This is a genomic window from Streptomyces sp. P13-3-3 (genome assembly GCF_050571355.1).
Taxonomy (GTDB): domain Bacteria; phylum Actinomycetota; class Actinomycetes; order Streptomycetales; family Streptomycetaceae; genus Streptomyces; species Streptomyces althioticus.
The window spans coordinates 4,487,403-4,542,627 of record NZ_CP192228.1; the positions used below are offsets into that span (position 1 = coordinate 4,487,403).

Consider the following 55,225-nt stretch of genomic DNA (forward strand, 5'->3'; position numbering starts at 1 on the left):
GGCTCGATGACCGGTCTGCCGATCGTCGAGACGAAGGCCAACGACGTCTCGGCGTTCATCCCGACCAACGTCATCTCCATCACCGACGGCCAGTGCTTCCTGGAGTCGGACCTCTTCAACGCCGGTCAGCGCCCCGCGCTGAACGTCGGTATCTCCGTCTCCCGAGTCGGTGGTTCCGCCCAGCACAAGGCGATGAAGCAGGTCTCCGGCCGTCTGCGCGTGGACCTCGCCCAGTTCCGTGAGCTGGAGGCGTTCGCCGCCTTCGGTTCCGACCTGGACGCGGCCTCCAAGGCGCAGCTGGAGCGCGGTCAGCGCATGGTCGAGCTGCTGAAGCAGGACCAGTACCAGCCGATGTCGACCGAGGACCAGGTCGTCTCCGTCTGGGCCGGCACCACCGGCAAGATGGACGACGTTCCGGTCGCGGACATCCGTCGCTTCGAGAAGGAGCTCCTGGAGTACCTGCACCGCAAGGAGCAGGGCCTCATGACCTCCATCCGCGAGGGCGGCAAGATGTCGGACGACACCCTGCAGGCCGTGGCCGACGCGATCGCCGACTTCAAGAAGCAGTTCGAGACGAGCGACGGCAAGCTGCTCGGCGAGGACGCCCCGTCCGCCGCCAAGTGACGTAAGGAAGGGACCTGACTCATGGGAGCTCAGCTCCGGGTCTACAAGCGTCGCATCCGATCCGTCACCGCGACCAAGAAGATCACCAAGGCGATGGAGATGATCGCCGCCTCGCGCGTCGTCAAGGCGCAGCGCAAGGTGGCGGCCTCCACGCCGTACGCGCAGGAACTCACCCGCGCGGTCACGGCGGTCGGAACCGGGTCGAACACCAAGCACCCGCTCACCACGGAGGCGGACAACCCGACCCGTGCCGCGGTCCTGCTCCTCACGAGCGACCGCGGCCTGGCCGGCGCCTTCAACGCCAACGCCATCAAGGCGGCGGAGCAGCTGACCGAGCGCCTCGAGCGCGAGGGCAAGCAGGTCGACACGTACATCGTCGGCCGGCGCGGTGTGGCCCACTACAACTTCCGTGAGCGCACGATCGCGGAGACGTTCACCGGCTTCACCGACGAGCCCTCGTACGCGGACGCCAAGAAGGTCGCGGCGCCGCTGATCGAGGCCATCCAGTCGGAGACGGCGGACGGCGGCGTGGACGAACTCCACATCGTCTACACCGAGTTCGTGTCGATGATGACGCAGACGGCGGTCGGCTCCCAGCTGCTGCCGCTGCGCCTCGAGGACACGGCCACGGAGACCGCCGGCAAGGGCGAGATCCTTCCGCTGTACGACTTCGAGCCCTCGGCGGAGGACGTCCTCGACGCGCTGCTGCCGCGGTACGTGGAGAGCCGGATCTACAACGCGCTGCTCCAGTCGGCCGCTTCGAAGCACGCCGCCACGCGGCGCGCGATGAAGTCGGCCACCGACAACGCGGGCGAGCTGATCAACACGCTCTCCCGTCTTGCCAACGCGGCCCGCCAGGCCGAAATCACCCAGGAAATCAGCGAGATCGTCGGTGGCGCCAGTGCCCTGGCCGACGCGACCGCGGGGAGTGACAACTAATGACCACCACTGTTGAGACCGCGACGGCTACGGGCCGCGTCGCCCGGGTCATCGGCCCGGTCGTCGACGTGGAGTTCCCCGTCGACGCCATGCCGGACATCTACAACGCCCTGCACGTCCAGGTCGCCGACCCGGCCAAGGAGGGCGAGCTCAAGACGCTGACCCTCGAGGTCGCGCAGCACCTCGGTGACGGCCTGGTGCGCACCATCTCCATGCAGCCCACCGACGGTCTGGTCCGCCAGGCCCCGGTGACCGACACGGGCTCCTCCATCTCCGTGCCGGTCGGCGACTTCACCACCGGCAAGGTGTTCAACACCCTCGGTGAGGTGCTGAACGTCGACGAGGAGTACACGGGCGAGCGCTGGCCGATCCACCGCAAGGCGCCGAACTTCGACGAGCTCGAGTCGAAGACCGAGATGTTCGAGACCGGCGTCAAGGTCATCGACCTGCTGACCCCGTACGTCAAGGGCGGCAAGATCGGTCTGTTCGGCGGCGCCGGCGTCGGCAAGACGGTGCTCATCCAGGAGATGATCTACCGCGTCGCCAACAACCACGACGGTGTGTCGGTGTTCGCCGGTGTCGGTGAGCGCACCCGTGAGGGCAACGACCTCATCGACGAGATGAGCGAGTCGGGCGTCATCGACAAGACCGCGCTCGTCTTCGGCCAGATGGACGAGCCCCCGGGCACCCGTCTGCGCGTGGCCCTGGCCGGTCTGACCATGGCGGAGTACTTCCGCGATGTGCAGAAGCAGGACGTGCTGTTCTTCATCGACAACATCTTCCGCTTCACCCAGGCCGGTTCCGAGGTGTCGACCCTGCTCGGCCGTATGCCCTCCGCGGTGGGCTACCAGCCGAACCTGGCCGACGAGATGGGTCTCCTCCAGGAGCGCATCACCTCGACCCGTGGTCACTCGATCACCTCGATGCAGGCGATCTACGTCCCCGCGGACGACCTGACCGACCCGGCCCCGGCCACCACCTTCGCCCACCTCGACGCGACGACGGTGCTCTCCCGTCCGATCTCGGAGAAGGGCATCTACCCGGCCGTGGACCCGCTGGACTCGACGTCCCGGATCCTGGACCCGCGCTACATCGCGCAGGACCACTACAACGCGGCCATGCGCGTGAAGAACATCCTGCAGAAGTACAAGGACCTGCAGGACATCATCGCGATCCTCGGTATCGACGAGCTCGGCGAGGAGGACAAGCTCGTCGTCCACCGTGCCCGTCGCGTGGAGCGCTTCCTGTCCCAGAACACCCACGTCGCCAAGCAGTTCACCGGCGTCGACGGGTCGGACGTCCCGCTGGACGAGTCGATCGCGGCCTTCAACGCGATCTGCGACGGCGAGTACGACCACTTCCCGGAGCAGGCGTTCTTCATGTGCGGTGGCATCGAGGACCTGAAGAAGAACGCGAAGGAGCTGGGCGTCTCCTGACCCCCGCGCTCTGAAGTGAGCCGAACGGCTCACCCTTGAGGGGGCGGGCACGTCCCGCCCCCTCTGCCACGCCCACTAGACTTGTAACCAACACCCGGCACTACCGCCGGGTGGTGACCCGAGGAGCCACCTTGGCTGCTGAGCTGCACGTCGCGCTGGTCGCGGCCGACCGAGAGGTCTGGTCCGGCGAGGCCACCCTGGTCGTCGCGCGCACCACGTCCGGCGACATCGGCGTCATGCCCGGTCACCAGCCGCTGCTCGGTGTGCTGGAGTCGGGCCCGGTGACCATCCGCACGCCCGAGGGCGGGACGGTCGTCGCCGCGGTGCACGGCGGATTCATCTCGTTCGCGGACGACAAGCTGTCGCTGCTGGCCGAGATCGCCGAGCTGTCGGACGAGATCGACGTCCAGCGCGTGGAGCAGGAGCTCGCCCGCGCGAAGGCGGAGGACGACGCCGAGGCCCAGCGTGCCGCGGACGTCCGTCTGCGGGCGGCGACGGCGGGGCGCTGATCCCGGCGCGGTGAGATGACGTCACTCAGCCGCGGCCGGCACCGGAGCGATCCGGAGCCGGTCGCGGCTGAGGCAGATCTGGATGATTTTTCCGTTCCGTTACCTAGGAGACGAGGAGGTCGGTGCCGATGGTCCTCGCTCTGACTGTGTGCGGAATTGTCGTGGCCCTCGTGGTGGTGGGCCTCTTCGTCTTCGGCCTGCGGCGCCGGCTCATCCAGCGTTCGGGTGGCACCTTCGACTGCAGCCTGCGCTGGGACGCGCCCGAGAAGGGCGACTCCGGCGGCAAGGGCTGGGCGTACGGGGTGGCACGCTACAACGGCGACCGGGTCGAGTGGTTCCGGGTCTTCTCCTACGCCCCCCGTCCCCGCCGCGTTCTGGAGCGCTCCGCCATCGAGGTGGCCGGCCGCCGCGTCCCGGAGGGCGAGGAGGAGCTGGCGCTGCTGTCCGACGCGGTGATCCTCGCCTGTCTCCACCGGGGCACGCGTCTGGAGCTCGCGATGAGCGAGGACGCGCTGACCGGCTTCCTCGCCTGGCTGGAGGCGGCCCCTCCGGGGCAGAGGGTGAACGTCGCCTGATCTGCCACTGACACACATCGCCCCTCCACCCGGCCGGGAGGAGGGGCGAAGTGCTTGTGCGGGGTGCGCGTTACTTCAGGCCGGCGTCGACGGCGGAGGCCAGCTCACCGTTGGCGGTGTCGCCGCTGAACTCCCAGTAGAAGGCGCCGCCCAGGCCCTGGGACTTGGCCCACGCCATCTTGGAGTTGATGGTGGCGGGGGTGTCGTAGGACCACCAGTTGCTGCCGCAGTGGGCGTACGCGGTGCCGGCGACCGTGCCGGTGGCCGGGCAGCTGTTCTTGAGGACCTTGTAGTCCTCGATGCCCGCCTCGTAGGTGCCGGGCGCGGCCCCCGTCGCCGTGCCGCCGGGGGCGGACTGGGTGACGCCGGTCCAGCCGCGGCCGTAGAAGCCGATGCCGAGCAGCAGCTTCTTGGAGGGCACGCCCTTGGCCTTCAGCTTGGCGATGGCGTCGGCCGAGTTGAAGCCGGCCTGAGGGATGCCCGGGTACGACGTCAGCGGCGAGTGCGGGGCCGTCGGACCCTGCGCGTTGAAGGCGCCGAAGTAGTCGTACGTCATCACGTTGTACCAGTCGAGGTACTGGGCGGCGCCGCCGTAGTCGGCCGCGTCGATCTTGCCGCCGTTGGAGCCGTCCGCCGTGATGGCCGCGGTGACCAGGTAGTTCGGGCCGAACTCGGCGCGCAGTGCCTGCATCAGGGTGCGGAAGGCCGCCGGACCGCTGGTGTCACAGGTGAGACCGCAGGCGTTCGGGTACTCCCAGTCGATGTCGATGCCGTCGAAGACGTCGGCCCAGCGCGGGTCCTCCACGACCTGCTTGCAGGAGCGGGCGAACGCGGCGGCGTTCTGCGCGGCCTGGCCGAAGCCGCCGGAGTAGGTCCAGCCGCCGAACGAGTACAGCACCTTGATGTGCGGGTACTTGGCCTTCAGCTGGCGGAGCTGGTTGAAGTTGCCGCGCAGCGGCTGGTCCCAGGTGTCGGCCTGTCCGCTGACGGACTGGTCGGCGGTGTACGCCTTGTCGTAGGCGGCGAAGGTGTCGTCGACCGTGCACTGGCCGTTCTTCACGTTGCCGAAGGCGTAGTTGATGTGGGTGATCTTCGAGGCGGTGCCCGAGGTCACCAGGTTCTTGACGTGGTAGTTGCGGCCGTAGACGCCCCACTCGGTGAAGTAGCCGAGCTTGACCTTGTCGCCCGTGGGCGGCTCGGTGGAGCCTCCGCCGGTGGTGCGCACCGCGCGGGCGCCGCTGACCGGGCCGAGCTGGTCGGCGGTGTCGCGGGCCTGGACGGAGTACGAGTAGTCGGTGCCGGCGGTGAGACCGGTGTCGGTGTACGAGGTGGTGGTCACGGTGGCGACCTTGGCGCCGTCGCGCAGCACGTCGTAGTTCTTGACGCCCTTGTCGTCGGTGGCCGCGCTCCAGGACAGCTTCACCGAGGTGTTGGTGACGTCCGAGGCGGACGGGGTGCCGGGGGCGCTCGGCGGGTTGTCACCGGGGTTGGTGGAGCCGCCGTCGCAGCTGCCGCCGTTGAGCTTGCAGTTGGCGGGGGAGCCGGAGCCGGAGCCGTTGAAGCCGAAGCTGACGGAGGCGCCGGGGGCGAGGGTGCCGTTCCAGGACTTGTTCTTCGCGGTCCAGTGGGTGCCGGAGGAGGTGACGTCGGCGTCCCAGGCGGAGGTGACCGAGGTGCCGGCGGGGAAGTCCCACTCGACGGTCCAGGAGCTGAGGCTGGTGGTGCCGGTGTTCTTGACGGTCCACTTGCCCTCGAAGCCGGAGCCCCAGTCCTGGGTCTTGACGTAGGTCGCGGTCGCCGACGTCGCCGCCTGGGCGGGGTTCGCGAGGCCGACGAGGCCGGCGAAGGGGAGCACGAGGGTCGCGATTCCGGCCGCGACTCTGTGTCTGAAGCGCATGCCGCGCCTCCTTCTGGGGGATGGGGGCACGACTGAGCCTTCGTGCCCACGGTGCGGCGAGAATAGAAAGGTCTGGACCACGGGTCAATAGGTCTGGACCACTGTGCGCGACTCTTTCGTCTTTAAACCTTCACGGCGTCTTCAGATCCCCAACTCCTGCGCCAGAACCGCCGCTTGAACCCGGCTGCGCAGCTCCAGCTTCCCCAGCAGCCGGCTGACGTGCGTCTTCACCGTCGCCTCCGCCATGTGCAGGCGCTCCGCGATGGCGGCGTTGGACAGCCCCTCCCCGAGGCACGACAGCACCTCCCGCTCCCGCCGGGTGAGCGCGTCCAGCACCGACGGGTCCGCCGTCACCGGCCGGGCGGGTTTCGCGGCGAACTCGGCGATCAGCCGCCGCGTCACCGCCGGGGCGACGATCCCCTCGCCGCCCGCCACCGTGCGCACCGCCGCGATCAGGTCCTTCGCCTCGGTGTTCTTCAGCAGGAACCCCGCTGCCCCGGCCCGCAGCGCCCCGAACACGTACTCGTCCAGGTCGAACGTGGTCAGCACCAGCACGTCCGCGAGGTTCTCCCCGACCACCTTCCGGGTCGCCGACACCCCGTCCAGGCGCGGCATCTGCACGTCCATCAGCACCACGTCCGGGCGCAGCTCCCGGGCCAGCGCCACCGCCTGCTCGCCGTCCGCCGCCTCGCCCACCACCTCGACGTCCGGCGCGCTGCGCAGGATCAGCACCAGTCCCGCGCGCACGGCGGACTGGTCCTCGGCGACCAGGACCCGGATCATCACGCTTCTCCTTGCTCGACGTCGGTGACCGGAAGGGTGGCACGCACCACCCACAGCTTGCCCTCGGGGCCGTCTTCCGGGCCCGCCTCGAAGGAACCGTCCAGCAGGGCCGTCCGCTCGCGCATCCCGACCAGGCCGGCGCCCGAGCCGGGCGCGCGCGGGCCGTCGCGGTGGCCGTGGGGACTGGTCACCCGGATCTCCAGGGCGTCGGCCGAGCGGCGCAGGGACACGCCGACCCGCCCGGGCGACGCGTGCTTGAGCGCGTTGGTCAGCGACTCCTGCACGATCCGGTACGCGGCCAGCTCCACCGGCGCGGGGACGGCGCCGGGCTCGGCGTCCAGGGCGACGTCGAGGCCGTTGGCGCGGGCGTTGTCGACCAGCCCGCCGAGCCCGTCGAGGGTCGGAACGGCGGCCGGCTCCCGGTCGTCGGCGCCGTCGCGCAGGATGCCGATGAGCCGTCGCATTTCGGACAGACCTTGGACGCTGTTCTCCCGGATCACGGCGAGCGCGTCCTTCGAGGTCGCCGGGTCGTCCAGGGAGAGCGCGGCGGTGGAGTGGATGGCGATCGCGGAGAGGTGGTTGGCGACCAGGTCGTGCAACTCCCGGGCCATGCGCGAGCGTTCCGCGGTGACCGCCTGGACCCGGTCCATCTCCGCCAGCAGCGCCGTCTGTTCGGCCTGGAGACGGGCGGCGTCGGCGGCGTCCCGGTGGTTGCGCACGATCAGACCGGTCGACGCGGGCGCGAAGGTCACCGCGCCGACCACCAGACCGATCAGCAGCGCCTCGGGCTCCCGCCACGCCGCGTACGGCACCAGCGTCCCGGCCAGCGTCAGCACCCCGGTGATCCACGGCAGCCGGCGGGCGGTCGCGGGGGAGCCGTAGACCACGGCGGCGTACATCAGGTCGGTGTACATCACGATCGTCGCGATGCTGCCCTGTGTCATGACGTCCGCGGTCAGCGCCAGCGTGCCGACGGCCAGCGCGGTGCGCGGGGCGGTGCGCCGCAGCAGTTCGCAGCATGCCGTCACGCCGAGCGGCACCAGCAGCGCCCACCGGCTGCCGAACAGCACGATCGGGTCGCTGTCCGGCCGCACGCCCAGCCCGAACGCCCACAGCAGCAGCCCGCCCACGAGGCCGGCGAGCGCGACGGCCACGTCGAAGCGGGGTGGGCGGAGGGGTCGTACGGCCATGGATCCCATCCAACACGGTGCGCGCGGCCTGTGCCTGATCCCCGAGGCCGGTCCTGCGCTGCATCTTTCGATGTACCGCGGATTCGTCGGCGGCGACGACGCGCGCGCCCGGTGCGCGCGGAAGCCTGGAGGGGTGACCGAGAGGAGCGAACCGTGATCGTCGCCTTGATCATCGCCTGCGAGATCGGGTTCTGGGTGCTGCTGGCGGCCGGGCTGGGCTTCCGCTACCTGCTGCGGATGCCGCGCACCGGCCTGGCGCTGCTGCTGTGCGAGCCGGTGCTGGAGGTCGTGCTGCTCGTCGCCACCGCGTGGGACCTGAGGAACGGCGCCGAGCCGGACTGGGCCCACGGGCTCGCCGCGCTCTACATCGGCTACACCGTCGGCCACGGACACCGCACCGTGCAGTGGCTCGACGGACACGCGGCGCACCGCCTCGACGGCCGCCCCCTGGTGCGGCCGCCCCGCTACGGCCTGGCCCGCGCCCGGCACGAGACCAAGGTCTGGCTGGGCACGCTGACCGGCGCCGTCGTCGCGACCGCGCTGCTCCAGCTCGCCATCTGGTACGTGGGCGACCCGAGCCGGGTCACCTCCCTGGAGTCCTGGCGCACCACCGCCTGGAAGGCGGCCGGCATCCACGGCCTGATCGCCCTCACCTACTGGCTGTGGCCCAAGAAGGCGCCGGCGGACGACGCCGGGCGGGGCGCCGGCCGCGAGCGGGTGGGCCGGTGAGGCGGGCGGCCGAGCACTGCGCCACGGGCGCCGGCACGGTGCTCGGCGGCCTCGCCCTGTGGCGCTGGACCCAGGAGGTGGAGCTGCCGGTGATCTCGCTGCCCACGGCGGGCGTCGTGCTCATGTTCCTGGGCGGCGCCGAGATCCTCCTGGGGCTGTACCGGGCGGTGCGCCGCTAGGTGTCAGCGTTCGCCGCCCGGTACCCACAGGACGTCGCCCGTCTCCTTGTTGGCGATGCGGGCCAGGATGAAGAGCAGGTCCGACAGGCGGTTGAGGTAGGTCGCCGTGAGCGGGTTCATCGTCTCGCCGTGCGCGTCCAGCGCGGCCCAGGTCGAGCGCTCCGCCCGGCGCACCACCGTGCACGCCTGGTGCAGCAGGGCCGCGCCCGGCGTGCCGCCCGGCAGGATGAACGAGCGCAGCTTCTCCAGCTGCTCGTTGAAGCGGTCGCAGTCCGCCTCGAGCCGGTCGACGTAGAACTGCTCGACCCGCAGCGGCGGGTACTTCGGGTCCTCCACCACCGGGGTCGACAGGTCGGCGCCCACGTCGAACAGGTCGTTCTGCACACGGGTGAGGACCGCGACCACCTCGTCCGGGAGATCGCCCAGCGCGATCGCCGTGCCGATCACCGCGTTGGCCTCGTTGGAGTCGGCGTAGGCGGAGATCCGCAGATCGGTCTTGGCGACCCGGCTCATGTCCCCGAGGTGCGTGGTGCCCTTGTCGCCGGTCCGCGTGTAGATGCGTGTCAGGTTGACCATGAGGTCAGCCTAGTGACGCACCGGCGGCCCGGGGCGCCCGTGTGCGCACTGTCACGGTGCGGGCGGCGGCGTCAGCAGCAGCACCATCAGGCCCTGCACCCGGGTACCGTCCGGCGCGTCCCACGCCCCGGTGACATGGCCCGCCGTGCCCGGCTCGGCCTGCGGGGCGCCGTCCGGGGCGGGATGCGGGGTGCGCAGCACGCGCAGCACCGTGCCGTCCGGCGCGGTCAGCCCGGTGTGCTCCTCGGTGTCCTCGACCGCCGGGTACTCCGCCGGCACCGGGCCCTCGCCCGCCAGGGCGCGGCTCACCTCACGGTCGGGGGTGTCGCTCACGCTCTGCGCCTGCGGCTCCGCCCGGCCCTCGACCAGCGCCGCCAACTCGGCGACGGCCACCGGGTCGTGGCAGGCGTCGTAGATCCAGCGGCGGCCCAGGACCCCGTGCTCGGCGGTGCCGACGAGAGCCGCGTCCGCCCCGTCGAGCGGTGCGGCGCGATAGGTGAGCGGCACCAGGTAGTCGACCGGGGCGTCGCCCGACTCGTCCCGGACCACCATGAACTCGATGCCGACCTCGCCCTCGGGGTCGTCGAGCCGGAAGCCGCCCGCCTTGCTCAGCTTCGGCCCTTGGGGACCGCCGCGGTACCAGGGCCGGGTGGGCAGCCAGCCGGCCAGCAGCTCCAGCTTGGTCGGTTCGAGGGTGGTGCGGTGGATGACGGACATGCCGGGGGCTCTCCTTCGACGGGCGGACACACCGGCCCCCACCCTCGCACCGGCGGCGCTCCCGCGCGACGGCTTTCCTCCGGGGCCGCCGACCGTCCGTCCGTACCGGCCCTCGGGACGGCGGGCGCACGCGACCTGACGCACCGTCGGCTCCCGCCGCCTCTGCCGCCGGTGTGATGTCCGTCATGTGAGACGTGACGCGCGTTACTTACCGGTCACAGGGCTCCCCGCGAACGCTAATGTCCGCTCCTGGAGAACATGGACAGCGCGTATCAGGGGAGTCGCACAGTGGCACGCAAGCTCGCCGTCATCGGGGCCGGACTCATGGGGTCCGGCATCGCCCAGGTCTCCGCACAGGCGGGCTGGGACGTCGTCCTGCGCGACGTCACCGACGAGGCGCTGACGCGGGGCACGGACGGGATCAAGGCGTCGTACGACAAGTTCGTCGCCAAGGGGAAGCTCGAGGCGAAGGACGCCGAGGCCGCCCTCGGCCGGATCACCACGACCACCGATCTCGACGCCTGCGCGGACGTGGACGTCGTCGTCGAGGCCGTCTTCGAGAAGCTCGAGGTCAAGCACGAGATCTTCCGCACGCTCGACAAGCTCGTACGCGAGGACACCGTCCTCGCCTCCAACACCTCGGCCATCCCGATCACCAAGATCGCGGCCGTGACGGAGCGCCCCGAGCGGGTCGTCGGCACGCACTTCTTCTCGCCGGTGCCGATGATGCAGCTCTGCGAGCTGGTCCGCGGCTACAAGACCAGCGACGAAACCCTCGCCAGGGCGCGGGAGTTCGCCGAGTCCGTCGGCAAGACCTGCATCGTCGTCAACCGCGACGTCGCCGGTTTCGTCACCACCCGTCTCATCTGCGCCCTCGTCGTCGAGGCCGCCAAGCTGTACGAGTCGGGCGTGGCCAGCGCCGAGGACATCGACCTCGCCTGCAAGCTGGGCTTCGGACACGCCATGGGCCCGCTCGCCACCGCCGACCTCACCGGCGTGGACATCCTGCTGCACGCCACGAGCAACATCTACACGGAGTCGCAGGACGAGAAGTTCGCGGCACCCGAGCTGATGCGCCGGATGGTTGACGCCGGTGACATCGGGCGCAAGAGCGGGCAGGGCTTCTACGAGCACTGAGACCGCGCACACCCCGGCGTGCATCACACGCCGGGGTGAATTCGGTATCGGTTCGCTCACAGCCAGCAACCTCCGCGGCCGTCACGCAGTCAGAGGTTGCGACACCGGCCGTCAGGACACCGCGGAGCACACCACGCATCACGGGGAGCGCATATGCACATCAGGGGCGACCACGCCGAGCTGGTCGTCGGGGGCCGCCTCGACGTCCGCAGCGCGGCGGACGCCCGTACGGTCCTGCACTCGGCCGTCGACGACGGAGTCGGCGACCTCGTGCTGGACCTGTCCGAACTGGACTCCTGGGACGCCACCGGACTCGGGGTGATCATGGGGGCCCACCGACGGGCCGGCCGCTGCGGCCGGCGCCTGGTGCTGCGCGACGTGCCGCCGCAGATGCAGCGCCTGTTGGTGGCCACCCGGCTGCACCGCATCCTGGCGATCGAGGGGGGCATCGGGGTGGACACGCTGCCCCGCGTGTAAGGGCGTACGGGTGCACGACGGACGAGCCGGAGAAGCCGGGCCCACGCCCGCGAACCCCGCGCCGCGCGCACAATCCTCACGAGACCGTGACCAGTCGGACGCCCTGGCACCCCGGACTGTCGTGGATACTGACCGAAGGTTTAGGGTTCGGCTGCCCGCTGCCTTGCAACCCTCGAGCGGGCCCGGACCAGAAGCGACAGCGCGGTGTGCAGCGAGGCCGGGGAGGGCTTCAGCCACGACGCTTTTGGGGGGCTAGGACCTATGGACCCGAACCACACGGGACCCGAGGAGTACGGCCACGGCGGCGACACGCCGCGCCAGCGCCCTCCCAGGGAATCCCTCACCTCCGACTTCGGACAGCACACGTCCGTGCCCGCCCGCACGGTGCAGCTCGTCTCCGGGGACTTCCTGCTGACCGTCAACCCCGTCGACGGCAGCGAGATCGAGCCCTGCCCGCCCGCCGAGCGGCCCGCCCGCCCCGGCAAGCTCACCGAGCCCGAACGCGCCGAGGTGGAGCGCGCCGCCGCCCCGCCCGTCCCCCCGGGCCCCGAGCAGCCCGCGCTGCCCCTCCTGGCCCGCCAGGACGAGCGGGAGACGCTGGTGCGGCTGCTCGCCCGCGGCCGCTCCGTGCGTCTCGTCGGCCCCGGCGGCTCCGGCCGGACCCGGCTGCTCGACGTCGTCGCCGAGGACTGCGCCGACCTCGCGCCCGACGAAGTGGTCCGCCTCGACGGCCACCGCCGCACCGCCGACGACCTCCTGAACGACCTCTTCCACGCGGTCTTCGACGCCCCCCTGCACCGCCCCGACCGGGACGAACTGCTCGAGAGCGTCCGCGAGATCGGCGCCGTCGTCGTCCTGGACGACCTGGAGTTCGGCGGAGCCGCCCTCGACGAACTGCTGGACGCCACCCCCGAGTGCGCCTTCCTGTTCGCCGCCACCCCGGACGTGGCCGCCCCCTCCGCCGACGCCGGCGTCGAGGACGTCGAGCTGTCCGGCCTCGACCGCGCGGCCGGCCTCGACCTGCTCGGCCACGCCGTCGGCCGCGGCCTCACCGACGAGGAGGCCACCTGGGCGGGCGACCTGTGGTTCGAGTCCGAGGGACTGCCGCTGCGCTTCGTCCAGGCGGGCGCCCTGCTGCGGCAGCGCGACCGGCTGCGGGCCGGCACCAGCGCCGTCGACGAGTTCGGCGTCTTCGAGGACGTACGGCCCGACGAGGCGCCCTACGACCCCGCCGACGGCGACGACGTCCCGCTGCCCTCCCTCGGCGAGGCCGCCGCGCCCGCCCCGCTGCTCGCCTCCCGGCTCAGCGCCTCCGCCCGCGCCACCCTGCGGTTCGCCGTCGCGCTCGGCGGCGAGGTGCCGCACCAGGCGCACCTGCCCGCCCTGGTGGGCGACACCCACGCCGACGCCGCCCTCGGCGAACTGGTCTCCTGCGGACTGGTCTCCCCGGTCGGCGCCCGCTACCGGCTCGCCGCGGGCGTCCCCGCCCAGCTGGAGGCCGCCGGGTACACCGACGACTCCGACGCCCGCATCCGCGAGGCCGCGCAGCACTACGCCTGGTGGACCGGACACCCCTCGGTCACCCCGGAGCGCGTCTGCGCCGAGTCCGACGCGATCCTCGCCGCGCTCACCGCCCTGTCGCCGCTCGCCGCCGACACCGCCGACGAGCCCAGCACGGCCGTCCAGCTCGCCCGCACCGCCGCTCCCGCCTTCGCCTCCGGGCTGCACTGGAGCGCCTGGGAGCGGGCGCTGCGGGCCGGCGCGGAGGCCGCCCGCATCGCCGGGGACGTGGGTGAACAGGCCTACTTCCACCACGAGCTGGGCATCCACGCGCTGTGCGCGGGACAGCTCGACCGGGCGCGCGCCGAACTGGAGGCGTCCATCGGCCTGCGCGGCGCCCTCGCCGACAAGCGCGGCACGGTCGCGGGCCGCAGGGCGCTCGCCCTCGTCGCCGACCGCTCCGGCGTCCCGCTCACCCTCGCGCCGACCGCGGCGGAGGAGGTGCCCGAGGCGCACGTCGAGGAGTCGGCGTCCCCGCCCCGCGGGGTGCCGATGGCCTTCCCCGACCTCCAGCCGCCCGCCGACACCGGTCTGGTCGTCTCCGGCGCCGTGCCCGCCGTGACGCTCCCGCAACAGACCAAGGACGGCGTCCCGGGCGGCCTCAAGGGGCTCGCCAAGCGCAACCTGGTCGCGGCGGGGGCGGGCGCGCTGCTGGTCGCCGTCCTCGGCACCGTCGTCACCCTCGGCGCCACGTCGGGCAACGACCCCGCGTCGCCGTCCGAGAACGTCGGCGTCAACCCGTCCGCCAGCCAGGGCCTGGAGGACGACAGCCTCGACGCGGACCCGGCGGCCGGCAACAAGGGCGACACCGGGAAGGCCACCAGCCGCCCCACCGACCCCGGCCCCGACGGCACGCTCGGCACCGCGGACGACCCGACGCCGACGGCCACGGAGTCCGGCGATCCGTCGGACGACGAGACGCGCACGAAGGAGCCGGACGAGCCGACGAAGCCGACGTCGCCGGGCACCACGCCGACCAAGCCGACCAAGTCGCCGAAGCCGCCGACGGAGCCCGACCCTGACCCGTCGGAGCCGACGGAGGACCCGACGGGGCCCACGGGCGAACCCACGGAGACCGAGGACCCGACGGACCCGACCACCACGCCGGGCGAGCCGAGCACCAGTGTCACCGCCAGCGGTCCCGCCTCCTCCGCCCCCGTGGAGACCTCCGCGACCGCCACGCAGGACACGGATCAGGCCTCGCCCGAGGAGTCGGAGACGATCATCTGACCCGCCGGACGCGCCAGGGGCCGGGTTCCGCACGGAACCCGGCCCCTGGCGCGTGCCGTCGTGTCGCGTCGCTCAGAACAGGCGCAGCTTGTCGTCCTCGATGCCGCGCAGGGCGTCGTAGTCGAGGATCTGGCAGCCGATGCCGCGGTCGGAGGCGAGCACCCGGGCCTGCGGCTTGATCTCCTGGGCGGCGAAGATGCCGCGCACCGGCGCGAGATGCGGGTCGCGGTTGAGCAGTTCCAGATAGCGGGTGAGCTGCTCCACGCCGTCGATCTCGCCGCGCCGTTTGATCTCCACGGCGACGGTCTGCCCGTCGGCGTCCCGGCACAGGATGTCGACCGGTCCGATCGCCGTCATGTACTCACGGCGGATCAGGGTGTACCCCTCGCCGAGGGTCTCGATGCGGTCGGCGAGCAGCTCCTGAAGGTGTGCTTCCACGCCGTCCTTGATCAGGCCGGGATCGACGCCGAGTTCGTGCGACGAGTCGTGGAGGATCTCCTCCATCGTGATGATGAGCTTCTCGCCCGCCTTGTTGACGACGGTCCAGACGCCCTCCTCTTCGCCGGCGCCCTCCTTCAGGGTGCACGGCGGCGACATCCAGTTGAGGGGCTTGTAGGCCCGGTCGTCGGCATGGATCGAGACGCTGCCGTCCGCCTTGACCAGGATCAGACGAGGTGCGGACGGCAGGTGCGCGGTGAGCCGCCCGGCGTAGTCCACGGAGCAGCGGGCAATGACGAGACGCATGGTCGGCAACGCTACTCGACCGGCCGGGGTGGACGCGATTCGCCCTCACATGCGCCCCTCGGGGCCCAGGAGGCGCGTCCTGTATCTCCTGGAAAACGCGTGTTCCGGGATGGCCGATTCCCGGCCTACAGGAAGTTCCGCATCCGCCCGTTCTCCTGGTGCGGTCACCGTCCGTTGCTTACGGTATTGAACGGGAGGTCGCGAACTGTGTACGCAGCGTGCCCGTTTTCGCGCACTCCCTTATCTGTCAGGCAACCCCCGAGTACTGGGGGTGCGAGAGGAGAACCCATGTCGCTCGACGTCTCACCGGCCCTACTCGAACAGGCCGAGCGAGGCGAGGTCGACGAAGCTGCCTTCGTCGACTGCGTCCGGACCTCCCTGCCCTACGCGTGGGAGATGATCAGCTCCCTGGTGGCCCAGCTGAAGGTGGACGGCGGTACCTTCGCCGACAACCAGACGCCCCCGCCGGACGAGCAGGCACGCGGTCAGCTGCTGCGTGCGCTCGCGAGTGACGCGATACGCGGCGCGCTGCAACGGCACTTCGGTGTTCGGCTGGCCTTCCAGAACTGCCACCGGGTGGCCGTGTTCCCGCTTGACTCCTCGGTCGACGAGACGCTGGCCCGCTTCACCTCGGTGCGCAGCCAACTGCTCAACCAGTCGCCGGAACTGCGCGACTGCTGACGCTCCATCGATAGCTTGCCGCTCCGTACGCGGGAGGTGCAGTCTGTACCGGGGCGGCAAGCATCCCTGGACGTCTCGAAGTGTCAGGTGAGTTGGGGGAGCACCTCGGCGCCGAGCCGCCGTACGTTCTCCTCCGTCGCCGCCAGGTCGCCGGAGCCTTCGACGAGCAGCGCGAAACGTGAGATGCCGGTCCGCTCGCTGGTCGCGGCGAGCCGGTCGGCGCACAGCCGCGGGGTGCCCACCGGGTGCAGCCCGCACAGCAGTTCCGTGTAGGCCAGCGGGTCGCGCATCCTGCGCTCGCGGCCGTCCACCGTCACATGGGCGTCCAGTCCCTGCTTGAGCCAGCCCGGCATGGCCTTCAGCAGGGTCTCGGCCGCGTCCGGGCGCCGGTCCGCGATCTGGCAGACCCCGGCCGAGACATGGGCCGCGCCCTCGATCTCGGCGGAGGTCCGGCCACTGGCCCGCGCGTGGCGCCGCCACGAGGCGACCATCTCGGCCTTCTCCTCGTCGCCGACGTGCATGCCCAGCAGCATCGGCAGCCCGCGCTCGGCGGCCAGCCGTACGCTCGCGGGGGAGGTGCAGGCGACCACGACCTCCGGGCCCCCGGCGTCGGTCAGCGCCTCCGAGGGGCGGGGGACGACGGGCACCTCGCGGAACCGGTACCGCTCGCCGTCGGCGCCCACGGACGGCTCGCGCAGCCAGCGCAGCAGCAGGTCGAGCGCCTCCGGGAACCCCTTCTCGTACGCCTCCAGGCCGGCCCCGAAGACCTCCAGGTCCACCCACGGGCCGCCGCGGCCGAGGCCCAGCGAGAACCGTCCGCCGCTGGCGACGTGCAGCAGCGCCGCCTGCTCCCCGAGCGCGACCGGGTGGGCGGTGGGCAGCACACTGACCGCCGTGCCCACGCGCAGCCGCCGGGTGCGGCCCAGCAGCATGGCCGCCAGGGTGACGGCGGACGGGCAGGTGCCGTAGGGCACGAAGTGGTGCTCGGCCAGCCAGACCGTGTCGAGCCCCGACTCCTCGGCCACTTCGGCGGAGCGGACCGCGCGGTGCAGCGCCTCCCCTTCGCCCTGCCCGGGGAACCGGGCGGCCAACACGAAACTTCCAACGCGCATTGCTCTTCCTGCTTCCTTGGCTCCGACGCGGAGCTCCCCCGCAGGGCATAACCCCCCGACACGTGCCGAGGACACGGCCGGGCGAGCGATCTTGCGGATTGTCTGCAGAATGGGCCGCTCTCACGGGGCCGCCGCGCGTCACGGACTGACTTGTGACGATTGGCGGCGTACGCGTACCCCGGTCCGCGGCGGCTAGGCTGGACGCGGTCCGTGCATCCTGTATAGCCCCGTGAGGTGTCCTGTGTCCCCGCGTCGCAACCGACCCAAGGGAGCCGGTTCGTCCGGCCGGAGCGCCGAGGACGACAGCTCCGGGAGGTACGGCGGATGGCAGTCCACGGAGTCCTGGCGGGGCGAGGACTGGAGCGTGCGGCACGTGGCGGGCAGCAGCGCCCGGGGCAAGTCCTACCGGTGTCCGGGCTGCGACCAGTTGATCCCGGACGGGGTGGCGCACGTGGTGGCCTGGCCCGAGCACTCAGGCGTCGACGAGCGCCGGCACTGGCACAAGGCCTGCTGGAACGCGAAGGACCGCCGCACCACGCGGGTGCAGCGGTCCCGTAACGCGCCCAGGTTCTGAGGGTTCTCCCCGCCTCGCTAGACGTCCCGCTTCTTCAGCAGGGCGAACGCCCCCGCGAGCGCGGCCGCGGTGACGGCCAGCATGATCCACAGCGGGTCCCAGTCCGACGGGCCGGACTCCGACAGGGAGTTGGCGTAGAAGATGCTCATCTGGTTCGGGATGGAGTACTCGAACAGCGCCTGCTGCACGTCCCGCAGCGAGGACGAGAACATGAACAGCGCGATCACCAGCGGGGCCAGCACGGCGGCGATCATGATGGTGATGGCGCCCGCCGAGTGCCGCACGATCGACCCGACCGCCAGCGACAGGGTGCCCAGCAGCGCCAGGTAGAGCGAGACGCCGACCGTGCCCTTCAGCCATTCCTCGCCGGTCGGCTCCGCGGCGTTGTACTCCTCCAGCAGCGACACGTGCAGCAGACCCACGACCGACGCGCACACCAGCGTCACCACGAAGGCGACCAGGAAGAACACCAGGGCCTTCGCCGCGAGCACCCGGCCGCGGCTGGGACAGGCGACCATCGTCGTACGGATCATGCCGGTGCCGTACTCGGAGGCGGTGGTCAGCACGCCGAGCGTGATCAGGCACATCGAGCCGAGCAGCAGCCCGAAGAAGCCCAGCGACAGCGGGCTCTCGCCGCCCAGGTCGGGGTCGGCGTTGACGATCACCAGACCGGTGAGCAGGCCGATGCCCACCACGAGCGCGACGAGGACGCCCAGCGTCCACATGGTCGAGCGCACCGACCTGATCTTCGTCCACTCGGAGGCGAGCGCGTGCCCGAGGTGGGTGCGCACCACCGGGATGGGCGACGTGTAGGTGGGGTACGCCGGGGCGGAGGGCGCGGCACCGGGGGCGGCCGGCCACTCGGCTGCGGCGCTCTGCGGCATCGGGGGCTGGGGCGTGCTCATCGGGCGTCCTCGGACTTGGTCGGCTCGGCGGAGGGGACGTGGGGAGCGCTCTGCGGCGCCTGCGGCGGCTGCGCGTAAGGGTTCGCCGCCGGGGCGGCGGCCGGGGCCGCCGCGGGGGCCGGGGGAGCGCCGTAGGGGCCCGCGGGGGCGGCCTGCGGCGGGGCGAAGGGCTGCCCGCCCTGCTGGGGCGGCGGCGGGGCGTACCAGCCGGGCTGGCCCTGGCCCGGTACCGGCATCGGCGGCTGCGCGCCCGGCGGCAGCTGCTGCTGCAGCCCCTCCTTCTGGTCCACGGTCGAGCGGTAGTCGACGGCGCCCTGCGTCATCCGCATGTACGCCTCCTCCAGGGACGCCTGGTGCGGCGACAGCTCCCACAGCCGTACGTCCTGGTCGTGGGCGAGGTCGCTGATCCGGGGCAGCGGCAGTCCCGTCACCCGCAGCGCGCCGTCCTGCTCCGGCAGCACATGGCCGCCGGCCTCGGTGATCGCGGCCGACAGCTTCTCGCGCTGCTGCGGCTCGCTGTCGGGCGTGCGCACCCGCGCGAAGTCGGCGGAGTTGTGGGAGATGAAGTCCTTGACGCTCATGTCCGCCATGAGCTGACCGCGGCCGATCACGATGAGGTGGTCGGCGGTCAGCGCCATCTCGCTCATCAGGTGGGAGGAGACGAAGACCGTACGGCCCTCGGCGGCCAGCGACTTCATCAGGTTGCGCACCCAGAGGATGCCCTCGGGGTCGAGGCCGTTGACCGGCTCGTCGAAGAGCAGCACCTGGGGGTCGCCCAGCAGCGCGGCGGCGATGCCCAGACGCTGGCCCATGCCGAGGGAGAAGCCCTTGGACCGCCGGCCCGCCACCTCGTGCAGGCCCACCACGCCCAGCACCTCGTCCACCCGGCGGGCCGGGATGCCCGACAGCTGGGCCAGGCTGAGCAGGTGGTTGCGGGCGGACCGGCCGCCGTGCACGGCCTTGGCGTCCAGCAGCGCCCCCACCTGGCGGGGAGCGTTGGGCAGCTTGTCGTACGGGTGGCCGCAGATCGTGACGTGGCCCGCGGTGGGGTTGTCCAGACCGAGGATCATCCGCATCGTCGTCGACTTGCCCGAGCCGTTGGGGCCCAGGAATCCGGTGACGGCTCCGGGACGCACCTGGAAGGAAAGGTTGTACACAGCGGTCTTGTCGCCGTACCGCTTGGTCAGGCCGACTGCCTCGATCATGCTCCGCACCCATCGAAAGGTTCAGGGACAGCGGGGCATACGCCCCCCGTAAGGGTTAGGAGCTTATCGGGGCGCTGACGGTTCCGCTCAAGGGCGCATCACGGACGGACCGGAACCGTTCCGGACGGTCGTTCACTGCGCGTCGCGCCGCCTCAGCAGCACGTAACCGCCGGCGACCGCCGCGATCACCCACAGCGCCATGATGCCGAGCCCGCCCCAGGGGCCGTACGGGGTGTCGTCGTCCACCGGGGTCACCACCTGCATGATCCTGCTGCCCGCCTGGTCGGGCAGGAACCGGCCGACCTTCTCGGTGGCGCTGACGTTGCCGAGGATGTTGGAGATCAGGAAGAAGAACGGCATCAGGATGCCCAGCGACAGCATGGGGGAGCGCAGCATCGCGGCCACGCCCATCGAGAACAGCGCGATCAGCGTCATGTAGAGCCCGCCGCCGAACACCGCGCGCAGCACCCCGTCGTCACCGATGGACGCCCTGAGGTCGCCGAGCATCAGCTGGCCCAGGAAGAACGTGGCGAAACTGGTCACCATCCCGACCACCAACGCCAGCGCGGTCGCCACCGCGAGCTTGCTGAACAGGAAGACGCCCCGCTTGGGCACGGCCGCCAGCGAGGCCCGGATCATCCCGGTGCTGTACTCGTTCGACACCACCAGCACCCCGAACACGATCATCGCGAGCTGGCCCAGGCTGGTCCCCGCGAAGCTGATGAACGTCGGGTCGAAGGAGAGCTTCTCCCGCTCGCTGAGATTGCCGAACTCGTTCTTCGAGAGCGCCGAGATCAGCATGCCGAGCGCGATGGTGGTGACCACCGCCGTCGACAGCGTCCACACGGTCGACGCCACCGACCGGATCTTGGTCCACTCCGACCGTACGACCTGTCCCGTCGCCATGCTCAGCCCTTCCTCCAGCTCTCGCCCCACTGCTGTTGCTGCTGCGGGGGCAGGGGCGCGCCGGTGTGCGCGTGGTACTCCACCGACTCCGCCGTCAGCTGCATGAAGGCCTCCTCCAGGGACGCCTGCTGGGGGCTCAGCTCGTGCAGCACCACCCCGTTGCGCGCGGCCAGTTCGCCGATCGCCTCGGCGGGCGTCCCGTCCACCTCCAGCGTCCCGTCCGCGCCGTCCACGGCGGTGACGCCCGCCCGGTGCAGCGCGTCCAGCAGCGCCTCCCGCTGCGGGGTGCGCACCCGGACCCAGGAGCGGGAGTTGCGCTCGATGAACTCCGCCATCGAGGTGTCGGCGAGCAGCCGGCCCTGCCCGATCACGACGAGGTGGTCCGCCGTCAGGGCCATCTCGCTCATCAGATGGGAGGAGACGAACACCGTGCGGCCCTGCTCGGCCAGCGACTTCATCAGCGTGCGGATCCAGTGGATGCCCTCGGGGTCGAGGCCGTTGACCGGCTCGTCGAACATCAGGATCCGCGGGTCTCCGAGCAGCGCGGCGGCGATGCCGAGCCGCTGCCCCATGCCGAGCGAGAACCCCTTGGCCTTCTTCCGCGCCACCGCCGTCAGGCCGACCTCGTCCAGCACCTCCCGCACCCGCCGTTCGGGGATGCCGTTGCTCTGCGCCAGCCACAGCAGATGGTTCTGGGCGCTGCGCCCCGGGTGCACGCCCTTGGCCTCCAGCAGGGCGCCGATGTTCGTCAGCGGGTCCTTCAGCCGGTCGTAGTGCGTGCCGTCGACGCGTACGTCCCCGGCCGTGGGGTGGTCGAGCCCCAGGATCATCCGCATGGTGGTCGACTTGCCGGCGCCGTTCGGGCCGAGGAAGCCCGTGACGATGCCGGGCCGGACGGTGAAGGTCAGGTTGTCCACCGCGACCTTCTCGCCGTACCGCTTGGTCAGCCCCTCCAGCTCGATCATGCGGCCACGCTAGAACGGGGTGAGGCCCTCTGCCACCGCAGTGGCAGAGGGCCTCACCCCGGTCCGTACGCCGGTGGTCCGGTGGAGTTACCGGGACTGCTGGGCCGGGACGCCGCGGGAGACGGGCTCGTCCTCGGTGGCGGGCGCGCCGGTGGCGGCGACCGCGGCACCCGTGAGGGTCGCCAGCATCTCGCGGACGTTGGTCAGCTGGGCGTTGATGGAGTCGCGGCGGTTGGTCAGCGCCGCCAGCTCGCGCTCGGACTCCGAACGGATCCGGTCGGCCTTGGCGTTGGCGTCGGCCACGATGTCCTCGGCCTGGCGCTGGGCGGTCTCCACCGTCTGGCGGGCCCGGCGCTCGGCGTCGGTGCGCAGCTTCTCGGCCTCCAGACGGAGCTGCTCCGCGCGGTGCTCGATCTCCGCGAGGCGCTTCTCGGCCTTGGCCTGACGCGAGGCCAGGTCGCGCTCGGACTGCTCGCGACGCTTCGCCAGGTTCGTCTCGAAGTCCGCGGCGGCCTGCGCGGCCTTGGCGCGGGTCTCCTCGAAGAGGGCGTCCGCCTCCTCGCGCTTGGACTGGGCGTCCTTCTGCGCCTCGGAGCGCAGCTGGGCGGCCTCGCCCTGGGCCTTCTCGACGATCCGGACGCCCTCGTCCTCCGCCTTGGCCTTGCGCTCGGCGGCGTACGACTCGGCGTCGTTGCGCACCTGCTGGGCGGCCGACTCGGCGAGCTCGCGGTGCTGCTCCGCGGCGCGCCGGGCCTCCTCGCGCAGGTCCTTGGCCTCCTCCTCGGCGAGACGGAGGATCTTCTCCACCCGCGCGCCGAGACCCGCGTACGACGGCTCGGCGTCGTTGATCTGGGCCTGGGCGTTCTGCGTCTCGAGGTGGAGCTCTTCGATGCGCTTTTCCAGAGCGGTGATGCGGGCGAGAGCGCTGTCACGGTCGGAGACGAGCTTGGAGATACGTTCGTCCACCTGAGCGCGGTCGTACCCACGCCGCACAAGCTCGAAGCCGTAGGGGGAAGTGTCGCTCATGGGGTTCCTGTCGAATGAGACCGGTGAGGTGATAGGTGGAATCCTAGGGGCCGAAGCGCTGTGTCATCGAGCGGATGCACGTTTGATACGGAAGATGACACCCCTTTTGAGTGGCTCGCCGCCGGAAGCCTTGCCAAAGCCATGGTCAAAGCCCTCACCGTACAAGGGATTTCGCCTGGTTTGCTAACTCTCGGCTGACTTGCCACCCGTACGGGTAGCACCCGCCGCGGCCCCCGCCTTGACGCCGTTGTCCTTGCCGCCCGCCGGGGCCTCGAAGGACTCCAGGGCCTCCAGGACGTCCTGGACGCGCGAGATCTCCGCGTTGATGTCCTCGCGGCGCCGGACGAGGACCTCGAGCTCGCGCTTGCCCTCCTCGACGGTGCGCCGTGCCTCGCGCACCGCTTCGGCCTTGAGCTCCTCGGCCTCCTTCACGAGCGTGGCCTTCTTCTGCTCCGCCTCCTTCAGAAGACCCTCGGCCTTCTTCACGGCGGCGATGCGCACCTTGCCCGCCTCGGAGTTGGCCTCGGAGACGATCTCCTTCGCCTTGGCCTCCGCCTTGGCCAGCTGCTCCTCCGCGGCCTTGATCAGCGCGTCGCAGCGGTCGCCGGCGGACTTCATGGTCTCCGCGGCCTCGCGCCGGGCGCGCTCGTGCAGCTCCTCGATCTCGCTGGTGACGCGGTCGCGCAGCTCCTCGGCGCGCTCCCGGATCTGCGTCGCGTCCCGGCGCGCGCCGACCAGCAGCTCGTCGGCGTCCGCACGGGCCTTCTCCACCAGGGAGTTGCCCTCGACCCGCGCCTCGGACACCAGCCGCTCGGCCTCGCTGCGGGCCGCGCCCACCATGGTGTCCGCCTGCGACTCGGCGTCCGCCGTGGTCTTCAGCGCCTGCTGCTGCGCCTCGGTCAGCAGCTTGTCCGCCTCGGCGGTGGTCTCCGTGATGAGGGTGTCGACCTGCTCGGCCGCCTCCGAACGCCGCTTGTTGGCCTCCCTGCGGGCCTCGTCCAGCGTCCGCTCGGCCTCGTCGCGCGCGGAGGACACCAGCCGCTCCGCCTCCGACTCCGCGTCGGCCTTGACCCGCTCCGCCTCGTGCCGCAGCCGCTCCGCCCGCTGCTGCGCCGACCCCACGGTCTCCGCGGCCTCGGCGCGCAGCCGCTCCGCGTCGCCGGTGGCGTCCGCGATGAGCTTCTCCGCCTTGGCGACCGACTCCGAGCGCACCCGCTCGGCCTCGGTGATCGTCTCGTCGGTGAGCCGCTCCGCCTCGCCGCGCGCCTCGGTGATGAGCGTGTCCGCCTGCGTCGCCGCGTCCGAACGGATTCGGTTGGCGTCCTCACGGGCCTCCGCCCGGGTGCGCGCCGCGGCCTGCTCGGCCTCGGCGACCGCGTCGGACGCCTCGGTGCGCAGCCGCTGCGCGTGCTCGGAGACCTCGGCGCGGATCCGGTCCGCCTCCGTGATCGCCTCCGAAACCGTGCGCTCCGCGAGGGACTTGGCCTCCTCGGCCTCCTCCTGAGCCTCGCGCCGCATCCGGCCCGCGTCCTCGCTGGCCCGCTCCCGCTCCGCGTAGGCGTCGGAGCGGACCCGGTCCGCCTCCTCCTCCGCCTCGCGCCGGGTGCGCTCCGCCGCGTGCTCGGCGGCGCTGCGCAGCCCGGTGATCTCCTCCTGCGCCTGCTCGTGCAGCCCGGCGACGGAGTCCCGCACCTGCTGCGCGTGCTGCTCGGCCGCCGACACCATCTCCGTGGCGCGCCGGTCCGCCTCCTCGACCAGCCGTACGGCCTCGGCCTGCGCCTCCTCCACCCGGGTGCGCGCCGCCGCCAGCAGTTCCTCGCTCTGCTCGCGGGCGCGCCGACGCTCCTCCTCGGCCTCCTCGCGGGCCGCGCCGAGCAGTTCCTCCGCCTCCCGGCGCCGCCGGGCGGCCTCCTCCTGCGCCGCCGCCAGCGTCTCGGACGCCTCGGTGCCGATCCGCTCGGCGGCCGCCTGGGCCTCCGCGCGCATCCGGTCGGCGCTGTCCTGCGCCTCGGACTTGAGCCGCTCCGCCTCGGCCGCGGCCTCCGACCGCAGCCGCACGGCGACGGCCTCGCCCTCCGCCCGGGACGCCGACGCGTCCGCGGCGGCCTCGTCACGCAGCCGCTCGGCCTCCTGCTCGGCCTGCTGCTGGAGCGTACGGATCCGCTCGGCGGCCTCCGTGCGCAGCCGCTCGGCCTCCTCGGTCGCCTCGCGGCGGATCCGGGCGGCCTCCTCGCGCGCCTCGCTCAGCGCCTGCTCGGCCGAGGCGAGGCGCTCCTCGGCCTCGGTGTGCAGCCGGGTCAGCTCGTCGGCCGCCTCCGCGCGCCGCGCCTCGACGGCCCGCTCGGTCTCCTCGCGCAGCTCGCGCGCGGACCGCTCGGCGTCCTCCTTGAGCGCGTCGGCCTGCTCCACGGCCTCCGCGCGGTGCCGCTCGGCCTCCTTGCGGGTGCGCTCCAGGGTCTCCTCGGCCTGCCGGCGCAGCGTCGTGGCGCGCTCGATGGCCTCGGTGCGGACCTTCTCGCTGTCCGTCTGCGCGGTGGACCGCAGCTCGTCCGCGTCCGCCTTGGCCTTGGCGAGCAGCTCCTCGGCGGACTTGGCCGCCTCCTCGATCTGCGCCACGGCCTCCTTGCGGGCCTCCGCGCGGATCTTCTCGCCCTCGGCGACCGCGTCGGCGCGCAGCTGCTCGGCCTCGCCGCGCAGCCGGCGCGCCTCCTCCTGCAGCTCGACCGTCTTGGCGCGGTACTCCTTGGTGTCGTCCTTCGCCGCGCCCTTGAGCTCCTCGGCGATGTCGTGCGCCTCGGCGCGCAGCCGGTCCGCCTCGGCCTCCGCCTCGCGGCGGATCCGCTCGGCCTCCTCGGCGGCCGCCTTGGTGGTCCGCTTGGCCTCCTCGGACGCCTTGTTGAGCACGTCCTCGGCGGTCTTGGCCGCCTTGGACAGCTGGGTGGCCGACTCCTCCGCGGTGAGCGTACGGGCCTTCTCCGCGGCCTCCGCGACGATCTTCTCCGCCTCGGCGCGGGCGTCGGCGACCAGCTGCTCGGCGTCCGCCTTGGTGGCCTCCGCCTCCTTGGTCGCCTCGCTGACCAGCCGCGCCACCTGCTCCTTGGCGGTGCGCGTGCGGGTCTCGTTGGCGGCCTCGGCGGACGCCAGCGCCTTGGCGGCGGCCTCCTTCGCCTCGGCGAGCACCTTCTCGGCCTCGGAGCGCGCCTCGCGCAGCGCGGTCTCCGCCTGGGCCATCCGCTCCTCGGCGGCCCGGCTCATCTCCTGCGCCTCGCGGCGCGCCGACTCCGACTCGGTGACCGTGGAGGTGCGCAGCTGCTCGGCGTGCTCGGTGGCCTCCTGGGCCTGCGTGGACGCGGCGTTCAGCAGCCGCTCGGCGTCCGTGCGGGCGCGGCGCAGCAGCTGCTCGGCCTCGCTGCGGGCCGCCTCCGCGTCGCTCTGCAGCCGGCGGCGGGCCTCGGCGGTGAGCCGCTCGGCCTCCTCGCGCGCGGCGGCCAGGGCCTGTTCCCGCTCGGCGCGGGTCTCCTCCATCAGGCGGCGGGCCTGCTCCTCGGTGCGGGCCCGGAGCTGCTCCGCCCACGCCACGTTCTCGTTGACGTGGGACTCGACGGTCTGGCGGCGCTCGGCCAGCTCCTGGTCGAGCTGCTGGCGCCGGGTCACCGCCTCCTGGTGCAGCTCCGCCTGGAGGCGGGCGGCCTGCTCGGCGTGCTCCTGGAGGATGCGCTGGGTCTGGGCGCGGGCCTGGCTCAGCTCCCGCTCGGCGTCGGCGCGGAGCTGGTCGGCCTGCAACTGCGCGTTGCGGAGCAACTGCTCGGCCTGGTAGCCGATGTCGCCGCCGTCGTAGGCGGGCCGGGACATGATGGTGCGCCGCGCCTCGTGCAGCTTGGCGCGCAGCACCTCGACCTGGTAGCCGAGGTCCTCGGCGTGCTGGATCGCCTTTTCCCGCTCGGTCTTCAGCCGCTTCATCTCGGCTTCGAACCGAGAGAGGTGGTCGACGTCAGCCGCCGGCTCTCGCTCCTGGCTCTCGTAGCCCCGCACTGCGCGGTCCCATCCGTCCCCTGGTCGCAAGTCTGGCCGAGCTCCGCCCATCCCGAACGGAGCCCCCGGGGAATGGTGTCAGATCATCGGCGGAGCATGGGCTGCTGCCCCGCGCTCGCCCCCCGCCACCCGGCCCCGGCGATCCCGTCGCCGAACACGACGGGACTCGGTCACCACGCTTCGAGCGGCGACCAGACCCAACCCTACCGGCCCTTATGTACGTGGGTCAGTGCTCGGACGACTCAACGGGCGCGGAAGTGACCAGTTCTGTCAGTACGCCGTGGCAGTCCTTCGGGTGCAGGAAGGTGATCCGTGACCCCATGGAACCGCGCCGGGGCTCTTCGTACAGAACGCGTACGCCCTTCTCCTTGATGCCGGCCGCCTCCGCGTCGACGTCCGCCGTACCGAAAGCGATGTGGTGGACGCCCTCGCCGTTCTTCGCGAGCCACTTGGCGACGGTGGAGTCCTCGCGGGTCGGCTCGAGGAGCTGCAGGTAGGAGGCACCGCCGTCCGAGGTCTCGTTGATCTTGAGCATGGCCTCGCGCACGCCCTGCTCCTCGTTGACCTCCGAGTGGAACACCTCGAAGCCGTAGGTGGAGCGGTAGAACTCCACGGTCTTGTCGAGGTCGAAGCAGGCGATCCCGATGTGGTCGATTCGCGTCAGCATGGAATCAGTGCAGCGCCCCCGGGGCGGTTACGCAACGTGCGCGCGATCACACCGAAAGGCCGATGACGGGGTCGCCCGCGCGTCAGTACATTCGAAGTAAACCCTCGTTCACTCCTCGGCTGTGCAGCCGGAAGGGGACCGCAGCTCATGACTTCTGCATCATCTGCAACATCCGCAACGAACGGCACGACGTCCGTCATCGTCGCGGGCGCCCGCACCCCGATGGGTCGGCTGCTCGGTTCGCTGAAGTCGTTCTCCGGAGCCGACCTCGGCGGCTTCGCGATCAAGGCCGCCCTCGACCGTGCGGGGATCGGCGGCGACCAGGTCCAGTACGTGATCATGGGGCAGGTGCTCCAGGCCGGGGCGGGGCAGATCCCGGCGCGCCAGGCCGCCGTGAAGGCCGGCATCCCGATGAACGTCCCGGCGCTCACCATCAACAAGGTGTGCCTCTCCGGCCTCGACGCCATCGCGCTGGCCGACCAGCTCATCCGCGCGGGCGAGTTCGACGTGGTCGTGGCCGGCGGCCAGGAGTCCATGACCAACGCCCCCCACCTGCTGCCGAAGTCCCGCGAGGGCTACAAGTACGGCGCGGTGCAGGTGCTCGACGCGATGGCGCACGACGGCCTGACCGACTCCTTCGAGAACATCGCCATGGGCGAGTCCACGGAGAAGCACAACACCCGCCTCGGCATCGCCCGTCCCGAGCAGGACGAGATCGCCGCCCTGTCTCACCAGCGGGCCGCCGCCGCGCAGAAGAACGGCCTCTTCGAGGCCGAGATCACCCCGGTCGAGATCCCGCAGCGCAAGGGCGACCCGGTGCTCTTCAGCAAGGACGAGGGCATCCGCGGTGACACCACCGCCGAGTCACTCGGCAAGCTGCGCCCGGCCTTCGCCAAGGAAGGCACCATCACCGCCGGTTCCTCCTCGCAGATCTCCGACGGCGCCGCCGCCGTGGTCGTGATGAGCAAGGCCAAGGCGCAGGAGCTGGGCCTGGAGTGGATCGCCGAGATCGGCGCCCACGGCAACGTGGCCGGCCCCGACAACTCGCTCCAGTCGCAGCCGTCGAACGCCATCCGGCACGCCCTCGAGAAGGAGGGCCTGGAGGTCTCCGACCTCGACCTGATCGAGATCAACGAGGCCTTCGCCGCGGTTGCCGTCCAGTCAATGAAGGACCTCGGCGTTTCCACCGAAAAGGTGAACGTCAACGGTGGCGCCATCGCCCTCGGTCACCCGATCGGGATGTCCGGCGCGCGGCTGGTGCTGCACCTGGCGCTGGAGCTGAAGCGGCGCGGCGGCGGTGTCGGCGCCGCGGCGCTGTGCGGTGGCGGCGGCCAGGGTGACGCGCTGATCGTGCGGGTACCCAAGGCCTGACCAGGTTGTTGCCGACTTCCCTTACGTGAACGGAGCTGTGATGCAGGACGTCTCCACCCTGGTGGCCCAGGCCAGAGAGGGCAGGCCACGGGCCGTGGCCCGGCTGATCTCCCTGGTGGAGGGGGCGTCACCGCAGCTCAGGGAGGTCATGGCGGCCCTCGCGCCGCTCGCGGGCAACGCCTACGTGGTCGGCCTCACCGGCTCCCCGGGCGTCGGCAAGTCGACGTCCACCTCGGCGCTGGTGACCGCGTACCGCAAACAGGGCAAGCGGGTCGGCGTCCTGGCCGTCGACCCGTCCTCCCCCTTCTCCGGGGGCGCCCTTCTGGGTGACCGCGTCCGGATGTCGGAGCACGCCTCCGACCCGGGCGTCTACATCCGCTCCATGGCCACCCGCGGCCACCTGGGCGGCCTCGCCTGGGCCGCGCCGCAGGCCATCCGCGTCCTGGACGCGGCCGGCTGCGACGTGATCCTGGTCGAGACGGTAGGCGTCGGCCAGTCGGAGGTGGAGATCGCCTCCCAGGCCGACACCTCCGTGGTACTCCTCGCCCCCGGCATGGGCGACGGCATCCAGGCCGCCAAGGCCGGAATCCTCGAGATCGGCGACGTCTACGTCGTCAACAAGGCCGACCGCGACGGCGCGGACGCCACCGCCCGCGAGCTGAACCACATGCTGGGCCTCGGCGAGTCCCGCGGCCCCGGCGACTGGCGCCCCCCGATCGTCAAGACGGTCGCCGCCCGCCAGGAGGGCGTCGACGAGGTCGTCGAGGCGCTGGAGAAACACCGGGCGTGGATGGAGGAGCGAGGCGTCCTCACGGAACGCCGCCGCGCCCGCGCGGCCCACGAGGTCGAGACGATCGCCGTCACGGCCCTGCGCCGCCGCATCGGCGACCTCCACGGCGACCGCCGCCTGGACGCACTCGCGGAGCGCATCGTCGCGGGCCGGCTGGATCCCTACCGGGCGGCGGACGAACTGATCGAGGGCCTGACGGGCAACTGACCAGGGGCTCCGCCCCGGACCCCGCTCCTCAAACGCCGGAGGGGCTGACTCCAGCCCGTCCGGCGTTCGAGGACCCCCAGGGGGTCAGGGCAACGGCACGTCGTTCCCGTCGGCCACCGGCACCTCGTGCGCGCTGCCGTCGACCGCGTCGACGACCCCTGTGTGCGCAAACCCGCCCAGGTGAACGGTCATCAGCCAGTGGACGCGCCACGGCCCGTCACGCCGCTGTGCGAGCAGTACGGCCCGCTCCCGTTTCCCCTCCCCGGGGCGGAGCCCTTGCGCGCGTTCGAAGATCTGCCACGCCCGAGCCTCGTCGACGCGCGGCTCGGGCAGTTCCGGGTCGGCGGCACCCCGTGCCGTGAGGCCGGTGACGCGGCCCGACGCGGCGACCGTGACGTCGAGGCGCATCGGCATCACGACGCCGTCGCGCAGGCGCCGCCAGGAGACCGTCCAGCCTTCGTCCTCCGCCCGGTGCACCGTGACGCGGGCGCCCGCGGCCCAGGGCGCGTACTCCTTCGCGTAGGCGACCGCCACCTTCCTCGCGTCCTCCGGGCCGGTCACGGGGCCCTCGGCGGAGGGGACCTCGTACCCGGGGAGGACGAGAGCCGTGAACCGCTCTCCGTCGGGCCAGGACAGATCCGCGCCCCCGCCGGGGACCTCGGCGCTCACCGTGCCCGTGCCGTCTCCGTGGTCGAGGAACATGCTGTCGCCGACGGCGTACGCGGATCCGAAGGCTTCGGTCAGCGCCCGCTCCAAGGCCCGCGCCTGGACCGGCGTCGCCGCCGGTACCTCGGTGGGCTGCGGGTGACGCACCAGATCGATGCCGGCCAGCCAGACGACGGCGGTCAGGGCGAGGACGGGCGCGCACACGACCGCCGTACGGCAGACGGCCCCCCGCCCGACCCGGGCGCCCGTGGGCAGCAACCGGAGCAGTACGGCTCCGGCAAGAGCACCGCCGCACGTGCCGAGTGTGTTGGTGACCAGGTCGTCCGTGTCGCACAGGCGGCTCACGAACGGGACAGTGGTCTGCGCCGTCTCGATGACGAGGGTGAACAGGGCGCCGGTGGCGGCGGCGAAGAGCGGACGGCGGGTGGCGAGCGTGGCGAACAGGCCGTACGGCACGAACAGGAGGAGGTTGAGCTGTCCCTGGGTGCCGGTCAGCGCCGTCATCACATCCGGGTTGACGGCGCATTCGAAGGTCGCGCCCCCGCCGCCCGACCAACTCGTCAGCAGCGCGGGCCCGGTGGCGGAGGCCGCCCACAGGCCGTGCAGCGTCGCCTTTCGGGCCCCGGTACGGCGGCGGGACACGAGGAAGGCGAGCAGGCCCGCCGCCAGGGTGAGCGTGACGGCGACGACGAGGAACGGCACCTCGTCCTGGAAGACGGCTTCGATCAACGGGCGTCCTGGTGCGAGGGAGCCGGCGGCTCGGGTGACGCACACGCCCGGCCCGGGCGCACGCCGCCTCCGGCTCCACGCACTGACATGCTCATGCGGCCGCGTCGGTGATCATGAGATCACGGGACGCGGCGCGCTCCAAGCTCAGTCGTCGTCGGAGTCGTCGTCCCGGTCCGCCGTGACCGTGGCGGACTTCAGGTCGACCTTCCATTCCCGTTCGTCCCCGCCGGAGGCGCGCGTCTCCGTTTCCCAGCCTCGGTCGTCGCCGTCGTCGTCCAGGTCGACGGAGACCACCGTGCCCTTGGACTCCGCGGTCCTCGCGGCCTGTTCGGCCGTCACCTTCGCGTTCTTCAGCGCGGCGTGCACCTCGGCGGCGTCGTCCTCGTCGTCCTGCTGGGCGCCCAGCACCTTTCCGCTGTCCGGGGCGATCCTGACGGTGTGCCAGGCGTCGCCCTCGGCGAGGACGTCGATCTCCCAGGAGCCGTCGTCCAGTTCGGCGGAGACGGCCGTGCCCGGGGTGTGGTCCAGTGCGGCGGCGATGGCCTCCGCGGCGGTCACCTTGCCGGCGGCGGGGGCGGGGGCACCGTCCCTGTCGTCGTCCCGGTCGTCCTCGCGGGCGTCGTTCCTGTCGTCGTCCGTGCGCGTCACCGACGTCGTGTCGTCGTCGTCCCCCGCGACCGCCAGTGCCGTCGCCGTGCCCCCGCCCACCAGTGCCGCGGCCGTGACGACGGCGATCACGATGTTGCGCTTCATGTGGGTTCCTCCCGAGTCGGTGTGCTTCGCGCTGTACGGCATTCAATGTCGCCCATCGACGCTGAGCGGAAGCTGAAGCAGCCTGAAGTGATCTTCAGCTTCCCTTTGCGACCCTGGGTCCCATGCGACTCCTGATCGTCGAGGACGAAAAGCGCCTCGCCCTCTCCCTCGCCAAGGGCCTCACCGCCGAGGGGTACGCCGTCGACGTCGTGCACGACGGCCGGGAGGGGCTGGACCGGGCCACGACCGAGCCGTACGACCTGGTGATCCTCGACATCATGCTGCCCGGCCTCAACGGCTACCGGGTGTGCGCCGCCCTGCGCGCCGCCGGGTACGACGTGCCGATCCTGATGCTCACCGCCAAGGACGGCGAGTACGACGAGGCCGAGGGCCTGGACACCGGCGCCGACGACTATCTGACCAAGCCCTTCTCCTACGTGGTGCTGGTCGCCCGGGTGAAGGCGCTGCTGCGCCGCCGGCGGGCCGTGGGCGCGTCACCGGTCCATGTGCACGGCGACCTGAAGGTGGACACCGCCGCCCGCCGGGTCTGGCTCGGCGAGGAGGAGGCCGAGCTGACGGCGAAGGAGTTCTCCGTGCTGGAGCACCTGGTGCTGCGGGCCGGCGAGGTGGTGTCCAAGGCCGACATCCTCGAGCACGTCTGGGACTTCGCCTACGAGGGCGACCCCAACATCGTCGAGGTCTACGTCAGCGCCCTGCGCCGCAAGCTCCGCGCGGACCTCATCCGCACGGTGCGCGGCGCCGGTTACCGGCTGGAGACGGCACCGTGAGCCGGCTGTTCGGCTCGGTCCGCTCCCGGGCGACGCTCGGCGCCACGCTCGTCGTCGCCGTGGCCCTCGTCGCGGCCGGCACCGCGCTCCTGCTGTCCCTGCGCGCCAACCTGACCGGCGAGGCCGGCACCCGGGCCGAGCGTTCCGCGCAGGCCGTCGCCTCCGAACTGGCCGCTCGTACGCCCCTCGACAAGCTCTCCGGGCTGGACGCCGAGGACACCCCCGTGCAGATCACCGACGAGGACGGCGTCCTGCTCGCGGCCTCGGAGGACCTGGAGCGGATCACCGGGACCGGCACTGCCGAGGTGACGCCCGCGCCGGGCCGGTCCGACGCGGACGACGACCGGGACGGGGAGGACGACGACCGCGACGACGACTCGCTCGATCCCGGCGAGATCACCCCCGGCGCGAGCTACACCAACGGCACCGCCACCATCGACGGCGACACCGAGGACTACCGCTTCGCCGCCGTCGAGGTGGAGACACCCGACCGGGGCCGTCTCACCGTCCACGCGGGAGCCCCGCTGGCCGCCGAACACAGCGCCGTGGGCACCGCGCTGACCGCCATGCTCATCGGCTTCCCCCTGCTGCTCGGCGTCGTCGCCGCGGTGACCTGGCTGGTCACCGGAAGGGCCCTGCGCCCGGTCGAGGGCATCCGCCGGGAAATGGCCGCGATCACCGCCTCCGAGGACCTCCGCCGCCGCGTCCCCGAACCGGCGACGCACGACGAGATCGCCCGGCTCGCCCGCACCACCAACGCCACGCTCGCCGCGCTGGAGGCCTCCGTGGAGCGGCAGCGTGCCTTCGTCGCCGACGCGTCCCACGAACTGCGCAGCCCCATCGCCTCGCTGCGCACCCAGCTGGAGGTCGCGGCCGCCCACCCCGAACTGCTCGACCTGGACGGCGCGGTGGAGGACACCGTACGGCTGCAGAACCTCGCCGCCGACCTGCTGCTGCTCGCCCGCTTGGACGCGGGGGAGCGGCCCGCGGGCACCCGGGTGGACCTGGCCGCGCTGGCCCGGGAGACGGCCGCGGGACGCGAGCGCGTCACGGTGGAGGCGGAGCCCGTCGAGGTCTCCGGGTCACGCGGCCAGCTCGCGCGGGTGCTCGCCAACCTGCTGGACAACGCGGAGCGGCACGCCCGCGAGCGGATCACGGTGACCGTGCGCCGGGAGGGCGGCGAGGCCGTGGTGGGCGTCGCCGACGACGGCGAGGGGGTGGCCGGGGCCGACCGCGAGCGGATCTTCGAGCGGTTCGTCCGGCTGGACGCGGCACGCAGCCGCGACGACGGCGGGGCCGGTCTCGGCCTGGCCATCGCGCGGGACGTCGCCGTACGGCACGGCGGCACGCTCACCGCCGGCGCGGCGCCGGCGGGCGGAGCCCTCTTCGCACTCCGCCTGCCGCTCGCCGGACGCGGACCGGGGCAGCCCCCGGGCCTGGACAGGTAGTAGGAAGGGGGACGACGTCAGAGCCGTCCCCGCTGCCCCCGCAGGTGCTCCGCGATGGGCTTGAGGGCCTTGTCGAGCTCGATCAGGGCCTCGGGGGAGAGCAGGTCGATGAAGTGCCGGCGCACCGACGCCACGTGGTGCGGGGCGACCTTCTGCATCGTCTCCATGCCGTGGTCGGTGAGGACCGCGTAGAGGCCGCGGCGGTCCGACTCGCAGTTCTCCCGGCGGACCAGGTGGGCGTTCTCCATCCGGGTGATCTGGTGGGAGAGCCGGCTCTTGGACTGCATCGTGGCGGAGGCGAGGTCGCTCATCCGCATCCGCCGGTCCTCCGACTCGGACAGGTTCACCAGGATCTCGTAGTCGTTCATTGTCAGGCCGAACGGCTGCAGATCCTTCTCGAGCTGGTAGGTCAGCAGCTTGTTGACCTCCAGGTGGGTGCGCCAGGCGCACTGCTCCGCATTGGTCAGCCAGCGGGTGGCCGTCTCGGTCTCCATGAATGAAGTCTACCTAAGGAAGTTGAAAGGCGTACTAATAGGGCTTCCGGGTGACATCACGCGCAGGCGTTCGATGTCACACCCCGCACATTACCGCTCACATTCCGAAGCGACGCTGGAGGTCCCCCAGCTGTCCGGGAAGGCGCGGTCCGCCTGCGCCAGGTCCGGCCCCGCCCGGACCGCCCCCCGGCACCCCGGGCTGCTGCGGGGGAGCCCCCGTGGCCTGCTCCGTCATCAGGGCCTCGGACGACTGCAGCAGCACCGTGCCGGCGCCGACGAACTCGAACTGGTGCTCCTCGCCGGACGCCCCGCCCAGGCCCGTCATCGCACGTAGACCGCCCAGGAGGCCGGTCATGTAGCCGTGGTCGTAGTGGTGGCACGGGGACGGGCAGTCCGCCCAGCCGACCAGCGCCTGCGGGTCGACCCTGATCGGCGGTTCCATGAACACCACCGGTCCGTTGGACGCCGCCACGAACTTTCCGGTTCCGATCAGTGTCAGAAAACCCGGCACGATCGACTGCTTCAGTGACAGACTTGGCTGAAAAGCAAGCAAGTTGCCCGAGCGAATGGTCAGATTGCCGTCGTCCAAGTCATAGGAATTGACGTCGAAGGCCCGGTCGGCGAGCAGCATCTTGCCCGAGCCCTCCGCCACGACCCAGTCGCTCGCGTGCAGTGGCGAATGAAACGCCTTCCGGACAAGTCGGTCGAGTCGCCCGTGCCCGATGCCGTTGAACTCGATGGCGCCGTAGTAGGCGATCATCTTCCCCTTCTGCATGAACCACTGGGTGCCCTTGAGCTCCACGCAGAAGGTGTAGTCGTTGACGTTGTCGTCGGACGGCAGCGTCATGGGGTCGAGGGCCGCGGCCCCGGCGCCCGGCGTTCCGTACGTGCTCACAGCTTCTCCTCCGAGGCCTGTACGTAGACCGCGCCGCTGCCGCTCAGCTCCAACTGGAAGGCCTCGCCGGACCCGCGGCCCACCATGTCCCGCCAGCCGAGCGCCGTCGACAGCTTGTTGCGCACGTCGCCGTGGTGGGCGACGTACGCCTGCGGGTCGACGTGCACCGGGCGCTGCGGGGTGATGGGCACCTCGATGACCCCGCCGTGCGCCATCACGGCGACCGCGCCGTGTCCCTTGAGCGTGGTGGTGAACAGGCCCTGCCCGGAGACCTGGCCGCGGACCATGCCCATCACCCCGCCCTGCGCGCCGAGGAACACCGTGCCCTGCTCCAGCGTCCCCTCGAACGCCAGCAGCCGGTCCGCCTCGACGTACAGGGTGTCGCCGGAGAGGTGGATCACCTGGATGTGGTGGCCGCCGTGCCCGAACAGCACCGTGCCGCTGCCCTCCACGGTCATCAGGGGCGTGTCCTCGTTCGCCACGCGCCGGCCGATCATCGACATCGCCCCGCCCTGGCCGCCGCGCAGGTTCGGGGTGAAGCTGACCTCGCCCTGGTAGGCGAGCATCGCGCCGCGCTGGCTGAACAGCCGCTGACCTGGTGCGACGGTCGCCTCGATCATCTTGGAGTTGATCTCCCGGAAGCCCATGTCAGACGTCCCCCGCGATCGTGTTGCGCTCGCTGGGCTGGACATAGACCACCCCGTCGCCCTCGAAACGGATCTGGAAGGCCTCGCCGCCGCCCTCGCCCATGAACGTGCGGAACGTCACGCCGGACTGGAACGACTGCCGCAGGTCGCCCTGGTGCGCGACGTACGCGCCCGGGTCGACCGTCAGCGGGTACTGCGGACCGACCCGCAGCAGCACGGCGGGGCCGTCCGACATGATCGCGGCCTGGCCGTGGCCCTCGATCGTGGTCGTGAACAGCCCGTTGCCCTGGGAGGCGCCGCGCAGGCCGGTGAACGTGGTGCCCGTCCGCAGGCCGCCGTCGGTCGCCAGCAGGTTGCTGGACTCGACGTAGAGCTTCTCCCCGTTCAGGGTCACGAGGTTGATCTCGGAGGCCCGGTCGGCGAAGAAACAGGTGCCGTGCCCCTTCACCTCCATGAGCGTCATCTGCTCGCCCGTGAGCCGCCGGGTCACCATCCCCCGGAGGCCCTCACCGCCGCCTGTGAGCTTCTTGAAGGCCATCTGCCCGTCGTACGCGACCATGGAGCCGTTCTTCGCCTTGACGGCGTCCCCGGTCATGTCGACGGCGAGCACCTTGCTGCTCTGAAGTCGGAACATCGCCACGTGTGCGACGGTAGCGGCCCTTTTGCGCCGCGCCCAGATCCTGAAGGAGGAGTCGCACCCTGACGCGGCCCCGACCCCCTGCGGTGATCGCCTACGGGGTTTGCCACAATGGCTACGCTTGTGCGCGCGTTCACAAGCCGACAGCACCGTCGACGCCGACGTCTCTCCCTCCCGAAGGTGACCCGTGGACATCAAGACCGCCTCCGCACTCCGCCGCCTCCGCCTGGTCTCGGGCCCCGAAGCGATCTCGTTCCTGCTGCTGCTCGTGTGCTCGGTCCTGAAGCGCACGACGGAATTCAACGCCGTGCCGGTCATGGGCGCGGTCCACGGCTTCCTCTTCGTCCTCTACGTGATCCTCTGGGCGGACGCCTGGAACCGCGCGAAGTGGTCGCTGGGGACCGCCGCCTTCTACTTCCTCATGTCGGTCCTGCCCACCGGCGGCTTCTTCGCCGAGCGGCGGCTGAAGCGTGAGGCCGAGGACGCGGTGATCGCGTCCCGCGCCCGCAAGGAAGGGGTCGTGAACGCGTGATCGTCGCCTTTTCCGTGACGCCGCTGGGCGTCGGCGAGGACGTGGGGGAGTACGTCGCCGACGCCGTGCGGGTGGTCCGCGAGTCCGGGCTGCCGAACCGTACCGACGCGATGTTCACGTCGGTCGAGGGCGAGTGGGACGAGGTCATGGACGTGGTGAAACGCGCCGTGGCCGCGGTGGAGGCGCGTGCGCCGCGGGTCTCGCTCGTGCTCAAGGCGGACATCCGTCCGGGCGTGGAGGACGGGCTGACGTCCAAGGTGGAGACCGTCGAACGGCACCTGGCCGGCTGACGGGCGGACCGAAGGGCGAGACAGGGCTGACCGGCATCTGACCCGCCGGTAGGGTCGGGACCGTGCCCAAACCGCTCAGTCTCTCGTTCGATCCCATCGCCCGTGCCGACGAGCTCTGGAAGCAACGCTGGGGAAACGTCCCGGCGATGGCCGCCATCACCTCGGTCATGCGGGCCCACCAGATCCTGCTGGCCGAGGTCGACGCGGTGGTCAAGCCCTACGGGCTCACGTTCGCGCGGTACGAGGCGCTGGTCCTGCTGACCTTCTCCAAGTCCGGCGAGCTGCCGATGTCCAAGATCGGCGAGCGGCTGATGGTGCACCCGACGTCGGTGACCAACACCGTGGACCGGCTGGTGAGGTCGGGGCTGGTCTCCAAGCGCCCCAACCCCAACGACGGCCGCGGCACACTGGCGTCCATCACGGACAAGGGCCGCGAGGTGGTCGAGTCGGCGACCCGGGACCTGATGGCGATGGACTTCGGCCTGAGCGCCTACGACGCGGAGGAGTGCGGGGAACTCTTCGCCATCCTCCGCCCCCTGCGCCTCTCGGCGGGCGACTTCGAGGAGGGGTGACCCTCGTCAGCGCCTGACCGCCGCTTCCCTCGTCACGGTGCATTTCTCACGTCGTGACCTGCAGAAACGCGGGCGGCAAGCGCCGTGCGCTCTCACTGACGCGGGAGGGTGGAAGGGGAGGGGCTGCCTCCTGCGGCGCGCCGCGCACGATCCGTGCTGCTGCGCCGCCGAGGACGCCGTCCGTACCGCATGCCGTGGGCTGCCCGCATGCTGAGTCCCGGTCGGGCGTGCCCCGGCGCGGAGGGCGCTCACGCGCCGGCATGCCTTGGCGGCGTGCGCGATGCCCCCCGGCTTATGGCGCTTCACGGCTGTGTCAGCGCCTTCGGACCGCTGCTGGCCCTGCGAGGCGTTAGAAACCCGACGGTGCCGTCGATGTGCGGCGGACCACTCGGGCGAGGAGGGTCGCCTCCGCGAGGGAAGAACCTACGCGGCGGCCGGTGTCGTGTCGGCGTTCTGGGCGATCAGGGGCTCCGCCTCGCGGGTCACGCGGCGCTCGACGAAGAACGCCGCGGTCGGGATGGTGCCGGCGAGCAGTACCCACAGCTGCCGGCCCACCGGCATCTTCATCTTGCTGCCCAGGTCGAACGCGAAGATCAGGTACAGCACGTACAGCCAGCCGTGGGCGATGCCCACCACGGTGACGAAGCCGTCGAACCCGTCCAGGTCCAGCAGGCGCTTGCCGATCACACCCACGGTCAGCAGCACCAGGAGGACTGCCGTGATGTAGGCCATCACCCGGTAGCGGGTCAGGACGCTCTTCTTCATGCCGTCGAGGGTAGCCGGTGCTCCGAACGGTTCCGTGTCCGCCTCCTGGCCTGCCCCACTGTCATTTACTTGGACGTCCTAGTAAATTCGAAGGTATGGACGCTGACGCCATCGAGGAGGGCCGCCGTCGCTGGCAGGCCCGGTACGACGCCGCGCGCAAGCGCGACGCAGACTTCACCACGCTCTCCGGGGACCCCGTGGAGCCGGTGTACGGGCCGCGGCCCGGGGACCGCTACGACGGGTTCGAGCGGATCGGCTGGCCGGGGGAGTACCCGTTCACCCGCGGGTTGTATCCGACCGGCTACCGGGGGCGGACGTGGACCATCCGGCAGTTCGCCGGGTTCGGGAACGCCGAGCAGACCAACGAGCGGTACAAGATGATCCTCGGCAACGGCGGAGGCGGCCTGTCCGTCGCCTTCGACATGCCGACGCTCATGGGCCGCGACTCCGACGACCCCCGCTCCCTGGGCGAGGTCGGGCACTGCGGGGTGGCCATCGACTCGGCGGCCGACATGGAGGTCCTGTTCAAGGACATCCCGCTCGGTGACGTCACCACCTCGATGACCATCAGCGGGCCCGCCGTGCCCGTCTTCTGCATGTACCTCGTCGCCGCCGAGCGCCAGGGCGTCGACCCGGGCGTGCTCAACGGCACGCTGCAGACGGACATCTTCAAGGAGTACATCGCCCAGAAGGAGTGGCTCTTCCAGCCCGAGCCGCACCTGCGCCTCATCGGCGACCTGATGGAGTACACCAGCGCGCGCATCCCCGCGTACAAGCCGCTGTCCGTCTCCGGCTACCACATCCGCGAGGCGGGTTCGACGGCCGCGCAGGAGCTGGCGTACACCCTCGCGGACGGCTTCGGGTACGTCGAGCTGGGCCTCAGCCGCGGCCTCGACGTGGACGTCTTCGCGCCCGGCCTGTCCTTCTTCTTCGACGCGCACGTCGACTTCTTCGAGGAGATCGCCAAGTTCCGTGCCGCGCGCCGCATCTGGGCGCGCTGGATGCGGGACGTCTACGGCGCCAGGAGCGAGAAGGCGCAGTGGCTGCGGTTCCACACCCAGACCGCCGGCGTCTCGCTGACCGCGCAGCAGCCGTACAACAACGTCGTCCGCACCGCCGTCGAGGCGCTCGCCGCGGTGCTCGGCGGGACCAACTCGCTGCACACCAACGCCCTCGACGAGACCCTCGCGCTGCCCAGCGAGCAGGCCGCCGAGATCGCCCTGCGCACCCAGCAGGTGCTGATGGAGGAGACCGGCGTCGCCAACGTCGCCGACCCGCTGGGCGGTTCCTGGTACGTCGAGCAGCTCACCGACCGCATCGAGGCGGACGCCGAGAAGATCTTCGAGCAGATCAAGGAGCGGGGGCTCCGCGCCCACCCCGACGGGCAGCACCCCATCGGGCCCATCACCTCCGGCATCCTGCGCGGCATCGAGGACGGCTGGTTCACCGGCGAGATCGCCGAGTCGGCGTTCCGCTACCAGCAGGCGCTGGAGAAGGGCGACAAGAAGGTCGTCGGCGTCAACGTCAACACCGGCTCCGTGACCGGCGACCTGGAGATCCTCCGGGTCAGCCACGAGGTGGAGCGCGAGCAGGTCCGGCTGCTCGGCGAGCGCAAGGGCTCCCGCGACGACGCGAAGGTGCGGGGCGCGCTCGACGCGATGGTCGAGGCGGCCCGTTCCGGCGCGAACATGATCGAGCCGATGCTCGACGCCGTCCGCGCGGAAGCCACGCTGGGCGAGATCTGCGACGCCCTGCGCGACGAGTGGGGCGTCTACACGGAGCCCGCCGGCTTCTGACGCACCCGGACAGCGACCCGTCGTACGACCGCCCCGCCCCGGCAGGCCCCGTGCCCGCCGGGGCGCGGCGCGTTCACGGCTTGCGGGCGACCGCCCCGTACAGCGAGACGACCGCGCGCTCGTCGACGGTCTCCCCGACCGCGAGTTCCGGGTGCCAGTCGGTCAGCCGGACCACCCCGGGCTCGACGGGCTCGAGGCCCTCGAAGAACCGGGCGATCTCCGCGCGGGAGCGGGGCGCCAGGGTGACGCCGCCCGCCCGGTACATCTCGACCCCGCGGGCCACGGCCTCCGGGTCGAAGTCCGCCGTGAGCTGCGACAGCACCAGGTAGCTGCCGGACGGCAGGGCGTCGACGAGACCGGCCACCAGGGTGTGCGGGTCGTCCTCCTCGCCGAGGAAGTGGGTCAGCGCCACCAGGGACAGCGCCACCGGGCGGGTGAGGTCCAGGGTCTGCCGGGCCTCCTTCAGGATCCGGCCCGGCTCGCGCACGTCCGCCTGCACGTAGGCGGTGGCGCCCTCGGGCGTGCTGTGCAGGAGCGCCTCGGCGTGCTTCAGGACGATGGGGTCGTTGTCCGTGTAGACCACCCGCGACTCGGGCGCGATGCCCTGCGCGATCTGGTGCAGGTTCGGCTCGGTCGGTATGCCGGTGCCGATGTCCAGGAACTGCCGTACGCCTCCGGGTCCGGCCAGCCAGCGGGTGACGCGCTGCATGAACCAGCGGTTGGTGCGGGCCACGTGCCGGGCGGTGCCGTCCACGCCCATGATCTGCCGGCCCAGCTCCTCGTCGACGGGGTAGTTGTCCTTGCCGCCGAGGAACCAGTCGTACACCCGGGCCGGGTGCGGCGTGGACGTGTCGATGCGAACGGCGCCGGTCATACCTGTCCCCCTGATACGTGCGTCCCGAAGCGGTCACGATCATCGCAGCGGGTGACCGCGGGGTGACAGGCGAGTATCGGCCGACCGTGGCCGGTTCGACCCGGGCGGTCACAGCGCTCCCCGTGTCCCCGGGCGGCGGGTTCAGCGCGCGCTCGCCGCCAGCCCCGACAGCAGCACCCGGGTCAGCCCGTGCACCCACTCCTCGTCGGCCGGCTGGTTGCTGACCAGGGTCCGGTGCACCACCGAACCGGCCACCATGTCGAAGATCAGGTCGACCGCGCGGGCCGAGCGCTCCGCGTCGGTCTCCGGGGGGAGTTCGCCCCGCTCCTGGGCGCGGGTACGGCCCGCGATCACCAGGCGTTTCTGCCGGTCGACGATCGAGGCGCGGATCCGCTCGCGCAGCGCCTCGTCGCGCGTGGCCTCGGCGACCACCGCCATCAGCCCGCTGCGGGCCTCGGGGCGGGCCAGGATCGCGGCGAACTGCAGCACCACGCCCTCGATGTCGGCGGCCAGCGAACCGCGGTCCGGCAGCGTCAGCTCGTCGAAGAGCTCGGCGACGGCGTCCACGACGAGTTCGTTCTTGCCCGCCCAGCGCCGGTACAGCGTCGTCTTGGCCACCCCGGCGCGCACCGCGACGTCCGAGAGCGTGAGCTTGGACCACCCCAGGTCCACCAGCGCCTGCCGGGTCGCGGCGAGGATCGCGGTGTCGGCCGCTGCGCTGCGGGGACGCCCGGTGCGGCTGGCTGGATGGCGGCGCTGCATGGCACGACCATAACCGGCGGATTCCGTGCGGTCGTGAGGGAGATCACCGGAAAGCAGCACCGCGCACCGGGCTCCTGCCATTACGCTACGACTCGTAGCGAAAGCACGTGAGCACCTGACGTGCCCGAGCGACGACCACCGCGCCGGGTGGGGACCCGGCGCACCGGCACCACACGTAAGCCTGTGTTTCCCGGGCGCTTTTCACACTCACGCGGAGTACGGGGGAGGATAGACGCATGCAGCCACGGAACATGTCCATGAGCGGAGTCGTCGACCTCGCCGCGGTGAAGGCGGCCCAGGAGGCCAAGGCGAAGGCGGAGCAGGCGCGCGCCGAGGCGGCCCGTACGGGCGGCACCGGCGCCGTCTCGCCCGCCGATCTCGTCATCGACGTCGACGAGGCCGGTTTTGAACGCGACGTCCTGCAGCGGTCCACCGAGGTCCCGGTCGTCATCGACTTCTGGGCCGAGTGGTGCGAGCCCTGCAAGCAGCTGAGCCCCGTCCTCGAGCGGCTCGCCGTCGAATACAACGGCCGTTTCCTCCTCGCCAAGATCGACGTCGACGCCAACCAGATGCTGATGCAGCAGTTCGGCATCCAGGGCATCCCCGCCGTCTTCGCGGTGGTGGCCGGACAGGCCCTCCCGCTCTTCCAGGGCGCCGCCGGCGAGGCGCAGATCCGTCAGACCCTGGACCAGCTGGTGCAGGTCGCCGAACAGCGCTTCGGCCTGACCGGCCTGGCCGTCGACCCGGAGGCAGAGCCGGGCGCCGCCCCGGCGGCCGACGAGGTCCCCGCCGGCCCGTACGACTCCCTCCTGGAGGCGGCCGCCCGCGCGCTGGACGGCAACGACCTCGACGGCGCCGTGCAGGCCTACAAGAACGTGCTCGCCGAGGACCCGGCCCACCCCGAGGCCAAGCTGGGCCTCGCCCAGGCCGAACTGCTGCGCCGCGTGCGGGACATGGACCCCCAGCAGGTGCGCAAGGACGCCGCCGAGAAGCCGGGCGACGTACCGGCGCAGATCGCCGCCGCCGATCTGGACCTGGCGGGCGGTCATGTCGAGGACGCCTTCGGGCGGCTGGTGGACACCGTGGCCCGCACGGCGGGCGACGACCGGGAGGCCGCGCGCGTGCGGCTGCTGGAGCTGTTCGACGTGGTCGGCGCCGACCACCCCGCCGTGGTGGCCGCGCGCCGCGCCCTGGCCCGCGCGCTGTTCTGACCTCACGGATCCAGGCGCCCGTTACGTCACTTTCGCCCGTTACGGCGTCAGGCGGGACGTGAGGTGCAGGCTGGCCGACAGAGGCCCCAGCGGCCGCGCTTTGCCAAATCTTGGTAATCGCGGCCGCTGTTACTGCCAGTAAGTCAACCGAGTTGATCTGTCGGATTCTGTCCACTGATCAATAGTTTTGTACACCCCCTCCGGTGCACCCAGCGTCGCCGCTCGGGTCCACCGGGTCGCCCCGCGGTTATCGGGCCGTTACTAGCGAGTAACGAACCCCCTTGTGCGGGCGGCGAGAATGCACCACGATCGGCCACGCTCGGTCCATTACCCGTACCCCGACAGCCGGTCGGGCCGCGGGAACTCCTGGGTCCCCACCGAGCAGGAGCGCCGGCAATGACGGCGTTCCTTGGACAGGGGGGTCTTCGCCCGTCCGGCGAAGCCTGTCCAGCAGGGTTGTGCGTGATGCGTGTCAGGCGCGACCAGTGGTTGTCGCTCGGGGGTGATCGCCGGTGATTCGGGCGCGTACCTCGCGTCGCCGAATGCGGGCGCTCTCCTTCCCGAGGACGTAGCACTTCTCCCATCCCTGCCCGACTCGGCCGCCGGTCAAGGCGGCGAGCCAGGACAGGAGATGTACGTCCGAGAAGGAGGAAATATGGAGTCCCAGGTGCGTGGCGGGACCAGATGGAAGCGGTTCGCTGTGGTCATGGTGCCCAGCGTGGCCGCCACGGCTTGCATAGGTGTCGCTCTCGCGCAGGGCGCGCTCGCGGCGTCGTTCAGCGTTTCCGGCCAGTCGTTCAAGGTGACCACGAAGGAGCTCGTCGGCGAGGGCTTCTCGCAGTACGGCGCCATCGACGAGGGTTACACCGCTGACGGCAAGAAGACGGCTCACCCCGTCGCGGTCTCGGCGTTCAAGTCCGCGACCATCAAGAGCCTGTGCCAGTCGGTCGTGACCCCGAACATTCCGGTGCTCGGGAACGTCAGCCTGATCCTGCGCGCCGGCGACGGCGCTCAGCCGGTCGAGGCCAAGAACCTGTACATCGACGTCGCCGACCTGAACGCCGATGCGACGTTCACGAACATCGACATCGGTGTTGCCGCCAAGGACGCCACCAAGGGTCCGGGCATGAAGGGCGGCGGCGAGCAGTCCAATCCCTTCGGGTTCGCGCAGCAGGCCGACAAGGCCGTGCTGAAGGACGTGAAGCAGACGGCGTGGGCGACCACCGCCGGAACCTTCAAGCTCAGCGGCCTGAAGATGTCGCTCTCGACGGGCGTCAAGGAGTGCTACTAAGCACTCGCTGACGGGCGGGGGAGCCGGTGGCGCCCCCGCCCGTCCACCTTCCCGCCGCGCTTTCACGCGCGGCGCACATCACCACCACAGCAACGCCATCCAGGGAGCTGTTTCTCATGAGCGCCGAGACTCCTGCCGCCTCCGGCCAGTTCACTCGCCGACGGCTGCAGTTCCGCGCCTGGCGTGGCCAGCGGCCCTTCTGGGCCGGTCTGTTCATCATCATCGGCGGACTCCCCATCGCCTACTTCCCGTACGCGAACCTGCAGATCGGTCACCTGACCCTGGCGATGGCGACCACCGCGGGCGCCGGGTCCCTGATCATCGGCGTGCTGCTCGTCGTCCTCGGCGTCAGCCTCTGGTTCCAGAAGCACATCCGCGTGTTCGCGGGTGTCGCGGCGATTCTGCTGGCGTTGGTGTCCATCCCCGTGTCCAACCTCGGCGGCTTCCTGATCGGCTTCCTCTTCGCCCTCGTGGGCGGCGCGATGGCCGTGTCGTGGGTGTCCGGCGAGCCGCCCGAGCAGGAGCCGCGGGCGGACGAGGGCGCGCACGGCGGCGCACCTGAGGGCGCCTTCCCCGAATCCACGGACTACGGCCCCGCGGAGGGCGCCGCGGCGACGGGCGAGCCGAACGATCTGTCAGGAACGAGCCCGGCGAACGGGGCGAACGGGAGGCACAGTGCCGGCTGACGAGGTGACCCACGGGGCTGATGTGGAGGCGTCCCGTGTGAGAACCGGGCCGCGACACGCGGCACCCAAGAAGCCGCTGTTCACCAGGTTCCACATGCCCGCGGGGAAGGCGATAGCCATAGCGGCGATGCCGACCGCGGTCCTCATGGGGATGGGCTTCACCCCGACGCTCGCGCAGGCCGACGACCAGCCGTCGTCGAGGAATCTCACGGCCGACGAGTTCAAGGAGTGCCTGGAGGCCATCGAGAAGGCGGACAAGGGGGACGCGAGCGCGTCGCCGACGCCGTCCGCCACGGCGAGTGAGAGCGCCTCCGAGGACGACAAGGAGCCTTCGGCGGACCCGACCGGTTCGGCCCCCGCCGAGGAGGCCCCGGAGAAGGACGCGGGCAAGGGATCGGACTCTTCGCCGGATTCAGGTTCCGACGACAAGGCCGAGCCGGCGCCCACGCCCTCCGCGACCGCGGGCGCACAGGCGGCGGACACCGAGCCCGCACCGTCCCCGTCGGAGACCGACAAGAACCTGCTGGAGCAGATCGGCGACGCCATCAAGGACGTCTTCACGCCCGGCGGGAAGGCGGAGGAGACCCCGAGCCCGAGTCCGTCCGCCTCCGCCTCGTCGTCGGCCCCCGCCGAGGAGAAGACGGACGAGAAGGACGAGGAGGCCTCGCAGAAGCCCGCGGAGAAGGCCGCCGGGGACGTCCACGACAAGGTCGGCGACGCGGCGCAGGACGCCACGGAGAAGGCCGAGGAGGCCGCGGAGGAGGAGACGAAGGAGCCCGAGGCCACCGCCTCGCCCAGCCCCTCCGAGTCGTCCGGGATCGACCTGGAGGACTGCCCGGTCGCCACCGACGCCGAGGGCGGGGTCGACAACAACGTCCCGCTCCCCGACGACCCGTGGTACCTGAACGCCAGCTCGCTGCTGCTGAAGGGCGCCGACTACAAGGGCATCGTCGAGGTGCGGACCGCCAACGGCACCAAGAAGAAGGTGCTGAAGTACGTCATCTCCGACGGCACCGACATCGGCGACCTGCACCAGACGGTCAAGGACAAGCAGTCCGGCAAGACGTACCACGTCCAGGCCGCCAAGGGTTCGACGTCGACCATCCGCGACGGCGACACCGTGATGTACACCGAGAGCATCTCCGGCAACCTGCTCGGACTGATCCCGATCACGTTCGACCCGGAGAACCCGCCGCCGCTGAACATCCCGCTGATCTACTTCACCAAGGTCACGGTCCAGCAGGCCGGCCAGTTCGGCGGCACCCTGCACGTACCGGGACTCCACCAGTACGTCACCGACTGACACGTCGGCCTCTCCGGGAAGCCGGAGATCGTGCCCCGCAGGGCCGCCCTGCGGGGCACAACGCTGAGGAGGCGGCTTTGCGGACGCGGTTGACGCTCGCGCGGGACGGCGACGCCCTGGTGGCCAGGCTGGCGCCTTCCCAGGCAGCGGCGATGTACGCGGCACTGAGCCATCTGGCCGAGCAGGACTACGGTGACACGGAGTTGACCCTGCTGGTCGGCGCGGGGCGGGAGGCCGTCGAGGCGCTCGTGGGACGGCTGGCCGGACGGCGCACGGAGTCCTTCGACCTCCGTCTCACCATCGAGGAACTCCACATGGTGCACAGCGCGCTGACCGCCGCACCCACCCTGTTCCTCGAGCGCGGAGGCCTCTTCGCGGAGGAGCCGTTCAACATCCGGCTGGGCTTCTACCGGGAGAACTTCGACGCCCTGGCGTCCGCGCTCGTGCAGGCGGCCGGTCAGGTGTGAATCCCGCCGTGAGGCACTGACATAGAGGGCGCCCCCCTGCACGCAGGGGGGCGCCCTCTATGTGTTGCGGGTGCCGGGTCAGGCGGTTGCCTCGCCCAGGTGGTGGACGCGGACCATGTTCGTCGTGCCGGGGACGCCGGGCGGGGAGCCGGCGGTGATGACCACGATGTCGCCCTCGTTAAAGCGGCTCAGGCGGACCAGCTCCTGCTCGACCAGCGCGACCATCTCGTCGGTGCTGTTCACGAACGGCACCACGTGCGGCTCGACGCCCCAGCTGAGGGTCATCTGGTTGCGCGTGGACTCGTCCGTCGTGAACGCGATGATCTGCTGCGCCGCCCGGTAGCGGCTCAGGCGGCGGGCGGTGTCGCCGGACTGGGTGAAGGCGACCAGGCCCTTGCCGCCGAGGAAGTCGGCGATCTCGCAGGCCGCGCGGGCGACCGAACCGCCCTGGGTGCGGGGCTTCTTGCCCGGCACCAGCGGCTGGAGGCCCTTGGAGAGCAGCTCCTGCTCGGCGGCCGTGACGATCTTCGACATCGTCCGGACCGTCTCGATCGGGTAGGCGCCGACCGAGGACTCCGCCGACAGCATGACCGCGTCCGCGCCGTCCAGGATCGCGTTGGCCACGTCGGAGGCCTCGGCGCGGGTCGGACGGGAGTTGGTGATCATCGACTCCATCATCTGGGTCGCCACGATCACCGGCTTCGCGTTGCGCCGGCACAGCTCGATCAGGCGCTTCTGCACCATGGGGACCTTCTCGAGCGGGTACTCGACGGCCAGGTCGCCACGCGCGACCATCACGCCGTCGAACGCCATCACGACGTCCTCCATGTTCTCCACCGCCTGCGGCTTCTCCACCTTGGCGATGACGGGGACGCGGCGGCCCTCCTCGTCCATCACGCGGTGGACGTCGGCGACGTCCTTCGCGTCCCGGACGAAGGACAGGGCGACCAGGTCGCAGCCCATCCGCAGGGCGAACCGCAGGTCCTCTACGTCCTTCTCGGACAGCGCCGGCACGTTCACGGCCGTGCCGGGCAGGTTGATGCCCTTGTGGTCGGAGATGACGCCGCCCTCGATGACGATCGTCCTGACCCTGGGCCCCTCGACGTCCAGCACCTTCAGCTCGACGTTGCCGTCGTTGATCAGGACCTGGTCGCCGCGGGAGACGTCGCCCGGGAGACCCTTGTAGGTCGTCCCGCAGATCGTCTTGTCACCGGCGACGTCCTCGGTGGTGATGGTGAACTCGTCACCGCGCACCAGCTCGACGGGGCCCTCGGCGAAGGTCTCCAGACGGATCTTGGGGCCCTGGAGGTCGGCGAGGACGCCGACGGCCCTGCCCGTCTCCTTGGCGGCGGCCCGGACCCGGTCGTACCGGCCCTGGTGCTCGGCGTGCGAGCCGTGGCTGAAGTTGAAGCGGGCCACGTTCATGCCGGCTTCGATCAGAGCGACGAGCTGCTCGTGGGAGTCGACCGCGGGGCCGAGAGTACAGACGATTTTCGAACGGCGCATGGGGCGATCCTATCGGTTTGTTTCGCTCCGGAATATTCCGTCTGGCGGAATGTACAAATGAGGTTCCCGATGCTCAGTTGTTCTTTCCGACCAGTGCGTATGTCTGCTGTGCGATCTCCATTTCCTCGTCCGTGGGTACCACCGCGACCGCGACCCGTGCCCCCTCGGGCGAGACCAGCCGCGCCCCGCCGCCGCGCACCGCGTTGCGCTCGCCGTCGACCGCCAGGCCGAGCCCCTCCAGGCCCTCCACGGCGGCCTCACGCACCTCGGCGGAGTTCTCGCCGACCCCGGCCGTGAAGGCCACCGCGTCCACCCGTCCGAGAACGGCGTAATAGGCGCCGATGTACTTCCTCAACCGGTGAATGTAGATGTCGAAGGCGAGCTCCGCCTGTTCGTCGCCCTCGGAGATACGGCGCCTGATCTCCCGCATGTCGTTGTCCCCGCACAGCCCGACCAGCCCGCTCCTCTTGTTCAGGAGGGCGTCGACCTCGTCGGCGGACATTCCGCCGACGCGCATCAAATGGAAGATCACGGCCGGGTCCATGTCACCGGACCGCGTACCCATCACGAGCCCCTCCAAGGGGGTGAGCCCCATCGAGGTGTCCACGCAGCGGCCCGCCCGCACGGCCGACGCGGACGCCCCGTTGCCCAGGTGCAGCACGATCACGTTCACGTCCTCGGGCGCCTTCCCCAGCAGCCGCGCCGTGGCCCGCGAGACGTACGCGTGCGAGGTGCCGTGGAAGCCGTAGCGGCGCACCCGGTGGGCGTCGGCGGTCTCCACGTCGATCGCGTAGCGGGCCGCCGACTCAGGCATCGTGGTGTGGAACGCGGTGTCGAAGACGGCGACCTGCGGCAGGTCCGGGCGCAGCGCCGTCGCCGTGCGGATGCCGGTGAGGTTGGCCGGGTTGTGCAGCGGCGCCACCGGGATCAGCCGCTCGATCTCGGCGAGCACCCGCTCGTCGATCACCGTCGGGTCGGTGAAGTACTTGCCGCCGTGCACCACCCGGTGGCCGATCGCCAGCAGCTCGGGGGAGTCCAGGCCGAGACCGTCGGCGGCCAGCTCCTCGCCCATCGCCTTCAGCGCGGCCTCGTGGTCGGCGACCGGGCCGGTGCGCTCCCGGGTCTCCCCGCCGGACGCCAGCGGCGTGTGGCGCACCAGGGAGGTGCGCTCGCCGATCCGCTCGACGAGACCGGACGCCAGCCGGCTGCTGTCGGCCATGTCCAGCAGCTGGTACTTCACCGACGAGGAGCCGGAGTTGAGGACGAGGACACGGGAGGGGCTCACTGGGAGGCTGCCTTCTCGCTCGGGGCCGGGGACTGCGCCTGGATGGCGGTGATCGCGACGGTGTTGACGATGTCCTGCACCAGGGCGCCCCGGGACAGGTCGTTGACCGGCTTGCGCAGGCCCTGGAGGACCGGTCCGACGGCGATCGCGCCGGCCGAGCGCTGCACGGCCTTGTAGGTGTTGTTGCCGGTGTTCAGGTCGGGGAAGATCAGCACGGTCGCCTGGCCGGCCACCTCGGAGTCCGGCAGCTTGGTCGCCGCCACCGACGGCTCCACGGCCGCGTCGTACTGGATCGGCCCTTCGATGCTCACGTCGGGCCGGCGCTCGCGGACCAGCTCGGTCGCCCGGCGCACCTTGTCCACGTCGGCGCCGGAACCGGACGTCCCCGTCGAGTACGACAGCATCGCGATCCGCGGCTGCACCCCGAACCGCGCCGCCGTGACCGCCGACTGCACCGCGATGTCGGCGAGCTGCTCGGCGTCCGGGTCCGGGTTGACCGCGCAGTCGCCGTACACCAGCACCTTGTCGGCCAGGCACATGAAGAACACCGAGGAGACGATGTCCGCGTCCGGGCGGGTCTTGATGATCTCGAAGGCCGGACGGATGGTCGCCGCCGTGGAGTGCACCGAGCCGGACACCATGCCGTCGGCGAGGCCCTCCTCCACCATCAGCGTGCCGAAGTAGTTCACGTCCGACACCACGTCGTACGCCAGCTCCACGGTGACGCCCCGGTGGGCGCGCAGCGCCGCGTACTTCTCCGCGAAGGAGTCACGCAGCTCCGAGGTGGCCGGGTCGATCAGCTGGGTGTCGCCGAGGTCGATGCCCAGGTCGGCGGCCTTCTTGCGGATCAGGTCGACGTCGCCGAGCAGGGTCAGCTCGCACACGCCCCGGCGCAGCAGCACCTCCGCCGCGTGCAGCACCCGCTCCTCGGAGCCCTCCGGCAGCACCACCCGGCGCAGGTCGGAGCGGGCCTGCTCCAGCAGCTTGTGCTCGAACATCATCGGGGTGACGCGGTCGCTGCTGGGCGCGGACACCTCGCGGGTGAGTTCGGCGGTGTCGGTGTACCGCTCGAACAGGCCGAGCGCCCGCTCCGCCTTGCGCGGGGTGGCCGCGTTCAGCTTGCCCTCCAGGGAGAACAGCTGCTCGGCGGTGGGGAAGCTGTTGCTCGGCACCGACAGCACCGGCGTACCCGGCGCCAGCCGGTCGGCGAGGGTGAGGATGCGTTCGCCGGGCACCTCGTCCAGGGTCAGCAGCACCCCGGCTATCGGCGGGGTGCCGGCGCTGTGCGCGGCCAGCGCGCCCACCACCAGGTCGGCCCGGTCGCCCGGGGTCACCACCAGGCAGCCGGGGGTCAGCGCGGCGAGGAGGTTGGGCAGCATCGCGCCGCCGAAGACGAAGTCCAGGGCGTCGCGGGCGAGCCCGGAGTCGTCGCCGAGCACCACCTTCGCCCCCAGGCTGTGGACGATCTGGGACACCGTGGGCGCGGACAGCGCGGCGTCGTCGGGCAGCACGTAGCAGGGCACGGGCAGCCGGGTGGCGAGCCGCTCGGCGATCTCGTCCCGGTCCTCGCGCGCGACCCGGTTGACCACCACCGCCAGTACGTCGCAGCCGAGCGTGTCGTAGGCGCGGTAGGCGTTGCGGGTCTCCGCGCGCACGGACTCGGCGGTCTGCCGGCGGCCGCCGACGACGGGGATGACCGAGGCGCCGAACTCGTTGGCGAGGCGGGCGTTCAGGGACAGCTCGTCCGGGAACTGCGTGTCCGCGTAGTCGGTGCCCAGCACCAGCACGACGTCGTAGTCGCGGGCGACCAGGTGGAACCGGTCCACGAGGGTGGACACCAGCTCGTCGGTGCCGCTCTCGGCCTGGAGCGTGGACGCCTCCGCGTAGTCCATGCCGTACACGGTCGCGGGGTCCTGGGTGAGCCGGTAGCGGGCCCGCAGCAGTTCGAAGAGCCGGTCGGGCCCGTCGTGCACCAGGGGGCGGAAGACGCCCACCCGGTCGACCTGCCGGGTCAGCAGCTCCATCACCCCGAGCTCGACGACCTGGCGGCCGTCGCCGCGGTCGATTCCGGTCACGTACACGCTGCGGGTCACGCGCGCTCTCCGTTTCGTCGAGGGGCTTCGTCGGGGGCCGCGAGGGCGACGGCGGGGCCTCGAAACCGCCCACACAGGTGAGCGGATCCCTCTTGACAGTACCCGTGGCCCTGGCTAGGACGCCCGCGCATCGGGCCGTCGGCGGTGCTCCGGGCGACGTGAAAGAATCGGCAATGGCTCACCGGTATCGACAGCGACCAGGAGACACAGCACGATGCGTATAGGAGTCCTCACCGCAGGCGGAGACTGCCCTGGGCTGAACGCAGTGATCCGGTCGGTCGTGCACCGGGCGGTGGACAACTACGGCGACGAGGTCATCGGCTTCGAGGACGGCTACTCCGGCCTGCTGGACGGCCGCTACCGGACGCTGGACCTCAACGCGGTCAGCGGCATCCTGGCGCGCGGCGGGACCATACTGGGTTCCTCCCGGCTGGAGCGCGACCGGCTCCGCGAGGCCTGCGAGAACGCCTCCGACATGATCCACGAGTTCGGCATCGACGCGCTCATCCCGATCGGCGGCGAGGGCACGCTGACGGCGGCCCGCATGCTGTCCGACGCCGGTCTGCCGGTGGTCGGCGTCCCCAAGACGATCGACAACGACATCTCCTCCACGGACCGCACCTTCGGCTTCGACACCGCCGTCGGCGTCGCCACCGAGGCGATGGACCGTCTGAAGACCACCGCCGAGTCGCACCAGCGGGTGATGGTCGTCGAGGTCATGGGCCGGCACGCGGGCTGGATCGCCCTGGAGTCCGGCATGGCGGCCGGCGCCCACGGCATCTGCCTGCCCGAGCGCCCCTTCGACCCGGCCCAGCTGGTCAAGATGGTCGAGGAGCGCTTCGACCGGGGCAAGAAGTTCGCGGTGATCTGCGTCGCCGAGGGCGCCCACCCGGCCGAGGGCACCATGGACTACGGCAAGGGCGAGATCGACAAGTTCGGTCACGAGCGCTTCCAGGGCATCGGCACGGCCCTGGCGTACGAGCTGGAGCGGCGCCTCGGCAAGGAGGCCAAGCCGGTCATCCTCGGTCACGTCCAGCGCGGCGGCGTGCCGACGGCGTACGACCGTGTCCTCGCCACCCGCTTCGGCTGGCACGCGGTGGAGGCCGCCCACCGGGGCGACTTCGGCAGGATGACCGCCCTGCGCGGCACGGACATCGTGATGGTGCCGCTGGCGGAGGCGGTCACGGAACTGAAGACGGTCCCGAAGGACCGCATGGACGAGGCGGAGTCGGTCTTCTAGACCGGTCCCCTCGAACCCTCAAGGGTGTGGCGCCCGGCCGGCGGCGGCGTACCGGCCGGGCGCGTCCCGCGCGCCGTTCAGGCGCGGCCGCCGTCCTCGACCGCCGTCCAGAAGTGGTCGACGACGTGGGCCAGGAAGTCGCGGCCCGGGTCGGACGCGTCGGCGGGGCCGCCGCCCCAGCTGAGCGTGGCGGCCATGTGGCCCTGGTAGTCCTGGTGCAGCCGGTGCAGCACCTCCTCCAGGAGACGCCGCTCCAGCGGCGCGATCTTCGACACCGGCCTGACGTAGGCCTGCCAGCGTGTGGTCACCGCGTCGCGCAGCAGTTCCGCGAGGCGCTCCTCACGGCCGGTGACGGTGAGGACGTCGGCCAGGGACAGGCCCAGCACCCGGGTCAGGGCGGCGGTCTGGCGCTCGGTGCCGCGCCACCGGCCCGTCTCCTCCATCCGCAGATACGCCTGGAGTTCGTGGCCCACGGTGTGGGCGACGTCCTCCGGAGCCAGGCCGCGGGCCGTCCTGTGCTCGCGCAAGGTACGCGGGCGGCCTATGAGTTCGCCCGGGGAACACCACAGCACGCCCGCGAGAGCGGTGAGTTCGGGGTGGGACGGGGAGGCGGTGCCGCGCTCCCAGGCGGCGACGAGGGCCGGTGTGACGTAGGGCAGGTCGTAGGAGGCGCGCAGGGCGTGGGCCACATGGTCCGGGCCCAGGCCCAGCGCGGCGCGCAGCCGCCGGGCGGCGGGGGCGTTGAACGGCGGGGGCGGGTGGCGGTCGCTGCGAAGGGGAGGTCGGCGCACGGCCCACAAGCTAGGCCCGCCCGCCGGAGGTGACTACGGTCTGTTCGGCCAGGAACACGGATCGTAGGAAGGTACGGCTACCGGCCGGTCGCGTTTCGGCGGGAGGACCGGGCCGGTCCCGGAGTGAAGCGCTCCGCATTGCGAACGGCAAGCTCAGTGGGCATATGCGGACCCGCGTGCCCCCGGCCCGCGCACGAGCCGGACGGAACGGACGCCCGCCCCTCGCACCCCCGTACGGGCCCCGCGCCCCGTGCGCCCCTCCGTGCGCGTCCCCGGGCGCGGCGTGAATCCGCCGGTCACCCCTTCACGGCGCCGCCCGGCGCGAACCCCGCCCCCAGCCGCCGGGAGATCAGCACGTACAGCGGGATCACCGGCGTCGAGTGGACGACCACCGCCACGCCCGGTCCCGTCAGCGGCAGCACGATCCGCGCGAGCGAGGGGAGCGAGGACTCCCCCGGTCCGGGCGGCCTCCTCGAGCTCCTTCGCCACGCCGTCCATGACGTTCTTCATCAGCCCGACGGCGAACGGGAGTTGGGACGCGGCGACGAAGAAGATCGTGCCGTGCACGGTGTCGATCAAGGTTCCTGCGGTCCCCGCGGGCGGTGTGACGGTCCAGGTCAGGTGCCCGGCAGCCAGCGGTACTGGAGTTCCGGCCGCCCCACCGTCCCGTACTGCGGGCGGCGGGCCGCGCAGCCGGCGTCGACCAGGTGTTCCAGGTAGCGGCGGGCCGTGATGCGGGAGATGCCGACCGCCTCCGCGACGCCCGTGGCGGTGAGGCCGTCGGAGGCGTCGCGCAGGGCCGTGGAGACGCGTTCCAGGGTGGGGCCGCTGAGGCCCTTCGGGAGGGCGGCCGGGCCGGGCGCGCGCAGGGTCGCCAGCGCGCGGTCGACCTCGTCCTGGCCGCTCGCCTCGCCGGCGGCCGCGCGGAACTCGGCGTACCGCACCAGCCGGTCGCGGAGCG

General features: G+C 71.5%; 54 protein-coding genes and 1 pseudogene (2 of these 55 only partly in view). 26 read left to right on the forward strand and 29 right to left on the reverse strand.

Annotation, left to right across the window (positions count from 1 at the left end; all coding sequences use genetic code 11):
- The 5 genes from atpA to ACQZOG_RS20670 all read left to right on the forward strand — a co-directional run.
- Positions 1-624, forward strand: the final stretch of a protein-coding gene (gene atpA, locus ACQZOG_RS20650) for a F0F1 ATP synthase subunit alpha (protein WP_033275521.1). The gene continues 966 nt to the left of window position 1, outside the view; 624 of the gene's 1,590 nt are visible here — the last part of the coding sequence; the start codon falls outside the window, past its left edge; its stop codon occupies positions 622-624.
- A 21-nt stretch (positions 625-645) separates the two neighbouring features.
- Entirely contained in the window at positions 646-1,563 is a 918-nt protein-coding gene (locus ACQZOG_RS20655; RefSeq protein WP_033275520.1) for a F0F1 ATP synthase subunit gamma, read from the forward strand.
- A complete protein-coding gene (atpD, locus tag ACQZOG_RS20660) occupies positions 1,563-2,999 on the forward strand; it encodes a F0F1 ATP synthase subunit beta (protein ID WP_033275519.1) in 1,437 nt (478 codons plus the stop codon). Before ACQZOG_RS20655 ends, atpD begins: the two co-directional genes overlap by 1 nt.
- A gap of 131 nt (positions 3,000-3,130) precedes the next feature.
- The gene (locus tag ACQZOG_RS20665; RefSeq protein WP_033275518.1) at positions 3,131-3,508 is read left to right on the forward strand and encodes a F0F1 ATP synthase subunit epsilon; all 378 of its coding nucleotides are present in this window, start codon (positions 3,131-3,133) and stop codon (positions 3,506-3,508) included.
- Between the two features lie 128 nt (positions 3,509-3,636).
- Positions 3,637-4,083 carry a DUF2550 domain-containing protein gene (locus tag ACQZOG_RS20670; RefSeq protein ID WP_033275517.1) on the forward strand — a complete coding sequence of 149 codons (447 nt, stop codon included), beginning with the start codon at positions 3,637-3,639 and terminating at the stop codon, positions 4,081-4,083.
- Positions 4,084-4,153: 70 nt separating this feature from the next.
- On the opposite strand, the gene ACQZOG_RS20675 is transcribed toward ACQZOG_RS20670, so the two are convergent.
- The 3 genes from ACQZOG_RS20675 to ACQZOG_RS20685 all read right to left on the reverse strand — a co-directional run bounded on the left by ACQZOG_RS20675 (position 4,154) and on the right by ACQZOG_RS20685 (position 7,953).
- Complete coding sequence (locus ACQZOG_RS20675) at positions 4,154-5,980, reverse strand: glycoside hydrolase family 18 chitinase (RefSeq protein WP_033275516.1); 1,827 nt, start codon at positions 5,978-5,980, stop codon at positions 4,154-4,156.
- Positions 5,981-6,121: 141 nt separating this feature from the next.
- The gene (locus ACQZOG_RS20680; protein ID WP_037641605.1) at positions 6,122-6,763 is read right to left on the reverse strand and encodes a response regulator; all 642 of its coding nucleotides are present in this window, start codon (positions 6,761-6,763) and stop codon (positions 6,122-6,124) included.
- Positions 6,763-7,953 carry a sensor histidine kinase gene (locus ACQZOG_RS20685; RefSeq protein WP_033275514.1) on the reverse strand — a complete coding sequence of 397 codons (1,191 nt, stop codon included), beginning with the start codon at positions 7,951-7,953 and terminating at the stop codon, positions 6,763-6,765. Before ACQZOG_RS20685 ends, ACQZOG_RS20680 begins: the two co-directional genes overlap by 1 nt.
- A 153-nt stretch (positions 7,954-8,106) precedes the next feature.
- Here ACQZOG_RS20685 and ACQZOG_RS20690 point away from each other — a divergent pair, with 153 nt between their 5' ends.
- Positions 8,107-8,682, forward strand: a complete 576-nt coding sequence (locus tag ACQZOG_RS20690; protein ID WP_033275513.1) for a hypothetical protein — start codon at positions 8,107-8,109, stop codon at positions 8,680-8,682.
- Positions 8,679-8,861, forward strand: a complete 183-nt coding sequence (locus tag ACQZOG_RS20695) for a DUF5708 family protein (protein WP_033275512.1) — start codon at positions 8,679-8,681, stop codon at positions 8,859-8,861. The genes ACQZOG_RS20690 and ACQZOG_RS20695 overlap by 4 nt, the downstream gene beginning before the upstream one ends.
- Before the next feature lie 3 nt (positions 8,862-8,864).
- On the opposite strand, the gene ACQZOG_RS20700 is transcribed toward ACQZOG_RS20695, so the two are convergent.
- Both ACQZOG_RS20700 and ACQZOG_RS20705 read right to left on the reverse strand, forming a co-directional pair.
- Positions 8,865-9,437, reverse strand: a complete 573-nt coding sequence (locus tag ACQZOG_RS20700) for a cob(I)yrinic acid a,c-diamide adenosyltransferase (RefSeq protein ID WP_033275511.1) — start codon at positions 9,435-9,437, stop codon at positions 8,865-8,867.
- 51 nt (positions 9,438-9,488) lie between these two features.
- Entirely contained in the window at positions 9,489-10,154 is a 666-nt protein-coding gene (locus ACQZOG_RS20705) for a maltokinase N-terminal cap-like domain-containing protein (RefSeq protein WP_033275510.1), read from the reverse strand.
- A 288-nt stretch (positions 10,155-10,442) separates the two neighbouring features.
- Here ACQZOG_RS20705 and ACQZOG_RS20710 point away from each other — a divergent pair, with 288 nt between their 5' ends.
- From ACQZOG_RS20710 to ACQZOG_RS20720, 3 genes are all read left to right on the forward strand, one after another.
- Positions 10,443-11,291, forward strand: coding sequence for a 3-hydroxyacyl-CoA dehydrogenase family protein (locus tag ACQZOG_RS20710; protein WP_033275509.1), 849 nt, complete (start codon positions 10,443-10,445; stop codon positions 11,289-11,291).
- A 153-nt stretch (positions 11,292-11,444) separates the two neighbouring features.
- Positions 11,445-11,768: an STAS domain-containing protein gene (locus ACQZOG_RS20715; protein ID WP_019524073.1), complete on the forward strand. Its 324-nt coding sequence runs from the start codon at positions 11,445-11,447 to the stop codon at positions 11,766-11,768.
- A gap of 261 nt (positions 11,769-12,029) precedes the next feature.
- A complete protein-coding gene (locus ACQZOG_RS20720) occupies positions 12,030-14,558 on the forward strand; it encodes an ATPase AAA (protein ID WP_033275508.1) in 2,529 nt (842 codons plus the stop codon).
- A gap of 72 nt (positions 14,559-14,630) precedes the next feature.
- Here ACQZOG_RS20720 and nucS read toward each other — a convergent pair whose 3' ends face one another.
- The gene (gene nucS, locus ACQZOG_RS20725) at positions 14,631-15,302 is read right to left on the reverse strand and encodes an endonuclease NucS (RefSeq protein ID WP_033275507.1); all 672 of its coding nucleotides are present in this window, start codon (positions 15,300-15,302) and stop codon (positions 14,631-14,633) included.
- Positions 15,303-15,590: 288 nt separating this feature from the next.
- On the opposite strand from nucS, the gene ACQZOG_RS20730 reads away from it, so the two are divergent.
- Complete coding sequence (locus ACQZOG_RS20730) at positions 15,591-15,983, forward strand: SCO5389 family protein (RefSeq protein WP_033275506.1); 393 nt, start codon at positions 15,591-15,593, stop codon at positions 15,981-15,983.
- A gap of 83 nt (positions 15,984-16,066) precedes the next feature.
- On the opposite strand, the gene ACQZOG_RS20735 is transcribed toward ACQZOG_RS20730, so the two are convergent.
- The gene (locus ACQZOG_RS20735) at positions 16,067-17,095 is read right to left on the reverse strand and encodes an LLM class flavin-dependent oxidoreductase (protein WP_033275505.1); all 1,029 of its coding nucleotides are present in this window, start codon (positions 17,093-17,095) and stop codon (positions 16,067-16,069) included.
- A 241-nt stretch (positions 17,096-17,336) separates the two neighbouring features.
- On the opposite strand from ACQZOG_RS20735, the gene ACQZOG_RS20740 reads away from it, so the two are divergent.
- Entirely contained in the window at positions 17,337-17,669 is a 333-nt protein-coding gene (locus ACQZOG_RS20740; protein WP_033275504.1) for a hypothetical protein, read from the forward strand.
- A gap of 17 nt (positions 17,670-17,686) precedes the next feature.
- Here the strand turns inward: ACQZOG_RS20740 and ACQZOG_RS20745 are convergent, their stop codons facing one another.
- From ACQZOG_RS20745 to mce, 7 genes are all read right to left on the reverse strand, one after another.
- A complete protein-coding gene (locus ACQZOG_RS20745; protein WP_191880431.1) occupies positions 17,687-18,574 on the reverse strand; it encodes an ABC transporter permease subunit in 888 nt (295 codons plus the stop codon).
- Positions 18,571-19,779 carry an ABC transporter ATP-binding protein gene (locus tag ACQZOG_RS20750; RefSeq protein ID WP_193456137.1) on the reverse strand — a complete coding sequence of 403 codons (1,209 nt, stop codon included), beginning with the start codon at positions 19,777-19,779 and terminating at the stop codon, positions 18,571-18,573. Before ACQZOG_RS20750 ends, ACQZOG_RS20745 begins: the two co-directional genes overlap by 4 nt.
- A 132-nt stretch (positions 19,780-19,911) precedes the next feature.
- Complete coding sequence (locus ACQZOG_RS20755; RefSeq protein ID WP_033275501.1) at positions 19,912-20,685, reverse strand: ABC transporter permease; 774 nt, start codon at positions 20,683-20,685, stop codon at positions 19,912-19,914.
- A 2-nt stretch (positions 20,686-20,687) separates the two neighbouring features.
- The gene (locus ACQZOG_RS20760) at positions 20,688-21,650 is read right to left on the reverse strand and encodes an ABC transporter ATP-binding protein (protein WP_351031422.1); all 963 of its coding nucleotides are present in this window, start codon (positions 21,648-21,650) and stop codon (positions 20,688-20,690) included.
- Between the two features lie 87 nt (positions 21,651-21,737).
- Positions 21,738-22,676, reverse strand: coding sequence for a cellulose-binding protein (locus ACQZOG_RS20765; RefSeq protein ID WP_033275499.1), 939 nt, complete (start codon positions 22,674-22,676; stop codon positions 21,738-21,740).
- Positions 22,677-22,859: 183 nt separating this feature from the next.
- A complete protein-coding gene (gene scy / locus ACQZOG_RS20770; protein ID WP_359495335.1) occupies positions 22,860-26,708 on the reverse strand; it encodes a polarized growth protein Scy in 3,849 nt (1,282 codons plus the stop codon).
- Positions 26,709-26,934: 226 nt separating this feature from the next.
- Positions 26,935-27,375: a methylmalonyl-CoA epimerase gene (gene mce, locus ACQZOG_RS20775; protein WP_033275497.1), complete on the reverse strand. Its 441-nt coding sequence runs from the start codon at positions 27,373-27,375 to the stop codon at positions 26,935-26,937.
- A gap of 147 nt (positions 27,376-27,522) precedes the next feature.
- On the opposite strand from mce, the gene ACQZOG_RS20780 reads away from it, so the two are divergent.
- Together ACQZOG_RS20780 and meaB are read left to right on the forward strand one after the other, a co-directional pair.
- Positions 27,523-28,746 (forward strand): acetyl-CoA C-acetyltransferase, encoded by a 1,224-nt coding sequence (locus ACQZOG_RS20780; RefSeq protein WP_430741710.1) that lies wholly within the window; start codon positions 27,523-27,525, stop codon positions 28,744-28,746.
- A 40-nt stretch (positions 28,747-28,786) separates the two neighbouring features.
- Positions 28,787-29,743: a methylmalonyl Co-A mutase-associated GTPase MeaB gene (gene meaB, locus ACQZOG_RS20785; protein WP_033275495.1), complete on the forward strand. Its 957-nt coding sequence runs from the start codon at positions 28,787-28,789 to the stop codon at positions 29,741-29,743.
- An 84-nt stretch (positions 29,744-29,827) separates the two neighbouring features.
- Here meaB and ACQZOG_RS20790 read toward each other — a convergent pair whose 3' ends face one another.
- Together ACQZOG_RS20790 and ACQZOG_RS20795 are read right to left on the reverse strand one after the other, a co-directional pair.
- Positions 29,828-31,138 (reverse strand): VanZ family protein, encoded by a 1,311-nt coding sequence (locus tag ACQZOG_RS20790; protein ID WP_193466566.1) that lies wholly within the window; start codon positions 31,136-31,138, stop codon positions 29,828-29,830.
- A 144-nt stretch (positions 31,139-31,282) separates the two neighbouring features.
- Positions 31,283-31,891, reverse strand: a complete 609-nt coding sequence (locus tag ACQZOG_RS20795; RefSeq protein ID WP_193466565.1) for a PepSY domain-containing protein — start codon at positions 31,889-31,891, stop codon at positions 31,283-31,285.
- 122 nt (positions 31,892-32,013) lie between these two features.
- On the opposite strand from ACQZOG_RS20795, the gene ACQZOG_RS20800 reads away from it, so the two are divergent.
- Positions 32,014-32,679, forward strand: a complete 666-nt coding sequence (locus ACQZOG_RS20800; protein ID WP_058916965.1) for a response regulator transcription factor — start codon at positions 32,014-32,016, stop codon at positions 32,677-32,679.
- Positions 32,676-34,127: an ATP-binding protein gene (locus ACQZOG_RS20805; protein ID WP_430741711.1), complete on the forward strand. Its 1,452-nt coding sequence runs from the start codon at positions 32,676-32,678 to the stop codon at positions 34,125-34,127. Before ACQZOG_RS20800 ends, ACQZOG_RS20805 begins: the two co-directional genes overlap by 4 nt.
- 17 nt (positions 34,128-34,144) lie before the next feature.
- Here ACQZOG_RS20805 and ACQZOG_RS20810 read toward each other — a convergent pair whose 3' ends face one another.
- The 4 genes from ACQZOG_RS20810 to ACQZOG_RS20825 form a co-directional block, all read right to left on the reverse strand.
- Positions 34,145-34,621: a MarR family winged helix-turn-helix transcriptional regulator gene (locus ACQZOG_RS20810; RefSeq protein ID WP_006130189.1), complete on the reverse strand. Its 477-nt coding sequence runs from the start codon at positions 34,619-34,621 to the stop codon at positions 34,145-34,147.
- 97 nt (positions 34,622-34,718) lie between these two features.
- A complete protein-coding gene (locus tag ACQZOG_RS20815) occupies positions 34,719-35,516 on the reverse strand; it encodes an AIM24 family protein (protein WP_430741712.1) in 798 nt (265 codons plus the stop codon).
- Positions 35,513-36,163 (reverse strand): AIM24 family protein, encoded by a 651-nt coding sequence (locus ACQZOG_RS20820; RefSeq protein WP_359495350.1) that lies wholly within the window; start codon positions 36,161-36,163, stop codon positions 35,513-35,515. Before ACQZOG_RS20820 ends, ACQZOG_RS20815 begins: the two co-directional genes overlap by 4 nt.
- 1 nt (position 36,164) lies before the next feature.
- Positions 36,165-36,797 (reverse strand): AIM24 family protein, encoded by a 633-nt coding sequence (locus tag ACQZOG_RS20825; protein WP_033275489.1) that lies wholly within the window; start codon positions 36,795-36,797, stop codon positions 36,165-36,167.
- Between the two features lie 190 nt (positions 36,798-36,987).
- Between ACQZOG_RS20825 and ACQZOG_RS20830 the strand changes: the two genes are divergently transcribed.
- From ACQZOG_RS20830 to ACQZOG_RS20840, 3 genes are all read left to right on the forward strand, one after another.
- Complete coding sequence (locus ACQZOG_RS20830) at positions 36,988-37,332, forward strand: DUF3817 domain-containing protein (protein WP_033275488.1); 345 nt, start codon at positions 36,988-36,990, stop codon at positions 37,330-37,332.
- Positions 37,329-37,622, forward strand: a complete 294-nt coding sequence (locus ACQZOG_RS20835; RefSeq protein WP_006130194.1) for an MTH1187 family thiamine-binding protein — start codon at positions 37,329-37,331, stop codon at positions 37,620-37,622. The genes ACQZOG_RS20830 and ACQZOG_RS20835 overlap by 4 nt, the downstream gene beginning before the upstream one ends.
- Before the next feature lie 62 nt (positions 37,623-37,684).
- The gene (locus tag ACQZOG_RS20840; protein ID WP_033275487.1) at positions 37,685-38,194 is read left to right on the forward strand and encodes a MarR family winged helix-turn-helix transcriptional regulator; all 510 of its coding nucleotides are present in this window, start codon (positions 37,685-37,687) and stop codon (positions 38,192-38,194) included.
- Positions 38,195-38,617: 423 nt separating this feature from the next.
- On the opposite strand, the gene ACQZOG_RS20845 is transcribed toward ACQZOG_RS20840, so the two are convergent.
- The gene (locus ACQZOG_RS20845) at positions 38,618-38,959 is read right to left on the reverse strand and encodes a DUF3817 domain-containing protein (RefSeq protein WP_033275486.1); all 342 of its coding nucleotides are present in this window, start codon (positions 38,957-38,959) and stop codon (positions 38,618-38,620) included.
- 95 nt (positions 38,960-39,054) lie between these two features.
- On the opposite strand from ACQZOG_RS20845, the gene ACQZOG_RS20850 reads away from it, so the two are divergent.
- Positions 39,055-40,755 (forward strand): acyl-CoA mutase large subunit family protein, encoded by a 1,701-nt coding sequence (locus ACQZOG_RS20850; RefSeq protein ID WP_033275485.1) that lies wholly within the window; start codon positions 39,055-39,057, stop codon positions 40,753-40,755.
- 73 nt (positions 40,756-40,828) lie between these two features.
- Here the strand turns inward: ACQZOG_RS20850 and ACQZOG_RS20855 are convergent, their stop codons facing one another.
- Positions 40,829-41,629 (reverse strand): SAM-dependent methyltransferase, encoded by an 801-nt coding sequence (locus ACQZOG_RS20855; protein ID WP_033275484.1) that lies wholly within the window; start codon positions 41,627-41,629, stop codon positions 40,829-40,831.
- A gap of 141 nt (positions 41,630-41,770) precedes the next feature.
- Positions 41,771-42,391 (reverse strand): TetR/AcrR family transcriptional regulator, encoded by a 621-nt coding sequence (locus ACQZOG_RS20860; protein ID WP_033275483.1) that lies wholly within the window; start codon positions 42,389-42,391, stop codon positions 41,771-41,773.
- A gap of 236 nt (positions 42,392-42,627) precedes the next feature.
- On the opposite strand from ACQZOG_RS20860, the gene ACQZOG_RS20865 reads away from it, so the two are divergent.
- The 5 genes from ACQZOG_RS20865 to ACQZOG_RS20885 all read left to right on the forward strand — a co-directional run bounded on the left by ACQZOG_RS20865 (position 42,628) and on the right by ACQZOG_RS20885 (position 47,349).
- A complete protein-coding gene (locus tag ACQZOG_RS20865) occupies positions 42,628-43,602 on the forward strand; it encodes a tetratricopeptide repeat protein (protein WP_033275482.1) in 975 nt (324 codons plus the stop codon).
- A gap of 655 nt (positions 43,603-44,257) precedes the next feature.
- Entirely contained in the window at positions 44,258-44,893 is a 636-nt protein-coding gene (locus tag ACQZOG_RS20870; protein WP_033275481.1) for a DUF6230 family protein, read from the forward strand.
- Between the two features lie 116 nt (positions 44,894-45,009).
- Positions 45,010-45,579, forward strand: coding sequence for a DUF6114 domain-containing protein (locus ACQZOG_RS20875; protein ID WP_033275480.1), 570 nt, complete (start codon positions 45,010-45,012; stop codon positions 45,577-45,579).
- Positions 45,569-46,882, forward strand: coding sequence for a hypothetical protein (locus tag ACQZOG_RS20880; protein ID WP_430741713.1), 1,314 nt, complete (start codon positions 45,569-45,571; stop codon positions 46,880-46,882). The genes ACQZOG_RS20875 and ACQZOG_RS20880 overlap by 11 nt, the downstream gene beginning before the upstream one ends.
- Before the next feature lie 77 nt (positions 46,883-46,959).
- The gene (locus tag ACQZOG_RS20885; protein ID WP_380828124.1) at positions 46,960-47,349 is read left to right on the forward strand and encodes a hypothetical protein; all 390 of its coding nucleotides are present in this window, start codon (positions 46,960-46,962) and stop codon (positions 47,347-47,349) included.
- A 78-nt stretch (positions 47,350-47,427) separates the two neighbouring features.
- On the opposite strand, the gene pyk is transcribed toward ACQZOG_RS20885, so the two are convergent.
- The 3 genes from pyk to pta form a co-directional block, all read right to left on the reverse strand.
- Positions 47,428-48,855, reverse strand: coding sequence for a pyruvate kinase (gene pyk, locus ACQZOG_RS20890; RefSeq protein WP_037641640.1), 1,428 nt, complete (start codon positions 48,853-48,855; stop codon positions 47,428-47,430).
- Positions 48,856-48,928: 73 nt separating this feature from the next.
- The gene (locus tag ACQZOG_RS20895; RefSeq protein ID WP_359672812.1) at positions 48,929-50,140 is read right to left on the reverse strand and encodes an acetate kinase; all 1,212 of its coding nucleotides are present in this window, start codon (positions 50,138-50,140) and stop codon (positions 48,929-48,931) included.
- Positions 50,137-52,233 (reverse strand): phosphate acetyltransferase, encoded by a 2,097-nt coding sequence (gene pta, locus ACQZOG_RS20900; RefSeq protein WP_033275476.1) that lies wholly within the window; start codon positions 52,231-52,233, stop codon positions 50,137-50,139. The genes ACQZOG_RS20895 and pta overlap by 4 nt, the downstream gene beginning before the upstream one ends.
- A gap of 214 nt (positions 52,234-52,447) precedes the next feature.
- On the opposite strand from pta, the gene ACQZOG_RS20905 reads away from it, so the two are divergent.
- Positions 52,448-53,473 carry an ATP-dependent 6-phosphofructokinase gene (locus tag ACQZOG_RS20905; RefSeq protein WP_033275475.1) on the forward strand — a complete coding sequence of 342 codons (1,026 nt, stop codon included), beginning with the start codon at positions 52,448-52,450 and terminating at the stop codon, positions 53,471-53,473.
- Between the two features lie 77 nt (positions 53,474-53,550).
- On the opposite strand, the gene ACQZOG_RS20910 is transcribed toward ACQZOG_RS20905, so the two are convergent.
- The 3 genes and pseudogenes from ACQZOG_RS20910 to ACQZOG_RS20920 all read right to left on the reverse strand — a co-directional run.
- Positions 53,551-54,273 (reverse strand): helix-turn-helix domain-containing protein, encoded by a 723-nt coding sequence (locus ACQZOG_RS20910; RefSeq protein WP_430741714.1) that lies wholly within the window; start codon positions 54,271-54,273, stop codon positions 53,551-53,553.
- 287 nt (positions 54,274-54,560) lie between these two features.
- Positions 54,561-54,843: pseudogene (locus tag ACQZOG_RS20915) on the reverse strand (carbohydrate ABC transporter permease); the annotation flags it as partial.
- 38 nt (positions 54,844-54,881) lie between these two features.
- Positions 54,882-55,225: the 3' portion of a response regulator gene (locus tag ACQZOG_RS20920; protein WP_193456131.1), read on the reverse strand. Its footprint extends 340 nt past the window's final position; only the last 344 of its 684 coding nucleotides appear in the window; its start codon lies off the right edge, out of view — the gene reads right to left on this strand; the stop codon is at positions 54,882-54,884.

Coding starts and splice junctions, on each gene's coding strand:
- ACQZOG_RS20865 (WP_033275482.1), top strand. CDS start 42,628: ATGCAGCCACGGAACATGTCCATGAGCGGAGTCGTCGACCTCGCCGCG.
- ACQZOG_RS20675 (WP_033275516.1), bottom strand. CDS start 5,980: ATGCGCTTCAGACACAGAGTCGCGGCCGGAATCGCGACCCTCGTGCTC.
- ACQZOG_RS20855 (WP_033275484.1), bottom strand. CDS start 41,629: ATGACCGGCGCCGTTCGCATCGACACGTCCACGCCGCACCCGGCCCGG.
- ACQZOG_RS20750 (WP_193456137.1), bottom strand. CDS start 19,779: ATGATCGAGGCAGTCGGCCTGACCAAGCGGTACGGCGACAAGACCGCT.
- ACQZOG_RS20720 (WP_033275508.1), top strand. CDS start 12,030: ATGGACCCGAACCACACGGGACCCGAGGAGTACGGCCACGGCGGCGAC.
- ACQZOG_RS20850 (WP_033275485.1), top strand. CDS start 39,055: ATGGACGCTGACGCCATCGAGGAGGGCCGCCGTCGCTGGCAGGCCCGG.
- ACQZOG_RS20745 (WP_191880431.1), bottom strand. CDS start 18,574: ATGAGCACGCCCCAGCCCCCGATGCCGCAGAGCGCCGCAGCCGAGTGG.
- ACQZOG_RS20700 (WP_033275511.1), bottom strand. CDS start 9,437: ATGGTCAACCTGACACGCATCTACACGCGGACCGGCGACAAGGGCACC.
- ACQZOG_RS20760 (WP_351031422.1), bottom strand. CDS start 21,650: ATGATCGAGCTGGAGGGGCTGACCAAGCGGTACGGCGAGAAGGTCGCG.
- ACQZOG_RS20780 (WP_430741710.1), top strand. CDS start 27,523: ATGACTTCTGCATCATCTGCAACATCCGCAACGAACGGCACGACGTCC.
- ACQZOG_RS20810 (WP_006130189.1), bottom strand. CDS start 34,621: ATGGAGACCGAGACGGCCACCCGCTGGCTGACCAATGCGGAGCAGTGC.
- ACQZOG_RS20875 (WP_033275480.1), top strand. CDS start 45,010: ATGAGCGCCGAGACTCCTGCCGCCTCCGGCCAGTTCACTCGCCGACGG.
- ACQZOG_RS20820 (WP_359495350.1), bottom strand. CDS start 36,163: ATGGGCTTCCGGGAGATCAACTCCAAGATGATCGAGGCGACCGTCGCA.
- ACQZOG_RS20860 (WP_033275483.1), bottom strand. CDS start 42,391: ATGCAGCGCCGCCATCCAGCCAGCCGCACCGGGCGTCCCCGCAGCGCA.
- ACQZOG_RS20905 (WP_033275475.1), top strand. CDS start 52,448: ATGCGTATAGGAGTCCTCACCGCAGGCGGAGACTGCCCTGGGCTGAAC.
- ACQZOG_RS20705 (WP_033275510.1), bottom strand. CDS start 10,154: ATGTCCGTCATCCACCGCACCACCCTCGAACCGACCAAGCTGGAGCTG.
- ACQZOG_RS20795 (WP_193466565.1), bottom strand. CDS start 31,891: ATGAAGCGCAACATCGTGATCGCCGTCGTCACGGCCGCGGCACTGGTG.
- ACQZOG_RS20800 (WP_058916965.1), top strand. CDS start 32,014: ATGCGACTCCTGATCGTCGAGGACGAAAAGCGCCTCGCCCTCTCCCTC.
- nucS (WP_033275507.1), bottom strand. CDS start 15,302: ATGCGTCTCGTCATTGCCCGCTGCTCCGTGGACTACGCCGGGCGGCTC.
- atpD (WP_033275519.1), top strand. CDS start 1,563: ATGACCACCACTGTTGAGACCGCGACGGCTACGGGCCGCGTCGCCCGG.
- ACQZOG_RS20765 (WP_033275499.1), bottom strand. CDS start 22,676: ATGAGCGACACTTCCCCCTACGGCTTCGAGCTTGTGCGGCGTGGGTAC.
- ACQZOG_RS20670 (WP_033275517.1), top strand. CDS start 3,637: ATGGTCCTCGCTCTGACTGTGTGCGGAATTGTCGTGGCCCTCGTGGTG.
- pyk (WP_037641640.1), bottom strand. CDS start 48,855: ATGCGCCGTTCGAAAATCGTCTGTACTCTCGGCCCCGCGGTCGACTCC.
- meaB (WP_033275495.1), top strand. CDS start 28,787: ATGCAGGACGTCTCCACCCTGGTGGCCCAGGCCAGAGAGGGCAGGCCA.
- ACQZOG_RS20715 (WP_019524073.1), top strand. CDS start 11,445: ATGCACATCAGGGGCGACCACGCCGAGCTGGTCGTCGGGGGCCGCCTC.
- ACQZOG_RS20730 (WP_033275506.1), top strand. CDS start 15,591: ATGTCGCTCGACGTCTCACCGGCCCTACTCGAACAGGCCGAGCGAGGC.
- ACQZOG_RS20755 (WP_033275501.1), bottom strand. CDS start 20,685: ATGGCGACGGGACAGGTCGTACGGTCGGAGTGGACCAAGATCCGGTCG.
- mce (WP_033275497.1), bottom strand. CDS start 27,375: ATGCTGACGCGAATCGACCACATCGGGATCGCCTGCTTCGACCTCGAC.
- ACQZOG_RS20685 (WP_033275514.1), bottom strand. CDS start 7,953: ATGGCCGTACGACCCCTCCGCCCACCCCGCTTCGACGTGGCCGTCGCG.
- ACQZOG_RS20735 (WP_033275505.1), bottom strand. CDS start 17,095: ATGCGCGTTGGAAGTTTCGTGTTGGCCGCCCGGTTCCCCGGGCAGGGC.
- ACQZOG_RS20680 (WP_037641605.1), bottom strand. CDS start 6,763: ATGATCCGGGTCCTGGTCGCCGAGGACCAGTCCGCCGTGCGCGCGGGA.
- ACQZOG_RS20870 (WP_033275481.1), top strand. CDS start 44,258: ATGGAGTCCCAGGTGCGTGGCGGGACCAGATGGAAGCGGTTCGCTGTG.
- ACQZOG_RS20825 (WP_033275489.1), bottom strand. CDS start 36,797: ATGTTCCGACTTCAGAGCAGCAAGGTGCTCGCCGTCGACATGACCGGG.
- ACQZOG_RS20845 (WP_033275486.1), bottom strand. CDS start 38,959: ATGAAGAAGAGCGTCCTGACCCGCTACCGGGTGATGGCCTACATCACG.
- ACQZOG_RS20655 (WP_033275520.1), top strand. CDS start 646: ATGGGAGCTCAGCTCCGGGTCTACAAGCGTCGCATCCGATCCGTCACC.